40 protein-coding genes and 1 rRNA gene (1 of these 41 only partly in view) are annotated in these 49,099 nt (G+C 46.9%); 29 read left to right on the top strand and 12 right to left on the bottom strand.

Annotation, left to right across the window (positions count from 1 at the left end; translation table 11 throughout):
- Positions 1 to 189 (bottom strand): 16S ribosomal RNA (locus B5D42_RS05710); the annotation flags it as partial.
- A gap of 489 nt (positions 190 to 678) precedes the next feature.
- On the opposite strand from B5D42_RS05710, the gene xerD reads away from it, so the two are divergent.
- On the top strand, positions 679 to 1,584 hold the full coding sequence (gene xerD / locus B5D42_RS05705) for a site-specific tyrosine recombinase XerD (protein WP_078830470.1): 906 nt from the start codon (positions 679 to 681) through the stop codon (positions 1,582 to 1,584).
- Position 1,585: 1 nt separating this feature from the next.
- Here the strand turns inward: xerD and B5D42_RS05700 are convergent, their stop codons facing one another.
- Positions 1,586 to 3,529 (bottom strand): YfbK domain-containing protein, encoded by a 1,944-nt coding sequence (locus B5D42_RS05700; protein ID WP_078830469.1) that lies wholly within the window; start codon positions 3,527 to 3,529, stop codon positions 1,586 to 1,588.
- A 75-nt stretch (positions 3,530 to 3,604) separates the two neighbouring features.
- On the opposite strand from B5D42_RS05700, the gene B5D42_RS05695 reads away from it, so the two are divergent.
- The 11 genes from B5D42_RS05695 (at position 3,605) to bglX (ending at position 19,125) form a co-directional block, all read left to right on the top strand.
- Positions 3,605 to 4,171 (top strand): RNA polymerase sigma factor, encoded by a 567-nt coding sequence (locus B5D42_RS05695; RefSeq protein ID WP_078830468.1) that lies wholly within the window; start codon positions 3,605 to 3,607, stop codon positions 4,169 to 4,171.
- Positions 4,171 to 5,529 (top strand): carboxypeptidase-like regulatory domain-containing protein, encoded by a 1,359-nt coding sequence (locus tag B5D42_RS05690; RefSeq protein ID WP_176112915.1) that lies wholly within the window; start codon positions 4,171 to 4,173, stop codon positions 5,527 to 5,529. The genes B5D42_RS05695 and B5D42_RS05690 overlap by 1 nt, the downstream gene beginning before the upstream one ends.
- A 63-nt stretch (positions 5,530 to 5,592) precedes the next feature.
- Positions 5,593 to 6,435: a DUF2911 domain-containing protein gene (locus tag B5D42_RS05685; protein ID WP_176112914.1), complete on the top strand. Its 843-nt coding sequence runs from the start codon at positions 5,593 to 5,595 to the stop codon at positions 6,433 to 6,435.
- Positions 6,436 to 6,656: 221 nt separating this feature from the next.
- Positions 6,657 to 7,484, top strand: a complete 828-nt coding sequence (locus B5D42_RS05680) for a GLPGLI family protein (RefSeq protein WP_078830465.1) — start codon at positions 6,657 to 6,659, stop codon at positions 7,482 to 7,484.
- A gap of 128 nt (positions 7,485 to 7,612) precedes the next feature.
- The gene (locus B5D42_RS05675) at positions 7,613 to 8,206 is read left to right on the top strand and encodes an RNA polymerase sigma factor (RefSeq protein WP_078830464.1); all 594 of its coding nucleotides are present in this window, start codon (positions 7,613 to 7,615) and stop codon (positions 8,204 to 8,206) included.
- A gap of 86 nt (positions 8,207 to 8,292) precedes the next feature.
- Entirely contained in the window at positions 8,293 to 9,477 is a 1,185-nt protein-coding gene (locus tag B5D42_RS05670) for a FecR family protein (RefSeq protein ID WP_078830463.1), read from the top strand.
- Between the two features lie 123 nt (positions 9,478 to 9,600).
- Positions 9,601 to 12,954, top strand: a complete 3,354-nt coding sequence (locus B5D42_RS05665) for a TonB-dependent receptor (protein WP_217698786.1) — start codon at positions 9,601 to 9,603, stop codon at positions 12,952 to 12,954.
- Positions 12,955 to 12,977: 23 nt separating this feature from the next.
- Positions 12,978 to 14,501, top strand: a complete 1,524-nt coding sequence (locus tag B5D42_RS05660) for a RagB/SusD family nutrient uptake outer membrane protein (protein WP_078830462.1) — start codon at positions 12,978 to 12,980, stop codon at positions 14,499 to 14,501.
- A gap of 22 nt (positions 14,502 to 14,523) precedes the next feature.
- A complete protein-coding gene (locus B5D42_RS05655; protein WP_078830461.1) occupies positions 14,524 to 15,435 on the top strand; it encodes a LamG domain-containing protein in 912 nt (303 codons plus the stop codon).
- Positions 15,436 to 15,455: 20 nt separating this feature from the next.
- A complete protein-coding gene (locus B5D42_RS05650) occupies positions 15,456 to 16,805 on the top strand; it encodes a glucoamylase family protein (RefSeq protein ID WP_078830460.1) in 1,350 nt (449 codons plus the stop codon).
- A gap of 19 nt (positions 16,806 to 16,824) precedes the next feature.
- Positions 16,825 to 19,125 carry a beta-glucosidase BglX gene (gene bglX / locus B5D42_RS05645; protein WP_078830459.1) on the top strand — a complete coding sequence of 767 codons (2,301 nt, stop codon included), beginning with the start codon at positions 16,825 to 16,827 and terminating at the stop codon, positions 19,123 to 19,125.
- 32 nt (positions 19,126 to 19,157) lie between these two features.
- On the opposite strand, the gene B5D42_RS05640 is transcribed toward bglX, so the two are convergent.
- Entirely contained in the window at positions 19,158 to 20,738 is a 1,581-nt protein-coding gene (locus B5D42_RS05640) for a serine hydrolase (RefSeq protein ID WP_176112913.1), read from the bottom strand.
- A gap of 799 nt (positions 20,739 to 21,537) precedes the next feature.
- On the opposite strand from B5D42_RS05640, the gene B5D42_RS05635 reads away from it, so the two are divergent.
- Both B5D42_RS05635 and B5D42_RS05630 read left to right on the top strand, forming a co-directional pair.
- Positions 21,538 to 22,785, top strand: coding sequence for a DUF2130 domain-containing protein (locus B5D42_RS05635; protein WP_078830457.1), 1,248 nt, complete (start codon positions 21,538 to 21,540; stop codon positions 22,783 to 22,785).
- A complete protein-coding gene (locus B5D42_RS05630) occupies positions 22,778 to 23,875 on the top strand; it encodes a hypothetical protein (RefSeq protein WP_078830456.1) in 1,098 nt (365 codons plus the stop codon). Before B5D42_RS05635 ends, B5D42_RS05630 begins: the two co-directional genes overlap by 8 nt.
- A gap of 4 nt (positions 23,876 to 23,879) precedes the next feature.
- Here B5D42_RS05630 and B5D42_RS05625 read toward each other — a convergent pair whose 3' ends face one another.
- Positions 23,880 to 24,470: a 4'-phosphopantetheinyl transferase family protein gene (locus B5D42_RS05625; RefSeq protein ID WP_245825567.1), complete on the bottom strand. Its 591-nt coding sequence runs from the start codon at positions 24,468 to 24,470 to the stop codon at positions 23,880 to 23,882.
- A gap of 114 nt (positions 24,471 to 24,584) precedes the next feature.
- Between B5D42_RS05625 and dcd the strand changes: the two genes are divergently transcribed.
- On the top strand, positions 24,585 to 25,121 hold the full coding sequence (dcd, locus tag B5D42_RS05620) for a dCTP deaminase (RefSeq protein ID WP_078830454.1): 537 nt from the start codon (positions 24,585 to 24,587) through the stop codon (positions 25,119 to 25,121).
- A gap of 5 nt (positions 25,122 to 25,126) precedes the next feature.
- Here dcd and B5D42_RS05615 read toward each other — a convergent pair whose 3' ends face one another.
- Positions 25,127 to 25,597, bottom strand: a complete 471-nt coding sequence (locus B5D42_RS05615) for a TspO/MBR family protein (RefSeq protein ID WP_078830453.1) — start codon at positions 25,595 to 25,597, stop codon at positions 25,127 to 25,129.
- Positions 25,598 to 25,636: 39 nt separating this feature from the next.
- Positions 25,637 to 26,758, bottom strand: coding sequence for a DUF3810 domain-containing protein (locus B5D42_RS05610; protein WP_078830452.1), 1,122 nt, complete (start codon positions 26,756 to 26,758; stop codon positions 25,637 to 25,639).
- A gap of 124 nt (positions 26,759 to 26,882) precedes the next feature.
- Here B5D42_RS05610 and B5D42_RS05605 point away from each other — a divergent pair, with 124 nt between their 5' ends.
- The 12 genes from B5D42_RS05605 to smpB all read left to right on the top strand — a co-directional run bounded on the left by B5D42_RS05605 (position 26,883) and on the right by smpB (position 36,513).
- Complete coding sequence (locus tag B5D42_RS05605) at positions 26,883 to 27,428, top strand: YceD family protein (RefSeq protein WP_078830451.1); 546 nt, start codon at positions 26,883 to 26,885, stop codon at positions 27,426 to 27,428.
- A 28-nt stretch (positions 27,429 to 27,456) separates the two neighbouring features.
- Positions 27,457 to 27,651, top strand: coding sequence for a 50S ribosomal protein L32 (gene rpmF, locus B5D42_RS05600; protein WP_078830450.1), 195 nt, complete (start codon positions 27,457 to 27,459; stop codon positions 27,649 to 27,651).
- Between the two features lie 34 nt (positions 27,652 to 27,685).
- The gene (plsX, locus tag B5D42_RS05595; RefSeq protein WP_078830449.1) at positions 27,686 to 28,630 is read left to right on the top strand and encodes a phosphate acyltransferase PlsX; all 945 of its coding nucleotides are present in this window, start codon (positions 27,686 to 27,688) and stop codon (positions 28,628 to 28,630) included.
- Between the two features lie 334 nt (positions 28,631 to 28,964).
- Positions 28,965 to 29,144 carry a hypothetical protein gene (locus B5D42_RS05590; RefSeq protein ID WP_139366997.1) on the top strand — a complete coding sequence of 60 codons (180 nt, stop codon included), beginning with the start codon at positions 28,965 to 28,967 and terminating at the stop codon, positions 29,142 to 29,144.
- Between the two features lie 32 nt (positions 29,145 to 29,176).
- Complete coding sequence (locus B5D42_RS05585) at positions 29,177 to 30,532, top strand: pyridoxal-phosphate dependent enzyme (RefSeq protein ID WP_078830447.1); 1,356 nt, start codon at positions 29,177 to 29,179, stop codon at positions 30,530 to 30,532.
- Between the two features lie 99 nt (positions 30,533 to 30,631).
- Complete coding sequence (locus B5D42_RS05580; RefSeq protein ID WP_078830514.1) at positions 30,632 to 31,531, top strand: LysR substrate-binding domain-containing protein; 900 nt, start codon at positions 30,632 to 30,634, stop codon at positions 31,529 to 31,531.
- 72 nt (positions 31,532 to 31,603) lie between these two features.
- Positions 31,604 to 31,822, top strand: a complete 219-nt coding sequence (locus tag B5D42_RS05575; RefSeq protein WP_078830446.1) for a hypothetical protein — start codon at positions 31,604 to 31,606, stop codon at positions 31,820 to 31,822.
- A 32-nt stretch (positions 31,823 to 31,854) separates the two neighbouring features.
- Positions 31,855 to 32,652, top strand: a complete 798-nt coding sequence (locus B5D42_RS05570; RefSeq protein ID WP_078830445.1) for an ABC transporter substrate-binding protein — start codon at positions 31,855 to 31,857, stop codon at positions 32,650 to 32,652.
- A 100-nt stretch (positions 32,653 to 32,752) separates the two neighbouring features.
- A complete protein-coding gene (gene fbaA / locus B5D42_RS05565; protein ID WP_078830444.1) occupies positions 32,753 to 33,820 on the top strand; it encodes a class II fructose-bisphosphate aldolase in 1,068 nt (355 codons plus the stop codon).
- Between the two features lie 136 nt (positions 33,821 to 33,956).
- Complete coding sequence (locus B5D42_RS05560; protein ID WP_078830513.1) at positions 33,957 to 35,015, top strand: class I fructose-bisphosphate aldolase; 1,059 nt, start codon at positions 33,957 to 33,959, stop codon at positions 35,013 to 35,015.
- A gap of 106 nt (positions 35,016 to 35,121) precedes the next feature.
- The gene (accD, locus tag B5D42_RS05555; RefSeq protein ID WP_078830443.1) at positions 35,122 to 36,042 is read left to right on the top strand and encodes an acetyl-CoA carboxylase, carboxyltransferase subunit beta; all 921 of its coding nucleotides are present in this window, start codon (positions 35,122 to 35,124) and stop codon (positions 36,040 to 36,042) included.
- Between the two features lie 30 nt (positions 36,043 to 36,072).
- Entirely contained in the window at positions 36,073 to 36,513 is a 441-nt protein-coding gene (gene smpB, locus B5D42_RS05550; RefSeq protein WP_078830442.1) for an SsrA-binding protein, read from the top strand.
- A gap of 94 nt (positions 36,514 to 36,607) precedes the next feature.
- Here the strand turns inward: smpB and B5D42_RS05545 are convergent, their stop codons facing one another.
- The gene (locus B5D42_RS05545; protein ID WP_078830441.1) at positions 36,608 to 39,154 is read right to left on the bottom strand and encodes an ATP-dependent Clp protease ATP-binding subunit; all 2,547 of its coding nucleotides are present in this window, start codon (positions 39,152 to 39,154) and stop codon (positions 36,608 to 36,610) included.
- Between the two features lie 92 nt (positions 39,155 to 39,246).
- Between B5D42_RS05545 and B5D42_RS05540 the strand changes: the two genes are divergently transcribed.
- Together B5D42_RS05540 and B5D42_RS05535 are read left to right on the top strand one after the other, a co-directional pair.
- The gene (locus B5D42_RS05540; protein ID WP_078830440.1) at positions 39,247 to 39,645 is read left to right on the top strand and encodes an STAS domain-containing protein; all 399 of its coding nucleotides are present in this window, start codon (positions 39,247 to 39,249) and stop codon (positions 39,643 to 39,645) included.
- A 24-nt stretch (positions 39,646 to 39,669) separates the two neighbouring features.
- A complete protein-coding gene (locus B5D42_RS05535) occupies positions 39,670 to 40,299 on the top strand; it encodes a J domain-containing protein (protein ID WP_078830439.1) in 630 nt (209 codons plus the stop codon).
- A gap of 59 nt (positions 40,300 to 40,358) precedes the next feature.
- Here B5D42_RS05535 and B5D42_RS05530 read toward each other — a convergent pair whose 3' ends face one another.
- The 5 genes from B5D42_RS05530 to B5D42_RS05510 form a co-directional block, all read right to left on the bottom strand.
- On the bottom strand, positions 40,359 to 42,818 hold the full coding sequence (locus tag B5D42_RS05530) for an MG2 domain-containing protein (RefSeq protein WP_139366996.1): 2,460 nt from the start codon (positions 42,816 to 42,818) through the stop codon (positions 40,359 to 40,361).
- A 160-nt stretch (positions 42,819 to 42,978) separates the two neighbouring features.
- Positions 42,979 to 45,402 carry an MG2 domain-containing protein gene (locus B5D42_RS05525; protein WP_139366995.1) on the bottom strand — a complete coding sequence of 808 codons (2,424 nt, stop codon included), beginning with the start codon at positions 45,400 to 45,402 and terminating at the stop codon, positions 42,979 to 42,981.
- Between the two features lie 125 nt (positions 45,403 to 45,527).
- Entirely contained in the window at positions 45,528 to 46,304 is a 777-nt protein-coding gene (locus B5D42_RS05520; protein WP_078830436.1) for a DUF4397 domain-containing protein, read from the bottom strand.
- A 17-nt stretch (positions 46,305 to 46,321) separates the two neighbouring features.
- A complete protein-coding gene (locus tag B5D42_RS05515; protein WP_176112912.1) occupies positions 46,322 to 47,968 on the bottom strand; it encodes a SusD/RagB family nutrient-binding outer membrane lipoprotein in 1,647 nt (548 codons plus the stop codon).
- 21 nt (positions 47,969 to 47,989) lie between these two features.
- Positions 47,990 to 49,099: the 3' portion of a SusC/RagA family TonB-linked outer membrane protein gene (locus B5D42_RS05510; protein ID WP_078830434.1), read on the bottom strand. Its footprint extends 2,043 nt past the window's final position; the window shows 1,110 of its 3,153 coding nt (coding positions 2,044–3,153); its start codon lies beyond the right edge, outside the window — the gene reads right to left on this strand; the stop codon is at positions 47,990 to 47,992.

Raw genomic sequence — 49,099 nt, 5'->3', positions numbered from 1 at the left:
TCATAATATTACGGGGTATTAATCCAAATTTCTCTGGGCTATCCCCCACTTACAGGAAGGTTGTGTACGTGTTCCGCACCCGTTTGCCGGTCGCCACCCAAGTATTGCTACTCTGTGCTGCCCCTCGACTTGCATGTATTAAGCCTGCCGCTAGCGTTCATCCTGAGCCAGGATCAAACTCTCCATTGTAAATGTTGTTTGATCTGACTTAATCTCAAATTTTGAATCGAAATTAACGTCGGATTAATTGTTTTTGATTACTTATAACCTTACTTGTTTCTTATGTTTTCAAGTGCTGTTGTTTCCTAACTTTCAAAGATCTTCTGCGACCGCTTTTCTCAATCGCAACCCGTTTAATCGGGGTTGCAAAAGTAAAGCAACCTATGTTATCAGCCAAATATTTTTTCGCTTTTTTTACCAAGCTATCAGGCCTACAAACTTACTAAGAACTACCGCTTTTTTCAAACGGACGGCAAAGATAAGTGGTTAATTTTCAATACCAAATTTATTTTCAGTATTTATTTTTTATCCCTCTTTACCGTTTCAATGAGCTTCCGTTTTTGTTGAACGGGCGGCAAAGATAAGCGGGTTTTATTTTCCACCAAATATTTTTAGAATTTATTTCAAAATTCTTTCGGTTTCCCTGCTTTCATTTAGTTCTTATCTTCCCTCCCGATTATGTGGGATGCATATAAAAAAGGATTCAAAGGCTTTCTCAGGCTCGAACGCTCCCTGAGCGAAAACTCTGTGGAGGCCTACCTGCGCGATATCGATAAACTTACCCAGTTCCTGGCCGCTTCCGGCAAATCCGCTGCTCCCGGCGCTATCGAACTCGCCGATCTGCAACAGTTCGTGAAATGGATCGCCGAACTGGGCATGAGCGCCACTTCCCAGGCCAGGATCATTTCCGGCATCCGCAGCTTTTATAAATACTGCCTCATTGAGCAAATAACGTCTTCCGATCCATCCGTACTGCTCGACGCCCCTAAAACCAGGCGCCACCTGCCCGATGTGCTCAGTTTCAGCGAAATCGAAGCAGTCATCGGCCAAATTGATCAGTCTACACCCGACGGCGCCCGTAACAAAGCCATCCTGGAAACCATGTACAGCTGCGGACTGCGCGTGAGCGAGGTCATCAGCCTGAAAATCTCCTGCATCTATCTCGATGTTGGCTTTATCCGCGTTACCGGCAAAGGCGATAAAGAAAGACTGATCCCCATCGGCAGTGATGCCGCCAAATACATCAGGATCTATAAAGATCAGGTCCGGGTTCACCAGCCCATTCAATCCGGGGCTGAAGACATCCTTTTCCTGAACCGCCGCGGAAAAGGTCTGAGCAGGGTCATGATCTTCTATATTATTAAAGACCTGGCCCTGAAAGCCGGTATCTCCAAAACCATTTCCCCACATACTTTCCGGCATTCCTTTGCCACTCACCTGGTGGAAGGCGGGGCCGACCTTCGTGCCGTTCAGGAAATGCTGGGGCACGAAAGCATTACTACTACCGAGATCTATACCCACCTCGACCGCGATTATCTCCGTGACACCCTGCAGCAGTTTCACCCTGCTTTCCGGGCTCATTAACTTAATCTTTACCTGCCACCGGATCACGATCGGAAAGCAACGCCGCTTTATCTACCAGCTGAAGAAATTCTTTCCGGTAACCGTTTTCATCCCTGCCGGTTGCTTTCAGTGCCAGTTGCCTTACTGTTCCATAAGTAGCTCCGCCTTTGTATTTTGAATTGCGAAGCAACATCCCAAACGAGGCCACTGCTGCTGCAAAACGCAGGTTCTCAGATGCTGCGATGATCGCTGCTGGGTTGTCTGTTACGGGAACGGTGAGCAACCTGCTGGTTTCCCCGGCCGGTTCTTTATAACGCAGTTTGATGAATGCCAGTTCCGTTTCCTTTTCTCCCCCGCTGCTCTTTACCTTCCTGGTATTGGTATACCGCAGACTGTCCACCCCGTACATTAGCGGCACGCCCGGAGGCACCAGTTCATAAATGGCAGTTACGGTATGGCCGCTGCCCAACTCTCCCGCATCTTTTTTATCGTCATTGAAATCTTCTGCCGCCAGCATCCTGTTTTCGTAACCGATCAAACGGTACGCCTGCACTTTCGACGGATTAAACTCTACCTGCAGTTTTACATCTTTTGCAATGGTAAACAATGTACCACCGAATTCATGTACCAGCACTTTCCTGGCTTCGGAGATATCATCGATATAAGCATGGTTGCCGTTTCCTTTATCAGCGAGCTGTTGCATTTTTTCATCCTGGTAATTACCCGTTCCGTATCCGAGCACAGTAAGAAATATCCCGCTTTCCCTTTCTTTTTCTATCAGCTTCTCCAGTCCTTTGACCGACGAGACGCCTACATTGAAGTCTCCGTCCGTACAAAGTATCACTCGATTGTTGCCTCCTTCCGCAAATGATTTTCGGGTGATATTGTATGCCAGCTCTATACCTGCCCCGCCTGCTGTTGAACCTCCTGCCTCAAGCCTGTCGATAGCTGCTATGATTTTGTCTTTTTCTGATCCGCTGGTTGCCGGCAATACGAGGCCTGCATTACCCGCATACGCTACAAGTGATACCTGGTCCTGCTTACGTAATTTCTCTGCCAGCAGTTTCAGCGATGCTTTTACGAGGGGAAGCCTGTCTTCTGACATCATACTTCCGCTTACATCTACCAGGAAGGTAAGATTGGCTGGCGGGAGTTTGTCTGCCGCGATCTTTTTTCCCTGCAGTCCGATCATCAATAGCCGGTGCCGCGGGTTCCATGGACTTATCGCAGTTTCGGTATGCACTTTAAAGGGGTCATTACCTGCAGGCTGACTGTATTCATAACTGAAATAGTTTACCATTTCCTCTATGCGTACTTCTTCGGGCGATGGCAGTCTTCCATCTCTGAGCATCCTGCGGATATTGCTGTATGATGCGGCATCCACATCTATACCGAATGTAGATAATGGTTTGTCGGCGGTTTTATCAAATGCGTTTTCAAAAAATTCGTCTTTTGTTACAATGCCGCCTTTTTTCCTCCGTGTCGCCATATTTCCAGTTGTTGCAAGCCCGCGAATCCGGATATTGGCGCTACCAGCCTGCAGGCCTGCTACTTTTCCCTGCAATGCTGTGTTGTAATTATATGCGCGCACCGCAAGATCATTCAATTCCATTTCCTTTGCCGTCAATTTCATTGCGAGCGTATCTGCCTTGATCCGGACCGGATCTTTCTGCTGTACTATTTTGCGCAGCACGATCTCAAGTGTTGCCTGTGTTCCTGTTGTAACTTCCGTGGTTTCATAACCGCTGGCAGTAACTACTAGGATCATATCAGGTTCTGCCTGTATCGTGAACTGTCCGCCGGCGTTGGTAAACACCTGCTTTACAGTTCCTTTTAATGTTACCACTGCGTAAGCTACCGGCTTACCTGATTCATTTCTCACAGTGCCTGTTATTTTTGCGCCCGTTGTTCCGGCGATGGCTATCATGCATAGGAGCATTCCAGCCAATGAGACAAAATATTTCATATGCGTTGTTTTTAACAGGATGCTGTCTTCTGCGGAATTACACAGAACGCCGGAAAAAAATTACCTTCATCCCGGATGTTGCCGGTAAAACATATTGAAAAAGCGGCGCCGCTGAGCGATGAGCAGCTGCTGGCGCAGTACCAGTCTGGCGGCGATCAGCAGGTGCTGGCAACATTATACCTGCGCTATACCGATCTTGTGTATGGTACGGCCATGAAATACCTGAAAGAGCAGGAACTGGCTAAGGATGCGGTCATGAATATTTACCAGGAGCTCGTACGGAAATTGCAGCAACAGCAGGTAACGACTTTCAGAAGCTGGCTTTATGTAGTAACGAAGAATCATTGCCTGATGTTCATCAGGAAGCAGAAGAACAGTGTAGTTGTTGAATTTCAGCCAGACCTTATGCAATCCGAAGACTTTTCTCATCTTGATGAAGCGCTGGAGAAGGAAAAGGAATTACAAAAACTTGAAAGCTGTATTGAAAACCTTGCCGCCGAGCAGCAGCAGGCCATCAGGCTTTTTTATCTTGAAGGTAAATGTTATAATGAAATAGTGACAGCAACAGGCCAGGAATGGAACAAGATCAGGAGTCTTGTTCAGAATGGCAGGAGAAACCTGAAAAACTGTATGGAAAAATAATGGAACCGAAGGATCAATATCACCGTTATTCTCTCACAGATATCGAACGATACCTGCAGGGCCGGCTATCGCCTGCAGAGATGCACGCCATGGAAAAAGCGGCGCTGCAGGATCCTTTTCTTGCCGATGCACTCGAAGGGTTTTCCGAGGCGGATATGATCACAGCAAAAAAAGACCTTGATCATATCCGCAAAAAACTCACAACAGAAGAAGAACACCGCATAGTTCCGTTTATTATACGGAAAACTTACACCTGGCGCATAGCAGCGGCAGTTATTTTTATAGTGGCAGGCGTTGGCAGCTGGGTGCTGTTCTTTAACAACAGGCAGTCAACGCAGTCACTGGCTTTAAACAACGATTCCGTTGTTGTGCAAAAAGACAGCATAAAGCCGGCTATGGCCGCTATTGCCAAACCTGATTCGGCAGGCATTGCGGCAGCAAATACACACGCAGAAATACAAAGCAAAAAAGCAGTCTCTGCGTTGCATGAACAGGAAAGAGCGGAAGACCTGCGGAACAAGGAAGCCGCACTTGCCCTGCGCGAACAGTCATCAAAACAAAACGCCCGCGACATCCCTGTAAAACTCTCTGCCCGATCACGCTATCCGGCAGGCACAACGTTTTTCGAGATTACAGGAAGAGTTACGGATAGCCTGCACCAGCCGGTAGCCGCTGCTATTGTAGAGAACCTCGACATGAAAATGCGGATGACCACAGATCAGAACGGAGAATTCAAAATGTATGGCGTTGACAGCAGTGTGAACAGGATCCGTATTAGCGCAATCGGTTATAATCATGTTGACACCATATCGGCTTACAATAATAAAGATCTCGCTATACTTATGAAACCTCTGACTTCTGAGCTGAACGAAGTAGTGGCGGTTCAGGGTTTCGGAAAAAAATCGCTGCCGGGAAACGCTCCGCCGGAAAAGCTCAGCAATCTTAAAAAAGATACGCTTACTTATGCGCTCAGCGGGAAAGTGGCAGGAGTTGCCGTTCAGCCACGTAAAGATGCCACCATAAGGATCAGGGGCGCCAGTACCTTTAACACTAAAGATGCAGCTGACAGGGATAGCATAACCGGCCTTTCCGCAGAGCCTGCCGGCGGCTGGGATTCGCTCAAACAAAATATCCGCAGCATCGCAAAACGGGGAAAACTGGAATTACCTGCCAATTTCGTAAAAGTAACAGCCGGCCTCACACTGAACCGAAGAGGAAGCGCAAGGAAAGTTGACATACTGTATCTTTCTATCGAATCACTGAAGCCTGCGATCGTGGAAGCACTCAAAGCAGTACCCTCCTGGTATCTCAATGGTAAAAAACAGACAGGCCCTGTTGTTATAAACTTTCAATTTTAATGTTGCCGTAAATAAACCGTTGCAAAAGTTCATTAGCTTGCGTGCCTAAAACCATTCATGAATATGAAAAGAACATTGTTACTGGCTGCCTTATGCTGCAGCATTGGCGCTTTTTCCCAGATCCGCATGCCGGCACCGAGTCCTACGCAGAAAATAACACAGGATTTCGGCATGGGCGGTATTGAGCTGATCTATTCACGCCCTAATATAAAAGGCAGAACGCTGATGAAAGAGAACAGCGACCTGGCACCACTGGATAAACTCTGGCGTACCGGAGCCAATGCCGCTACCAGGCTGAAATTCACAGACAATGTGACCATCGGCGGTAAACTGCTCGACACAGGAAGTTATGTACTGTACACCGTTCCTTCCAAGGATTACTGGGAAGTTGTGCTGAACAAAGGCCTTGGTAACTGGGGTACCGATGGCTATAAGGAAGCTGAAGATGTGGTACGTTTTAAAGTAAAAGCAGATAAACTCCCTGTACCCGTAGAAACTTTTACCATGCAGTTTGCCAATATACAGGCTGAAAGCTGTGAGCTGCACATTATCTGGGGTAATGCACTGGTGCGCATTCCTATCAGCACCAATATTAAAGACCGTTTACGTGCGCAGGTAGAAAAATCCATGAGCGCTGATCCGGTTAACCCGGCTGCTTACCAGCCTGCAGCTACATTCTATTATGAGTGGGAAAAGAACCTGCCTAAAGCACTGAACGCGATCAACAAAGCAACTCAGGCTAACCCTCAGGGTTTCTGGCTCTTTTTGCTGAAAGCCAGAATAGAAAAAGACATGGGTGATAAAGTTGCTGCCAAAGCAAGCGCCCAGAAATGTATCGAACTGGCTACTACCGCGAAAAATGACGAGTATGTGAAACTGGCAACAGCACTGATCAAATCATTGTAAGCCGCATATTTTTAAAAAAAGCCGCACCATCAGTGCGGCTTTTTTATTGTGCCTGCACATAGCAAAAACAAAACCGTTTACCGTTCATCCGCCTGAATCGCAACTCGCCATTCATTAACCCAAATTAACTTCTTCAGAACGCCCGTTAACTTGTTCCGGATATAAACGCATGTATCTTTCTCCCCGATCAATTTATTCTTCCTTTTCTGAAAATCACACGCATGCGAACATCACTTCCCTACCTGGTTATCCATCTGGTTGTCATACTGCTATCTTCACCGCTATACAGTTCAAGCCAGGCAACCGACAGTTCAGTTGCTGTAGTAAGGTATTCGCTCCGTCATATAACAGACAGCACAGCGCCGGGAGATCCGAGAACGGATGAAATGGTGCTGTTTCTTGGTAAAAAATCCAGCTTCTTTACCTTGAATGCCAATATTCAGCGCGAGATCGCTATGAAAGAACTGGTTAAAAAGAATCCGGGTATGATGAATGGCTTTGCACTCACATTAAATTATGGTGTCCCTTTCGCTTTTTACAAAGACGTAGAAAAAGGGAAAATTGTCAATATTGCCATGTTCAACGGTCAGTATTATATGTATCAGGAAGAAGTGTTCGTTCCGGACTGGAAGACCGACACTGCCACCAGGATCATTAATGGTTATAAATGCCAGCGTGCAACAGCACCTGTTCGCGGCCGTCAATACGAAGCATGGTTCTGCAGCGATCTGCCCTTCAGTTTTGGCCCGTGGAAGCTCGGCGGCCTTCCGGGACTGATCCTTGAAGCGTCTGATACTAAAAAAGAAGTTGTATTCAGTTTCATTTCTTTTACAAGCGAATCGACTGATACGTTCGGGTTACCTCTTACTGCCATCCAAACCTCCCGTACTGAACTACAGAAAGCTGCAAACGCGGCATTGTTGAATGCTGCCGGCAAAATCAGTCTGAACAACAATTCCGACCTGAAGATCAAAGCCGTTTCTGAAGACGGGAAGCCATTCCAGGCAATAAGGATGTTTAATAATCCTATTGAGAAAACGATATTGTAATATTATTAAGAGCCTCTTCCGGCATACATCGGCGATGACGATACACGGGATATTTACGTGCGTCTCAGGGTGATCAGCTGAGAATCTATTTGAGAACCTGTTACTTACGTTATATTTGTATATAACTAATGATACCCGGAGCTCCATATGATGAGGTCGCCCTTTTACGTCTGATCAGCGAGGGCGATGCAATCGCATTCAGGCAATTATTCGAGCGGCATAAGGGCAAGGTATATTATATAGCCCGTGAAATGCTCCACTCGGACGAAGCTGCCCAGGATGCCGTTCAGGAGATCTTCCTGAAGATCTGGCTGCACAATCAACGCCTTGCAGGGATCAATAATTTTACAGCTTATCTCAATACCGTTACCCGTAACCATATTTATAATGTACTGCGGAAGGAAGCCGGGCAGGAGAAACTGCTGCGCCATCTCTTACAGCAGGAAGTCATTACCGGTGAAGGGGAAGCTCTCAATACCCTGGCCCTTCATGAAATGCAGCGTATCCTGCACGATGCTGTCAGTATCCTGTCGCCCCAGCAGCGTAAGGTTTTCGAAATGAGCCGGCTCGAAGGACTTAAACAGGATGAGATCGCAGCTTCCCTGGGCCTGTCGAAAGAAACCGTGAAAAAATACCTGGCAGACGCGCTTCGTAAACTTAAAAGTCAGCTTGGCGCTCACGGCCAATCGCTGATCCTGATCTTATTGTTACAGCTTCGTTAAAAAAATTTCATCCCTTCTACCCCCCTTTTTTCATTTCGCGTGTCTGATTAGAAGATAGCCATATCTGAACAGTTAAACCGCTTGCCATGCACGTTGATGAGAAAAGACTGCCCCTGCTTTTCCGTGAATACCTTTCCCAGAATCTCAGCGAAGAGAACCGCCGCACATTTCTGCACCTGGCTGCATTACCACAACACGAACAGGCGCTGAAAGACCTGATCGATGAAGAAATCGCCCGGCTGGAGCTGGATGCATCTTTTCCCGGCCGTTCGCTTACCGCGGAAGAAGCCGACCTCATTTTTGAGCGGATCATATCACATCATCATCCTGCACCGGTTGCAGAACTAAGACAAAAGCGCAGGTGGTTTGTATGGGCAGCTGCCGCTGCGGTCATTCTTGTGGTTTCAGGACTTGGTTATTTCAGGCAAACACCAGTGATTCCTGCCAGCAGACCCATTGTTATAACGGATGTGGCACCTGCTGTTCCCGGTGCCGTGCTTACGCTTGGCGACGGCTCCCGTGTGCTGCTGGACAGCCAGCATAACGGTAATATCCTTACACAGGGTAATGCGAACATCATTAAAGAGAATGGTCGTGTGATCTATTCTGCCGGCAGCAATTCTGCAGCAGCAGTTGTATACAACACACTAACCACCCCACGCGGCTTCCAGTACAACCTCACGCTTCCTGACGGAACAAAAGTATGGCTGAATGCAGCCTCATCCATTACGTACCCGACTTCCTTTACAGGTTCAAAACGCATTGTATCCGTAACAGGCGAGCCCTATTTTGAAGTAATGCCCGATCACAGCCATCCCTTCATTGTGCAGTATGGCAGCAAATCGGTTGAAGTTACCGGTACTCATTTCAACGTAAATGCTTACGATGAAGAAGAAGACAGCAGGGTTACCCTGCTCGAGGGGAGCGTTAAAGTATATAACGGTACTACCGGCCATGTTCTTACACCGGGGCAACAGGCTGTGCTCTCCAAAACAGGAAACGGGGTCCGTGTTTTATCCGATGTGGATACCGCACAGGTTATGGCCTGGAAAAACGGGCATTTCGATTTCAGGGAAGCAGATCTAAAAACTATTATGCGGCAGCTGATGCGCTGGTATGATGTGGAAGTGGTTTACCAGGGACAGATCCCGGCAAGGTATTTCACCGCAGATATTTCAAGGAACAAGAACCTGTCGGGCGTACTGCAGGTACTTGCTTTGAATAAAATTCATTTCAGGATTGAAAACAAACAAATCATTGTAACACCTTAAAATAATTGCGATGGTACCGGAAAGAACCGGAAGTGCGCCAACACCTCCGGCCTGAATGCCGGGTATCGAAGCAGTAAAACCAACTACGATCATACGAATCTTCAAACCCAACAAAACAAAACTATGGAATTGACCATTCCCCGCAAAGCCGGACCATTACCGGCTTTCACTAAACCGAAAAAAATGCTCATGATGAGAATGATCATTGTAATGCTGAGCGTATGCCTGCAGGTAAGCGCAGGCAGTTTCTCCCAGTCTGTTACGCTATCTGTCAAAAACGCTTCCCTGGAAAGTGTACTGAGAAAAGTAAAAAAGCAGACTGGCTATGATTTCTTTTTTGAGACCAGACTGATCAGGCAGGCCGGTAATGTGAGCCTGGCCGTAAAAAATCAGCCTTTAACAAATGTACTCGATGCCTGTTTCAGCGGACAACCGGTCGCCTATAAGATCGCAGACAAAACGATCATTGTAACGGAAAGGGAAAGTAGTCCTGCACCGTCAGCACCGATACCGCCTCCGCTTCCGCCGTTAACGGTAAAAGGCAAGGTGACGGATGAAAAAGGAAATCCGGTTGAAGGTGCCGGTGTGCTGGTAAAGGGTTCTAACAATGGTACCACCACCAATGCTTCCGGTGAATGGGAACTCAGAAATGTTCCGGACAATGCCACACTGATATTTTCTTATGTTGGTTATAATACGCTTGAGCTTCCGGTAAACGGCAAAACCAGTATCAATGCCTCGCTTACTGCTGTGAACGCGCCGCTCGAGCAGATCGTGGTGATCGGTTATGGTGCACAACGCAAGCGTGACCTTACGGGTTCCATCACTACTGTAAAAGGCGACGATCTTGCCCGTATGCCTGCCACCAATCCTGTTGCCTCATTACAGGGTAAGGTAGCAGGGCTTACCGTTATCAACAGCGGACGTGCCGGTTCTTCACCAACTGTACGGATCCGCGGGGTAAACAGCACCAACAACTCCGATCCTTTATTTGTAGTTGACGGAATTTTCCAGACCAATATCGATTATCTCAACCCTGCCGATATTGAAAGCATGGAAGTGCTGCGCGATCCGTCATCTATTGCTATTTTCGGTTTGCTTGGCGGTAACGGTGTGATCATCGTAACCACCAAAAGGGCTGCAAAAGGTAAAACACGTGTTTCATTGCAAAGTTCGGTTGGCATACAGCATGTAACCAATAAGATCGATGTGACAGATGCGGCCGGTTTCAAAAAATTATACAATGCACAGCTCGCCAATCTGAATGCACAGCCTTTCGATTATACCAACTACACAGCAAACACAGACTGGCAGAGCCTTATACTTCGCGATGCGGTATTGACCAGTCACAGCCTGAACATCTCCAACAGCAGCGATAAAAGTACTACCCTGCTGAACATCGGCTACAATAACCAGGACGGTGTACTGAAATACGACAATTACCAGAAATATATTGTGCGCCTGAATGAAGAGATCAGACTCAATAAAAATATCCGCGTAGGTGGCGATCTTACCGGCTTTCACTGGATACAGCAGGCACCCGGAGCTGATCTCAATAATGCGCTATGGGCAGCGCCGATCGTTCCCATACAAATTGATGCAAAAACCTATTACAGTATGCCATCCTTTCAGCGTGCGCAGGTTGGCAATCCTGTGGCAGCGTTGAACAGGAACAATAAAACTTCCATCAACAAAGGTTACCGCATTGTGGGCAGCCTTTTTGCAGAAGTGAAATTCCTGAGCAATTTCACTTTTAAATCTTCCGTTTATACAGACCTCGGGTTCAACAACTCGAGAAGCTATACGCCGCTGCCGTTCAGTTTCGTAAACCTGGGCGAAGGAACGATCCCTACCAATACAACTTACGATCAGGCGGCCAGAACCAGCGTAACGCAAACACAGGCTGAGTTCCGTAAATACCAGCAGGATCACACACTGACTTTTGACAAAACCATCAGCAATGATCACAGGCTCACATTACTGGCAGGTTTTACCACTTTATACAGCGCAAGCACCAATATAACCGGTAACCGCCGCGACACTTTGCTGAACATTCCCAACGATCCTGCATTCTGGTACCTGGGTATTGCCAATGCATCCAATCCCGGCACTTTCGGTGGCGGTGGCGGAGAAGATTCGTATATGTCTTTCCTGGGCCGCGCCAGTTATGCTTTCAAAAACAAATACCTGCTCAATCTGACTTTCCGTAGAGACGGCACTTCCAAATTTGCACCGGACAAACGCTGGGGTAATTTCAGCAGCGTTGGCGCTGGCTGGGTAGTAACGGAAGAGACTTTTGCAAAGAATATTAAACTTTTCGACTTCTTCAAGATCCGTGCAGCCTGGGGCCAGGTAGGTAACGCCATGGGTACCGGCAGCAGTCTTTATCTGCCCGTACTGAATACGTCCAGCATCGGTGTATTCGGCAATAATGTATACTCATCCGTTACACCTGCTTATGTACCTGATCCGAACCTGCACTGGGAAGTGGTGAACGGTACAGATATCGGACTCGAGTTCCGCATGCTGAACAACAGGCTGAATGCAGATATCAACTATTATAACAGAACCACAAAAGACATCCTTACATTCATCACGCTTCCCGGATCTGCGGGTAGTTACAGCTACTACACCAACCTTGGCAATATCAGCAACAAAGGTCTTGAAGTAAGCCTGGGCTGGCGCGACAAGATCGGCAAGGACCTCAATTATAATATCACCGCCAACTTCAGCTATAACAAGAATAATGTTGAATCGATCGGCAACAACATCACATTCCAGCTGATCGGAAATAATGGCGCCAATAAAACAGAAACAGGTCAGTCGATCGGATATTTCTATGGTTACAGACAGGTCGGTGTTTATCAGTCAACTGCCGACCTCGACAAAGTACCGCATATGGCCAACTCTCTGCCCGGAGATATTGCCTATGCAGATGTGGATGGCGACGGAGCCATTACACCTGCCGACAGGACCTACCTCGGAACGCCTTTCCCTAAATTCAATTTCGGCGTCAACATCGGGCTTTCCTACAAACAGTTTGATGCTTCACTGGAAGGCCAGGGTGTTGCGGGCAACAAAGTTTATACACAGAGACGCACTGCCACTTTCGCAACACTGAACTATGAGACCAACAGGCTCAATGCATGGACAGGTCCGGGCACATCCAATGTAGAACCGATCCTGGACAATACACGCGCCAACAATTTCCTGTTCAGCAATTATTATCTCGAACCGGGTGATTATTTCAGGATCCGTACGGTGCAGCTCGGTTATACATTCGGTGCCAAAGCGCTTTCAAATATCGGTGTACAGCAACTGAGGCTTTACCTGAGTGCGCAGAACCTGCATACATTCAGCAGAACTACGGGCTATACGCCGGAAGCAGGACTGGGCAGTCCTATAGCTAGTGGTGCAGACAACGGCACTTACCCGATACCGGCTATTTATTCCTTTGGTCTTAACCTGACATTTTAACCACACTCATTAAATGACACGATATGAAATCAGTTAATAACATCCGCACCAGGTTTGTGATCTTCATCGCAATGCTGGCAGCTTTTGGTCTGACCGGATGTAAAAAGAATTTTCTCGACAGTGAACCACAGGGCAGATATACAACAGATAATTATCCCTTCCCGGGCGGGTCGGGACCTTATGACCAGTACCTGTTTGCAGCCTATGCCAGCCTGCGGGATTATAATGTTCATGTAACGCCTTTTGTAGCCGTAACAAGCATCCGCAGCGATGATGCCGATAAAGGAAGTACACCTTCAGACGGCGGGGCAGATGCACAGGGCATGGACAATTTCCCTGTAACACCAAGCAATGGTCTTGCGAATGCGTTGTGGACAGGTTATTACAATCTCATCAGCAAATGCAATATTGCGCTGGACCAGATCGCAAACAACAGCGCTATTGATGCAACACCGGCCATCAAGGCGCAGTCGGAAGCGGAAGCGCGCTTTATCAGGGGTTATGCTTATTTTATGCTGGTGCGGTCATTCGGAAGGGTACCGCTTGTAGATAAAATATATGCGGATGCCGTAGCCCAAAGCAATATCCCTCAAAGCAGCGCGGCAGTGATTTACGATTTTATAGAGAAAGATCTCCAGTTTGCAGCCGCAAATCTGCCTCCGGCCTGGGATCCGAAATTTGTAGGACGCATAACAAGCGGCGCGGCGAACGGAATGCTTGCCAAAGTATACCTGACCCAGCAGAAATGGGCAGCAGCCATGACAACAGCCAACCTCGTGATCACTTCCGGCCAGTATGATCTGTCAACACCGTACACAAAGATCTTTGGCGAAGACGGAGAGAACAGCAGGGAATCGGTTTTTGAAGTGCAGGGAACTGCCGATGCCACTTTCCCTACAGCCTACGGCATCCAGTATGCCAGTATCCAGGGTGTACGGGGAACAGGGGTATGGGATCTCGGCTGGGGCTGGAATGATCCGTCTACTTACCTCGAAGCAGCATATGAAACAGGCGATCCGCGTAAAGACAGAACAATCCTTTATTCAGGCGGTACCACTGTTTATGGTGAAGCTGTACCAAGTGGTCTGCCTAACCCACGTTATAACCATAAAGTATACAGCAGTCTGGCCATACGGAATTCGGTAGGCAGCCGTTACAGTTACTGGATGAACATACGCATTTTGCGCTATGCAGATGTGGTACTGATGTATGCTGAAGCAGCCAATGAATCCGGCAATACACAGGCGGCGATTGACAAACTGGAACTGGTAAGAGCGAGGGCAAGAGGCACTAATAATACCATATTGCCAAAGGTGACCACTACCGATCCGAACCTGCTCCGGGATGCGATCAGGAAAGAAAGAAGGATAGAACTGGCCATGGAACACGATCGCTTCTTCGACCTCGTACGCTGGGGCATTGCGGCCGCCACTTTACAGGCAGCAGGTAAAACCAATTTCAACAATGGCCGGGATAACCTTTTACCCATCCCCCAAACGCAGATCGACCTCAGCAAAGGCGTGCTTACGCAAAATCCAGGTTATTAACTGACGACATAAACCCAAAAAAATGAAAATCATATCAACTCATACGTCATTGAACATCTGCGGCATGGCAATTATTGCTGCGTGCATGTTCACCTCCTGTAAAAAAGATGGCAACCCGAACAATCTTCCTTCGGTATCCGCCGGAGATTATGCGGGCAAGATCGATGGTTATAACAGTTCGGAAGAGATCTATCCGAAAAACCTGGTGGCCTACTGGAGCTTCGATGGCAATAAAACGGAAAAATTCAGTAACACCGCTCCCACTGCTTCTGCCAATGACGCCATTGTGGATGGCGGTGTACGTGGCCAGGCTCTGAGCCTGAACGCAGGTTATGTGTATTATTCCACACAGTTCCAGAAATTCAAAACCGACAGCCTCAAAAGCTTCACGGTGAGCAGCTGGGTGCAGATCCTTAACAACGGTTCTAAAAAGACGATGGTATTTCAGCTGGCAAGGCCGGGTGTTTTCAATGGCAATATCAATTTTGTGCTGGAGACCAATACCAAACCGGCAACGGATCTGAATAACCTTACCATTCATCCCACGTTTACCGCAGCCAATGGCGGTACACAGGATAACCTGAATACAGCTACCAGCAGCGACACGTATAAATCTCCGAAGATCGGGCTCGACAAATGGACGCATCTCGTGATCACCTACGACGGCGTTGCAAATAATCTGCAGATCTGGGCCGATGGTGTTAAGGTAGGCACAACTGCTTACCAGAATCGCGGCAGCAATTTCTTTAAGTCGTTCGAGCCGAGTGAAGTGATCATCGGTTCCAATTACAACGGTATTCCCGGCAAGGAAGTAAGTACCGATGTAAGCTTTGCTCCCATGACCGGCAGGATCGATGAGATCCGGGTATACAATATCTGTTTGCCCGACGCGCATATCAAAGCATTATACAATCTCGGTGTTGCTAAAAAATAAAACGTCCATATCATCATCATATGAGTAAAAAAACGTTCTTTCTTGCCGGCTTGCTGTTGTTGTTCGCATGTAACCGTTACCCGCATTCCAGCAGCAATGCAACATACGGAGCTGTTACAGACGATAGCATCTACACAGCTGTACAGCGCACTACTTTCAATTACTTCTGGGAGGGTGCCGAACCCAACAGCGGGCTGGCAAGAGAGCGTTTTCATGTGGATGGTGTTTACCCGCAGCAGGATAAACATATTGTAACAACCGGTGGCGGCGGATTTGGCATCATGGCCATTCTTGCGGGTGTTGAAAGAAATTTTATTACCCGATCGCAGGCGTTCGAACGGATGCAGCGTATTGTCGCTTTTCTGAAACGCGCAGATCGTTTTCACGGCGCATGGCCCCACTGGCTCGATGGCGAAACAGGCAAAGTGAAACCATTCAGCAAAAAAGACAACGGCGGCGATCTCGTTGAGAGCTCTTTCCTGCTGGAAGGCCTGCTTTGCGCACGTCAGTATTTCAAAAACGGCAATGCCGCCGAGAAGCAACTTGCTGCAAGCATCGATACACTCTGGCGTGAAGTGGACTTCAACTGGTACCGGAATGGCAAGAACGTGCTGTACTGGCACTGGAGTCCGGAATACCAGTGGGAAATGAACTTTCCGGTAACAGGTTATAACGAATGCCTCATCATGTACATCCTTGCTGCAGCATCCCCCACATACGATGTTCCTGCGGCTGTTTATCATGAAGGCTGGGCCAGGAACGGAAAGATTAAAGACACCACTACCAAATACGGCCATACGCTTACACTCTCGCATAACGGCGCGAAAGAATACGGAGGGCCATTGTTCTGGTCGCATTATTCTTATCTTGGCCTTGATCCGCACGGACTGAAAGATCAATATGCTGATTACTGGGAGAATGCGAAAAACCATACGCTGATCAACCACGACTGGTGTGTGGAAAACCCTAAAAAATATAAAGGCTACGGTGCCGACAGCTGGGGCCTGACAGCCAGTTATTCCGTGAAAGGTTATTCCGGTCATGCACCGGGCATGCAGCACGATCTTGGCGTCATCTCTCCTACTGCTGCGCTATCGTCCATGCCTTATACGGCCACGTACAGCATGCAGGCCATGAAACACTGGTATACGACCATGAAAGATAAAATATATGGTCCGTATGGCTTTTACGATGCGTTCAGCGAGACAGACAACTGGTATCCGCGCAGGTATCTTGCCATCGACCAAGGGCCGGCCGTAGTAATGATGGAAAATTACCGCAGTGGTCTTTTATGGAAACTATTCATGAGCTGCGATGAAATACAACAAGGATTAAAAAAACTCGGATTTCAAAGTCCTTACCTGAAATAACCCATAACCTTATACGACCATGATCAGCAATTCAAAATTTGCCGTACTGTTTCTTTTACTTGTAACAACAGTTTCTTACAGCGATGCGCAGAAGAACAAAACCGTGCAGGGAGGAATGACCGCCTATATCAATAACCTGATGGCAAAAATGACGCTTGAAGAAAAGATCGGGCAACTGAACCTGTTAACACCGGGCGGAGGTGTTGCCACGGGAGCAGTGGTAAGTAAAGATGTGGAAGCCAAGATCAGGGCAGGCAGTGTAGGCGGGCTTTTTGGTGTAACAGGTGTTGAAAAGATCCGGCAGGCGCAACAGCTGGCCGTTACCGGCAGCAGGCTGAAGATCCCTTTACTGTTCGGCTCGGATGTGATCCATGGTTACAAGACCACATTCCCGATCCCGCTTGGTCTTTCCTGCAGCTGGGACACATTGCTGATTGAAGAATCGGCCCGGATCGCGGCAGCGGAAGCAACAGCAGATGGACTTAACTGGGCATTCTCACCCATGGTTGATATAGCGCGCGATCCGCGCTGGGGACGTGTTGCCGAAGGCTCGGGCGAAGATCCTTATCTCGGATCAAGAATTGCTGCGTCAATGGTGCGTGGCTACCAGGGTAATTTTTCTTCATCCAACCTTATGGCCTGCGTAAAACATTTTGCACTTTATGGCGCAGCAGAAGGCGGTCGCGATTATAACACCACGGATATGAGCCGCGTTAAAATGTATGAATATTACCTGCCACCTTATAAAGCTGCCGTTGATGCAGGCGTGGGCAGCGTGATGACCTCATTCAATGAGATAGACGGCATTCCCGCATCAGGAAATCCCTGGCTGCTGACCGACCTGCTTCGTAAACAATGGGGTTTTAAAGGATTCGTGGTAACTGATTACACATCCATTAATGAAATGACAGACCATGGCAGCGGCGATCTGCAAACCGTTTCGGCCATGGCACTCAGAGCCGGTGTTGACATGGATATGGTTGGCGAAGGTTTCCTGACTACACTGAAGCAATCACTGAAAGCCGGGCTGGTAACACAACAACAGATCGACAATGCATGCCGCCGCGTACTCGAAGCCAAATACAAACTGGGATTATTTGACGATCCTTTCCGTTTCTGTAATGCTGAAAGAGCTGCTGCTGAAGTGTTAAGTGCAGAAAAAAAAGTAGCCGCCAGGAATTACGGCGTTCGTTCTGCTGTGCTGCTGAAGAATGCCAACCAGGTATTGCCGTTGAAAAAATCCGGCACCATTGCGCTGATCGGCCCACTGGCCAATAACCAGTCGAACATGCCCGGCACCTGGTCTGTGAGCGGTGATGCAAAACTGGCCATCCCTGTCTTACAGGGTATGAAAGAAATAGCAGGCAACAATGTAAATATCATTTATTCCAAAGGAGCTAATATTACAGACGACAGCCTGCTGGCGCGGAAAGCAAATGTGTTCGGCGAAAAAGTGGATCGTGATCCGTTATCTCCCGACCAACTGATCGCGCAGGCCGTAGCAACAGCGAACAAGGCCGACGTAATAGTGGCGGTACTTGGCGAAGCTTCTGAAATGAGCGGCGAATCTGCAAGCCGTTCCGATATCAGCCTGCCAGCCAGTCAGCAGAAACTGCTCACTGCGCTTTCAGCAACGGGAAAACCATTGGTACTGGTACTGATGAGTGGCAGGCCGCTTACCATTGAAAAGGAAAACAGGCTTACAGATGCTTTACTGCATGTATGGTTCCAGGGACAGGAGGCGGGCCACTCCATTGCAGATCTGCTCTTCGGCAATTACAATCCATCGGGAAAGTTAACGATGAGTTTCCCGCGTAATGTGGGCCAGATACCTGTTTATTATAATTACAAGAACACAGGCCGCCCTCAGCAGGATCTGAATGCTGAAGCACAAAAATTCAGATCCAATTACCTGGATGTATCAAATGAACCGTTATTCCCGTTCGGTTATGGATTAAGCTATACGAATTTTAATTATAGCGAGATCAGTCTTGATAAAACTTCCATGAAACCGGCCGAATCGATCAAGGCAAGTGTCAGTGTAAGCAACACAGGTAAGTACGACGGCGAAGAAGTGGTGCAGTTATATATCAGGGATGTGTATGCATCTGTAACGCAGCCCGTAAAAAAACTGAAAGCATTCCGGAAAGTTACGCTGAAAGCAGGCGAAACAAAAACCGTTACATTTGATATCAGTATTAACGATCTTAAATTTACCGGAAGCGACCTGAGACAGATTTATGAGCCGGGCGCTTTCAGGGTATTTATCGGAGGCAATTCAAAGGATGTGAAAGAAGCCGGGTTTATATTGACGAAATGATATCGGTTGTATCAGTTAAAGAATAACGGGCATTAATTTTTCTCTACAATTTTAAAAGATACTTTATCTGGATCTGTCAGATCAAGTGTGATACTGTATGTTCCGGCAGTTACCGGTATATCATTCGCGCCTTTTTTCAGCATACCGCTCTGATCCAATCCGTAATTAAGTACCCAGTCATTGTTGTAACGGAATTTAATAACACCATCTTTAAGAGTGACTGATGAAATGGTCCACCGGTTTCCGTCGGCCATCATCGCCACATCTTTACCTTCCCAGCCATTGGGGGTAGCTGTGCCGGTAATTCCCCAGCCAGCATGCAAACGCGGCGCAGATACCGTTTGCCCTTTCTGGGAGAAAACAAGTGTATCATAACTGCCATTTGCCGGCGCCGTAAACAGGAGACCTATATCTTTCGATTCAATGCGGAAAGAATTTTTCGCCGCCGGCAACATGACCGAAGCTCCCTGCCTGCTTGGTGTTGCCATTAATTGCCCTTTGTCCTTATGTATATATAAGGTCATGGAAGGCGTGAGCTGGTAAGCGCCTTCGTAAGCAGACAGTTGTGATGGGGATAATGATATAACAGCCGGCAGATGATAAGATTGCCCGTTAAGTTCACTCAGCAACAGGTTCTTTATAGTCACTATATCGGAGGTTTCTGCATTGCAGAGTAAAATGATGCTCCGGTTGGCAGTACTATCCCATATAAGGTAACTGCGGAACCCGGTAGCGCCGCCGCTATGACTGATGATCAGATGTCCGGCGACCGAATCAACAAACCAACCATATCCGTAATTTTTTTTATGGGCCGTGTATGCCTGTCGGAGTAAAGCTTCGGGCAGCAATTTGCTTTGGCGCATTGCCTGGTGAAAAAGGAGGAGATCCCTGTTTGTAGCATACATCCCCCCTGCTGCATAGAGTTCCCTGTAATCCCATACAGGAGCTACTTCACCTTTTAGTCCGCTGATATACGTATATCCTTTTGCCTTTTCATTCTGTTCTGCCGAACGCAGGTCGAAATTGCTGTGATCCATTTTAAGTGGTGTCAGCACACGTGCCCTGACTGCATCTTCATAGGAGACACCTGTTACTTTCCCGATGATATACCCCAGTAAGAAATAGCCGGTATTATTGTATTGAAAACTGCTTCCGGGACGAAAAGCCAACGGTTGTTTTATAAGCCAGTCAATCATAGCCGCTTCATCGGTAACCGGCATATTAAAATCATTATTGTAGGCGTAAAGTCCGGAGGAATGTGTGAGTAGCTGCTCAATGGTGATACTGTCCGCATCAGGCAACGCCGGGAAAAAACGCGAGATCGGCTCATCCAGCCGAAGCTTGTTTTCTGCAACAAGCTGCAGAATTACACTTGCCGTTACGGGCTTGGTAATTGAATAAATATTAAACCTGGTACCAGGAACATTTTTCCGTTGTGCTGCCAGATCTGCATACCCGTATGATTTTTCGAAAATGATCTTATTTTTTTCAGCGATAAGAACATTCCCGTTGAAGAGGCCGAGTTGATGATAGGTATCGATAATTGTATTAAGACGCTGAGACTGGTCCTGGTTTTGTGCGTACAGATGAATATTCCATAACAATGACATCATGAAAAAAGAAGCTGTGCAATATTGAAATACCCGTAACCGCATAAAAAACAGATGAGTATAATGAAGCAAATATAACAGTGGCAAGCATTCACCGGATCGTTTGTCAGTCGTGCCTGAGTCATTGGAGGAGATCATTTAGCCATTAACATAACATATTGTTCAGACTGCGGGAAAAGAATGCGATTATCGTGAGAATAATTGTCTTTAATGACGGGTTTCTACATTTAAATTTCACACCAAAAAAACTCATTTCTAGTTCCTCTGCTTCCATGTTATTATTTTTAAAAAGCTTTAATATTCATTTGATCTGTTATGCTTTAATTGTTATTATATACCGATAAATATCCCCGGATCGACCACAAGCCGCCTTCAAGACCATTTTTTCGAAAAAATCTGATCTTTATAACTCATCATATCATAAATCTTTTTCCAAGACGCATAATAGTTTGCATCCTTCTGGCAGTGTCAACGAACTTGCAACACTCCTGAATCCTACAGGAGTAAATTCACACTTACCTGCACATCGAATCGGATCGCATATGAAGCTTATATACCTATAGTACGGCAAGAGGGACTGTTTGTCTCACCTACATAGCCTGACGATTCCTACATTCTACACCCTCAACAAACGTACTCCGACAGGTTCATCCAAATACCAGGGACATAATAAAGCGCCCTGCTGACACAAACTCGGTCAAACCAGGGTCATTTACCCTTCAACAGCCACTCATAAGACACAATTACGCAAAACCATAAGATCATTTATCTTACATATGTTTACTTTGTAAAAAAGAGCGTCATGACCGGATTTATCATAACATGCCCCAACTGCAGCCACCAGTTTGAACCGGGCGATTCCATCAGGGATGAAGTGGAGAAAGAACTGCGCGGCAAAATGCTGGAATGGCAGAAGAAGAAGGACGAAGAATTCAAACAGAAGGAAACCCTTTTCCAGCAACAGCTGAAACTGAAAGAAACCGAAGCTGCCCGCCTGCTCGAAGATGAAAAAAGAAAATTACAGGCCGAATTACAGGAGCAGCTTCGCAAAACAATTGCCGCCGATTATGAGAACCAGCTGAAATTATTACAGCAATCGGCAGCCGACAATGAAGAAAAACTGAAAGAAGCCAGACGCAAAGAACTCGAATTCCTGCAGAAAGAACAATCCCTCAAAACAAAGGAAAACGAGCTGGAACTGCAGCTGCAACGCCAGTTGCTGGAAGAACGTGAAAAGATGAAGGAACAGCTGGTAAAAGAAGAACAGGAACGCGTCAGTCTCAAGGAACAGGAATACCTGCTTCAGGTAAAAGAACTGGAAAAAAAGCTCGAAGACCAGAAAAAACTGGCCGACGAAATGCGCCGCAAATCAGAACAGGGCAGCATGCAGCTCCAGGGCGAAGTGCAGGAACTGATGCTCGAAGAACTGCTGCAGGCTACATTCCCGTTCGATGCAGTTACTGAAGTTGGCAAAGGCGTACGCGGGGCCGACTGCATACAGGTAGTCCGCAACCAGTTCGGCAACGAAATGGGCAAGATCATTTACGAAAGCAAACGCACCAAAGACTTCGCACGCGACTGGATCGAAAAGATCAAAACAGATATGCGCAACCTGGGTACGGATGTTGCCGTGATCGTTACACAGGCATTACCGAAAGACATGGATCGTTTCGGTGAGAAAGACGGCGTATACATCTGTACGTTCGCAGAAGTCAGAAGTGTTGCCCTCCTGCTCCGCAACGCGATCCTGAAAATAGCCGAAGCAAGAAAAAGCCAGGAAAACAAGGGCGACAAAATGGTGATGCTGTACGATTACCTCACAGGCGGCGAATTCGGTGAGAACTGGAAAGCCATCCGCGAAGGCTTCATGAGCATGAAACTAAGCATACAGCGCGAACGCGATGCCATGGAAAAACTGTGGAAAGCACGCGAAAAGCAACTGGAGAAAGTATTGCTCAATGCCGCGCATATCAAAGGCTCTGTAGAAGGCATCGCCGGATCGGATGTGAATCTCAATTTACTGGAAGACAACGACCTGCTGCTTGACTGATCAGCATCCATATCACAGCGGTCCGTCTAACCGGCCTTCCAAAAGAAAGCTGATATACCCGGTCAACGGAGACCTGCGGCAGTACCTGCTGCAATATGGCCGGGAAGTGCCGTTACCAGTGAGTTACAGCGATCTTCAGCGGTATACTTACACAGTGCCGCTGAAAGATAAAAATGGCAGGGAAACCGCATGGGAAAAGGTTTCCTATGATATGCACGAATGGGAATTTTTGCGTCAGAACCTGGTACGCATTTACGCGATCCTGAAAACGGAAGGCGATATGCGCTTCATCAACCACCTCGATGTGGCGAGGATCGATTTCTGTTATTTCGGCAACAGCCAGCCTTTCCGGATCCGCATCGTTAACAAGTTCAACGACAATTACGATCACTATTATATCAAACAGGCAGATGCAAGCCGCATTTATGGCCTGGAACTGGAGCATCTCTTATCACCCAACCGTATTACCTATCTCACACATAATAAAACGCTGATCGAAGAACATATCCCCGGCATACCCGGCGATGTCTTTATCAATGAACACCTCAGCGATCCGGATACCAACCAGATCCGGCTGGCGAAAGAATTCGTAAAATTCAACGAACGGTGTTTTGTACAGTTACTCGGCGATATGCGCTCTTATAACTTCGTGGTGAATATTACGCCTGATATAGAAGACGTTCAATACCGCATCCGCGCCATCGATTTTGATCAGCAGTCTTACGAAGGCCGGCGCAATCTTTACCTCCCGCAGTTCTTCAAAGACAATAAACCCTTTGTAGACCTTGTGCTGAAACACCTGGACCAGTCGTCCATTGCTCAGTACCAGGCCGAAGAAAGAACAATGATGACCTTCAGGCTGGCATCAGCGCGTTACCGTATAAAAGAACTGCTTGATATCATGAGCCTCGACAATATCTCACAACCTGAAAAACTGCAGCAGTTGAAAGAAGAGTTATATGCAGGTTCAGGACAGGCTTCATTCCTGAAAGCAAAGACCATGGGCCAGGTCGTTAAAAGACAACTTAAGCAAACCCTGCAGAAAAACCTGATGCTGATCCCGAAGACCAAACGACGTTTCGACGACTGATGGATCAGGGCGCAGTATGCAGCCAGACAAGACTCAGTGAATTCGTCAGCCGGTAATCGAGCGTCATATGTGCATCCACGATACCGGGCTTGGTAAAGCGGCCGCTGATCAGTCCGGCTTCGTTCATATGAAACGGTTGTAAACGCATTACTTCCCTGAAATCAACTTCACCCCTGCCCCACCATTTGAACAAAGATTCTTTAGCACTCCAGAGCAGGGTAAGCAAAGGCAGCCGGTCGCCCGCCTGTTTTTCCACGAAAGCCAGTTCATCAGCATGAAGGAACTTGTACATCACTTTCTCGATTTTAGGCGTCAGCAATTCCACATCGATGCCCACACGCCGTGTAGTGCTCACGATCGCCGCAGCATAATCGCCGCAATGGGAAATAGAAAAATGGTAGGTTTCGTCTGGCAGAAAAGGTTTGCGGGTGTCTGCGATCTCGATCTGTTCATGCGGGAAACCCGGAAACAGGTAAACCAGCAGGTAACGGCCCGCAAGGTGCTGTAAACGCTTATGCGGATGTGTGATATTACGCTGCAGCGGCACATGGGCAAGAAAGAAATCTTCCGGCTCTTCGATCTTCCAGACCGCCATTTTAGTGGTATCGTTAATATTTTGTTGGTAAAACAGCGGCACTTGAAAGTATATTGGCTTTAGTTTGCAGATTTAAGATTTATTTGCATTTCAACCATAAAAATTCACCCGGAAATGATACTTACGGATAAACGCATACTGGAAGAGATTGAAAAAGGAACGATAAAAATTGTGCCGTACGACCGGAAAGACCTGGGTAGTAATAGTTATGATGTGCACCTCGGCAAAACACTGGCGCGTTATAAAGATGCGGTACTGGACGCTAAAAAGCACAATGAGATTGAATATTTTGATATACCTGAAGAAGGTTTTGTACTTCAGCCGCACGAATTCTACCTCGGTGTAACCCTTGAATACACAGAAACGCACGCACATGTTCCGTTCCTGGAAGGAAAATCATCTACAGGAAGACTGGGTATCGACATTCATGCCACAGCCGGCAAGGGAGATGTGGGTTTCTGCGGTAACTGGACACTGGAGATCTCCTGCAAACAACCTGTACGTGTTTACGAGGGCATGCCCATCGGCCAGCTGATCTATTTTCCTGTGGAAGGCGAGATCGAGGTAAAATACAACCAGAAATCAAACGCCAAATACAGCGGCCAGCCCAATAAGCCCGTGGAAAGCATGATGTGGAAGAATAAATTCTAACCGTTTCACGTGTTCAATTTGTAAATGGCAGCCGTAAGAACGGTAGCAAAGCTCACCCATGCAAGATACGGAACGAGCAGCCATGCCGCTGTACGCGAAAGTCTTGCAAACAGAACAATGGTAATCAGAATCAATACCCACATCACAATGATCTCTGCAAGTGCCCACCCGATCAGGTGCAGTTTGAAAAAAATAAAGGACCAGAGAAAGTTAAACACGAACTGCACGATAAAAACACCGGTTGCCATCCTGCGGGCGGGCGAAGGCGGTTGCTTCCATACCAGGTAAACACTGATACCCATTAACAGGTATAGCAAAGTCCAGACAGGGGCAAATAACCATGATGGCGGGTTGAAAGAAGGCTTCTGTAAGCCAGCGTACCAGGTACCCACTTCGGTTGCGGTAAATATCCCGCCCAGGGATCCGATCCCCACAGTCAGGATCACTGCAACGATCAGTTTCATAAAAGAAGGCATATACAGGGTTTTATATTGTATTGAAAAAGCTGTTCCACCCTATAAGCGTCCGTATTTCCGGTTATAGGCGATCAACCAGCCAACTACTTCATTATAACTGTCGACACCGGAAGATTGTTTATTCATTTTCAGATATTGGTCGTACAGGCTCGAAAAAGCGGGCACACTTTTCTTTCTGCGGCGGTTGAAGAAATCGCGGATCATGCGGCGGTCTTTTTTAACCAGTGTATCGAGCCGGTTGCGGTTATTTGCCAACACCTGCTCAAACTGTTTGAAATCATTTCCCTGGCTGTATAATGCAAGTTGTTCTCCCTGCGCATAGGAAAACAGGTCCAGGTAAGCAGAATAACGGAAATAAGCATCCTTCGAAGACACGGCTGCCAGGTAACCTACAAAATTCGCTTCGCTTTCACTGGCATAACCCAGTTGGTGTGCCATTTCATGACAGGCAATATAAGGTATCAGTATCCGCGGCAAATCTGTTCTTAACTGGGCTTCACCGGAAAACGGGTTATAATAGCCGGTGATGCCGGCATAATCGGTCAGCGGGGTAAAAAGACTTGCTTTTACGGAGCGGTTAGTATAGGTAAGAAACGGGTACCGCACGGAGACTGTTTCATAGGAGCGGTAAGCTTCGCGGTAAAGACTGTCGAGCGGCCGTGATTGCAGGGCGCTGTCGCCGATCTCGCGGCGGCATTCATTGAGTTTATCGATCAGCAGATCCGTGAGTACGGTTACTTCTTCTTTTGTATATGCATGATCGGTCAGGTTCAGCTGGTAAGCGATACCGAGCCGGTCGTAGTTGAGCCCCCAGGTCAGCTTGAACACAATATAGATCCCGGCCAGACCGCTCAGCAATCGTAAGCCCAGGTAAAGCAGGTCGGCCTTAATGAACTTACGTTTTACGATCCGCCTGATCAGTTTAAACAAGCCATAGAGCAGCCATATAATAAAAAGAACATATAAGCAATCCCCGACACTGAAAGGGAACCAGCGGGTAATGAGCCGGAGTGTGTTGGAAATACCTGGATAGATACCGGAACTGTACCATTCTTCCACCCTGCGGGGAAAAAACGAAAAAAGAAAGATGCAGAAAGCAATGATTAACCTGAAAGCAGGTTTTACAAAAACAAATGCAGTTAACTTTGCAGGGGTTTTCATGGTTGCAAATATGGCATTTTATGCAAATGAAGGTGTTAAATGCAGGAATAAGAGATCAAATGGCAATTTTCCTTTGGTGTTTCGGTCAATTAGCGCTACCTTTGCAAGCCCTTAAAAAAAGGTTATGAGTCATCGGCGGGAATTTGAGATAGCATTTGTGGGTTTGAAGCCGGGACTGCATGTATACGAATACAGGGTGGATGATAAGTTCTTTCAGGCATACGGCGAGCAGGACTTTAGTAATTGTGACGCTACCATCAAACTGACACTGGAAAAAAATACCGGTTTCATGCAATTGAAATTTGATGTGGGCGGAACAGTGGAAAGCAATTGCGACCGTTGCGGCAATCCATTGACACTGCAGCTTTGGGACGAGTTCAAAGTGATCGTGAAAATGGTGGATGAACCTGAGAAGATGAATGAGCAGGAAGAAGATCCGGATGTATATTATATCAGCCGGGGCGAAAGCCATCTTCACCTGTCTGACTGGATCTATGAATTTGTAACGCTGAGCGTGCCATTGCAGAAAATGTGCGGGGAAGACGAAAAGGGAAACAGCAAATGCAACCCTGAAGTACTGGAAAAGCTGAAACGCATGGAAAACGATGCAGCAAAAGATACGACCAATACCTTGTGGAAAGGTCTTGATCAGTTTAAAAACCTGGATTAACTTTTTTTGATATCATAAATTTCGAGATATGCCGAATCCTAAACGCAGACATTCACAGCAACGCAGTGCAAAGAGAAGAACACACTATGTGGCTCAGGAAGTAACATTAAGCAAAGACAGCACTACAGGCGAAACGCATGTGCGTCACCGTGCGCATGTAAGCGAAGGTAAATTGTTCTACAAAGGAAAACTGGTAGCTGAAAAAGCACCACTGAAAGCGTAACCTTTTTAGTTCAACTTACGAGTAGCTTAGCGGCATGAATATAGGCTTAGACATGATGGGTGGAGATTTTGCACCGCTTGAGGCGGTGAAAGGCTTACAGCTGTACCTGTCGGGCAATGCCGCTGGTGTGAACATATATGCAATAGGCGATGAAGCGCTTGTGAAGCCTCTCCTGGAGGAACACAAGGTTACATCGCCTTCTGTGCATGTAATACATGCTCCCGAAGTGATCGGTTACCACGAGCATCCTACCAAGGCGCTCAAGGAAAAGCAGCGTTCTTCTATCGCTATCGGTTTTCACCTGCTTGCAACCGGCAAGATCGACGCTTTTATCAGCGCCGGCAACACCGGAGCCATGCTGGTGGGTGCCATGTACAGCATCAAACCGATAGAAGGCGTTATGCGTCCGACCATTTCTACCGTTGTTCCCAAACTGAACGGAACCACAGGTCTCCTGCTCGACGTAGGTCTCAATGCAGACTGCAAACCCGAACAACTGAACCAGTTTGCCCTGCTGGGGAGCCTCTACGCGCAACATATTCTCCGGATTGCGAATCCGAAAGTCGGCCTGATGAACGTAGGTGAGGAAGAAGGCAAAGGCAACCTGCTTGCCCAGGCCACTTATCCCCTGCTGAAAGAGAACAGCCAGCTCAATTTCATCGGTAACATCGAAGGTCGGGATATTTTCTTCGACAAAGCAGATGTAATGGTCTGCGATGGCTTTACCGGGAACATCATTCTCAAGCTCTCCGAATCCATCTACGATCTCGCCAATGCCCGCGAACTCGGTAACGATGCTTATTTCAACCGCTTTCATTACGAAAACTACGGCGGCACCCCCGTTCTCGGCGTAGCCAAACCCGTAGTGATCGGTCATGGCATCAGCAACGCCAAAGCGTTCGGCAACATGATCAGCCTCGCCGCCCAAATGATCGAAAGCGACCTCTGCGGCAAAATGGCCGAACAATTCAGCAACTAAATCATAGTAGCCCCCTCACTCCGCAGCCCCAGCTGCCCCCTCACCCAACCTCACAATACACCACACCACCTTATTATCCCAACTACCTTACCACCTCACTTCGCCCTCACCCCCCTCACCCAACAAACCTCATTCATCCCTCCCCCACAACCGCTCATCCAAAACCTGATCATCCCCAAAAACATCTCTTCTCGCCTAAAATATTGAATTTCATCACTTCCAAGCTATGTCCATTATTTTGCCTGTTATATTACCAATCTAAATACGGTACTTTATATTGCATAGTACTAATATTTATCTTATCTTTGTTCTGTCAAACAATAAAACCAGTGTTATGAAAAAGCTTTTTTCCACCGCCAGAATAGCAATGATCGCTTTATTGCCCGTTATTGCAGTAGCTTGTCTGCAGCCGCGGACCGGTATAAAAAAGGAGACTGCCGAAACCATCAAAGTAAAAGATGTATGGCAGGTGGAAGAAGCCGCGAGTATTTTGCTGCTCGTAAAAAGTTTTTAAGCCTACCTTTGCCACCAAACAACTGTTAGTTTATGTGGCTGAATAATATCCTCGAAACGATAGGCAATACTCCCCTGATCAGGCTGAACAAGATAACCAAAGACATTCCGGCCACCGTACTGGCCAAAGTAGATTATTTCAATCCCGGTAATTCCATCAAAGACCGGATGGCTCTTAAAATGGTAGAAGTTGCTGAACAACAGGGTAAACTTAAACCCGGCGGCACCATCATTGAAGGTACCAGTGGCAATACCGGTATGGGCCTCGCGCTCGCGGCCTGTGTTAAAGGGTATAAATGCATTTTCGTTACCACCGACAAACAATCTAAAGAAAAAGCTGATATACTGAAAGCGGTAGGCGCAGAAGTGATCGTATGTCCTACAAACGTACTCCCGGAAGACCCGCGCAGTTATTATAGTGTGGCAAAACGCCTCGGTCAGGAGATCCCCAACTCCATGTACATGAACCAGTACGACAACCTTGCCAACCGCCAGGCACATTACGAAAGTACCGGTCCGGAAATATGGGAACAGACTGAAGGCAGGATCACACACCTCGTATCTACTGCAGGAACCGGCGGTACCATTACCGGAACCGCAATGTACCTGAAGGAAAAGAATCCGAACATCAAAGTCTGGGCTATCGACGTGTATGGCTCCCTGCTTACCAAATATTACAATACCGGTGAGATCGATATGAATGAAGTGCACCCTTATATCTCAGAAGGATTCGGTGAAGATTTTGTTCCCGAGAACTATGATATGAGCGTGATCGATCATTTTGAACAGGTAACCGATAAAGACGGCGCCGTAATGGCCCGGCGCATCGCGAAAGAAGAAGGCATGTTCTGCGGTTACAGCGCGGGCAGCTGCCTGCAGGGACTGATGCAGCTGAAAAACACACTTACCGCAGACGACGTGGTTGTATGTATTTTCCACGACCACGGCAGCCGTTATGTAGGTAAGATCTATAACGACCAGTGGATGATGGAACGCGGCTTCCTCGATGTAAAAACATTCAGGGATATCGTGAACGGACGTGCAGGTAAAAAACTGGTAACCATAACACCGGATCATACCGTTGCGGAAGCAGTAGAACTGATGAAGCAATACGACATTGAACAGATCCCCGTTATGAAAGAAAACGAACTCGTTGGCTCAGTGAGCGAAGGCGGTCTATTCCAGAAAATATTCAGCAATCCTGAGATCAAGAACAGCACTGTTGCCAGCGTGATCGAACATCCCTACCCTGTTGTGGATTTCATGACTAAAGTTGAGAAACTCGGCAACCTCATCAACAAAGAAAACGGTGCAGTGCTTGCCAAGGATGAAAAAGGTGACTATCACATTGTGACCAAATACGATGTGATACAAAGTCTTGCCAAATAACAGCGCGTTTTTTATCTTCATATAAGAATGGAACGCCGGCTGCAAATATATGGAGCCGGCGTTTTCAGTTCATTCCGCACATCCGATAAACGCTCCCGCATGATCTCTGTACGCCATGAAGTATTTATTGAAGTAGCACAACAGAAAAGCTTTTCAAAAGCAAGCCAGTCGCTCTACATCTCACAGCCCGCAGTGAGCAGGCATATCAAGGCGCTGGAAGCGGAATACGGCATTCAGTTATTCGAGCGAAAAGGCGTTCATGTTGAACTCACGGCTGCAGGCAGACTACTGCACAGCAGGCTGGCTGATGTAAAACGCATCCAGGAAGAAACGGCATTCGAACTTTCCTCCATGAAAGATGTGATGCAGGCCAAAGGGATACTGAAACTCGGTGGCAGCACTACGGTTGCGCTGTATATTCTACCGCGCGTATTATCTGTTTTCAACCAGGTTTATCCGCAGATCAATATCAGTCTGCTGAACAGGAATACCGAGATCGTAGTGGATGCACTGCTCAACGAAGAAATCAACCTGGGCATTACGGAAGGACGTACCAAGCTCAGTAACATACAATACCAGCCTTTTGTAAGCGACCGCGTTGTAGCCGTTTGCAGCCGCAAGAGCCCTTTTGCCCGTAAAAAGAATTACGCTGTTCAGGATATCACCGGAATGCCTGTTGCATTAAGGGAAAGAGGAAGCGGAACCTTGGCCGCACTCAGGCATGGACTGGAAAAAAACGGTATCCGCATCAGCGATCTGAATGTGAAAGTCCGCCTCGGCGGAACAGAAGCGCTGAAGAATTTCCTGGTAGAATCGGAATCGGTAGGATTTCTGCCGCAGAAATCCGTGATGCGTGAACTGGAACAGGGTGATCTGGCAGAGCTCAGCTTCGAAGGACTTCATATTCAACGTAATTTTTACTTTATCCAGCGCAAGGGCGAAAACAGCGAACTCAATAATATTTTCATCAAACTGGCCAAGCAAACCTATAACCTGTAGTTATAGATCATAACAATATTATCGCAATAAAGTTATAACGGAGTATTACTTTTATACCTCAAACGAACGTATATGCTCCAGGACGAAAACAAGCCACAACTATCTTCTTCAGGATCACCTTACCTGAAAGCGGCAGAAGAAAAATACCATACGCTGGCCAACGCCATAGGTAATTTGTTATCGCCGCAGTACGATGCACTGTTCAGCGGTTTCAAAAAACTGGTTGAGAAAGATTATGCGGCCACCAATGATGCCTGGCTGATGCTTTCTTCGAACGTGCGTGTATCTTAAAGCGATTTAAAAAAGTCTGGTTATTTTAGCGCATGCCTGAAATCACAGACCAGACAGGCCGGCTGATCAAGCTGCCGGAACTTCCCCGCAGGATTGTATCGCTGGTGCCATCCCAGACTGAGTTATTATATGCATTGGGATTGGATGAAGAAGTAAAGGGCATCACCAGATTCTGCGTTCACCCCGAGAAATGGTTCCGCACAAAGAAACGCATAGGCGGAACAAAAAACGTTCATATCAGCGAAGTGGCGGCTTTACAGCCCGATCTGATTATTGCCAATAAGGAAGAGAATATCCGCGAACAGGTAGAAGCCCTGCAGGAACTGGCACCTGTGATGGTAACGGATGTGAATGATCTTACAACCGCAACTGAAATGATCATACAGGTTGGCCGGATCACCGGCAGGGAAGATAAAGCCCTTGCACTGGCAACAGAGATCCGCCGGCAATTTGAGCAGCTGACACCGGTACAACCTGCCATCAGAACAGCTTACCTCATCTGGCGTAATCCTTATATGACCGTGGGTGCAGATACCTTTATCAACGACATACTTTCCCGCGCCGGCTTCATCAATGTATTTGCAGATAAAACAAGATATCCTGCTGTAACCATCGAAGAAATGAAAACAGCAGATCCCGAACTGATCTTATTATCGAGCGAGCCGTATCCTTTCCGCGACAAACATATTGCAGAATTGCAGCAGGATTTACCCCACACCCATATCCTGCTGGCAGATGGTGAAATGTTCAGCTGGTACGGAAGCAGAATATCGCAGTTCCCTGCCTATTTCTGCCGGTTATCGGCTGGTTTAAATGCGTTAAAAAGCTGAGTCTGTTTGCCTTATCTGGCGTATCTTGCCGCTGGTTTCAACTGGTCTTCGGACCATGCCTATATTGACAAATCACTAACCTTTAAACCTATTCCATTCCATGAAAAAGTACAGGGCCGGCGTTTTATTCGGAGAAGAGCTGGAAGCGCTTTATAATGATGCCAAGAATAACCAGTTTGCGTTGCCGGCAGTTAACACCATCGGAACCAATACCATCAATGCCACACTGGAAACAGCGGCTAAAATGAATTCACCGGTGATCATACAGTTCTCAAACGGTGGTGCCCAGTTCATTGCCGGTAAGGGAATGCCGAACGATAACCTGCAGGGCAATATTGCCGGCGGTATCTCCGGTGCACTGCATATTCACAACGTAGCTAAATATTATGGCGTACCCGTTGTATTGCATACAGACCATGCGGCTAAAAAATGGCTGCCATGGGTAAGCGGACTGATCGATGCCGGTGAGCAATTCTTCAAGGAGAAAAAACAACCGCTTTTCAGTTCACATATGCTGGATCTTTCCGAAGAACCGCTGGAAGAGAATATCGCTACTTCCGTAGCTTTTTATAAAAGGATGGCACCACTCGGCATGAGTATCGAGATCGAACTCGGTGTTACGGGCGGCGAAGAAGATGGCGTTGACAATAGCGGCATCGAGAACGACAAGCTGTATACTCAACCGCAGCATGTTGCTTATTCCTATACCGAACTGAGTAAGGTTGGCAAACTGTTTACAGTGGCCGCTGCTTTCGGGAACGTTCACGGTGTTTATAGTCCGGGTAATGTGGAATTACGTCCCGAGATCCTTAAGAACAGCCAGGTGTACATCGAGCAGGAACTGAAAACCGGTCCGAAACCTGTTTACTTCGTCTTCCACGGCGGTAGTGGTTCTCCACAACACCAGATCCGCGAAGCGATCAGCTACGGTGCCATCAAAATGAATATCGATACCGATCTCCAATGGGCTTTCTGGGAGGGTATCCGCGACTTCTACAATAAAAACGAAGGTTACCTGCAGGGCCAGCTCGGCAACCCGGAAGGTGCAGACAAACCCAACAAGAAATATTACGATCCGCGTGTATGGCTGCGAAAGGCGGAGGAGAATTTCTCCAAACGTCTCGAAGTAGCTTTCGAAGATCTGAACTGCGTGAACAGGAACGCATAATCATACCAGGAGCAGCCGTCACCAATGCGGCTGCTCTTTTTTTTGTCTATACCGGCCACGTACGCCCGCATACCATTTGCAGATAATCGGTAACTTTAAGTACGATACGATTGCTTACCATAAACACAAACTACCCATGGCACAACAAAAATTAACGGAGCTGCTTGGCGATAAAGCCGAATACCTGCTCAACCATACCTGCAATACGGTTGACAAATCTTCCATCCACCTGCCTTCACCGGACCATGTAGATAAGATCTGGATCAACAGCAACCGTAATAACCAGACCCTGCGCAGTATGCAGACCCTGTTAAACCATGGCAGGCTCGCCGGCACGGGCTATTGCAGTATTTTTCCCGTAGACCAGGGCATTGAACATAGCGCCGGTTCTGCATTCGCCCCGAATCCTATTTATTTCGACCCTGAAAATATCATTAAACTGGCTATCGAAGGCGGCTGTAATGCAGTAGCTTCCACGTATGGCGTACTTGGCCTGATGAGCCGGAAATATGCACATAAGATCCCTTTTGTGGTAAAGATCAATCACAATGAATTCCTGAGCCTGCCCAACCGCTACGACCAGACCATGTTCGGTACCATCAAAAGTGCCTGGAACATGGGGGCAGCAGCAGTAGGAGCTACAATCTACTGGGGAAGTGCGGAAAGCGCCCGCCAGCTGAAAGAAGTGGCCGAAGCGTTTGAACTGGCCCACGAACTGGGAATGGCCACCATTCTCTGGTGCTATACCCGTAATAATGGTTTTAAAGTAGACGGGGTTGACTATCATACAGCTGCAGACCTGACCGGCCAGGCCAATCACCTGGGCGTAACCCTGCAGGCCGATATCATCAAACAGAAGCTGCCAACCAATAATGGCGGCTACCTGGCTACCAAACACGGCAAAACAAGTCCGCTGGTATACGAAAAACTGACCACCGACCATCCGATCGACCTCTGCCGCTACCAGGTGCTGAACTGCTATAACGGCCGGATCGGCATGATCAACTCCGGCGGGGAAAGCAAGGGGGCCAGCGATATGGCAGAAGCAGTACAAACTGCCGTTATCAACAAAAGAGCAGGCGGCATGGGACTGATCCTTGGCCGTAAAGCCTTCCAGCGCCCGATGAAAGACGGCATTGAAATGCTGAACATCATACAGGATGTTTACCTGGACAACAGTATTACCATCGCTTAAACGCATGGTCATTTAATCATTACCGGGGCGACAGGACTTTCCATGCGCGCTCCGGTGAGTTAATAATTATCATTATCTTCGACGCCCCAAATTGAATCAGACCTATATGAAAAAAGAGCGAGAAGAAGATCTGGAAGCAAACCTGACCGGTGAGGACGTAGCGGGAGAAGAGACGAGCAAGCCGCGCTGGTTCAGACGTATGCGCAAAGGCATCCTTACATCTACCGCCGACAAAAAAGAAACACCTGAAGGACTCTGGAGCAAATGTCCTGAATGCAGTTATATCTGTACCACAACCGAACTGAAAGAGGCATTATATGTTTGCCCCAAGTGTAATTATCATCACAGGATCGGAAGTGAAGAATATTTTGATATCATCTTCGACGACAAGAATTATACGGAGCTGTTCGATAATATCCGCAGCAAAGATTTCCTGGGTTTTACCGATCTGAAACCTTACCAGAAAAGACTGGACGAGATCCACGCCAAAACCGACCTGAAAGACTCAATGCGGGTTGCAACGGGCAATGCAGACGGACAGGGACTGGTAGTTGCCTGTATGGATTTTGAATTCATCGGCGGTTCACTGGGAAGTGTAATGGGTGAGAAATTCAGCCGAGCCGTGGATTATTGTATCGAACATAAACTCCCCTACCTCGTGATCAGCAAAAGCGGCGGGGCCAGGATGATGGAAAGTGCATTCAGCCTGATGCAACTTGCCAAAACAAGTGGCAAGCTTTCACAACTGGCAGATGCCGGCCTTCCTTATATCTCCATGCTTACCGACCCTACATTCGGAGGTATTTCGGCAAGCTTTGGTATGCTGGGCGATCTGAATATTGCAGAACCTGGCGCACTGATCGGTTTTGCCGGCCCCCGTGTAATCAAAGAAACCATCAAAAGAGATCTGCCGGAAGGATTCCAGCGCAGCGAATTCCTGCTGGAGCATGGCTTCCTCGACTTTATCGTAGACCGCAAGCAGCTCAAGCAAAAGCTTGCACAGGTGATCAGCCTGTTCCGTAAATAAGCTGTCCGGCAAAGTGTGTAATTGTGTGTTATGGCAAAGGAAATGAACAACAGGCAGGCTTATTTCAACTACTACATAGAAGATAAATATGTAGCGGGCATTGTTCTGCTCGGCACGGAAGTAAAATCGATCCGGGACGGCAAAGTAAGTTTTGTGGATTCTTTCTGTCTTTTTGATGATGGTGAATTATGGGTGCGCGGCCTCTTCATTGCGTCCTATTCGCACGGCAGTGCCAACAACCATATTGAGGTGCACGACCGCAAACTTCTCCTTACCAAAAGAGAACTGGGCAGGCTTGAAGCCAAACTGAAAGACAAAGGTTATACCATTGTACCGCTAAGGGTTTTCTTTACAGATAAGAACCTCGTGAAAGTTGAGATCGGCCTTGGCAGAGGTAAAAAGCTGCACGACAAACGCGAGACTATTAAAAACCGCGATGTGGAGAAAGAGATCAAACGTTATCTCAAATAGCACCCTTTATTGTATTTATCCTGACATTACGATCTGTTTATAAAAAAAGCCGCTTCAGTATACTGAAACGGCTTTTATATAAATGGTACCTACTTTAAACTTTAGCGTCCTCTTCCACACCTTTGCGGATATCGAACTTTAATATGCCAGCCTCTTTATCGAGGTCTGCAATCAGCACATCGCCCTGCTTGATCGTCATGTTCAGTATCTCTTCCGCTAAAGGATCTTCCAGGTATTTCTGGATGGCCCTGTGCAGCGGACGCGCACCGAACTGCGAATCGTAGCCTTTATCAGAGATGAATTCTTTTGCTGCTTCCGTCAGTTCGAGAGAGAAACCAAGCGCCTGTAAACGTTTGGACACTCCTTTCATGAGGATATCGATGATATTGAAGATGTTTTCCTTGCTCAGTGAATTGAACACGATCACATCGTCGATACGGTTCAGGAATTCAGGGGAAAAAGTACGCTTCAGTGCTTTTTCGATCACTGCCTTATTGTTCTCTTCTGCATTCTGGATCCTTGTTGCTGTTGCAAAACCTACACCATCACCGAACTCTTTCAACTGGCGTACACCAATATTGGAAGTCATGATGATCATGGTATTCTTGAAATCCACTTTGCGTCCGAGGCCATCGGTCAGCTGTCCGTCGTCGAGCACCTGGAGCAGGATATTGTAGATATCCGGGTGTGCTTTTTCGATCTCATCCAGCAGGATCACGGAATAAGGTTTACGGCGTACTTTTTCAGTCAGCTGTCCGCCTTCTTCATAACCCACATAACCCGGAGGCGCACCGATCAGTCTGCTCACAGTGAATTTTTCCATGTATTCACTCATATCGATACGGATCAATGCATCTTCCGAATCGAACATATACCTTGCCAGGGCTCTTGCAAGCTCCGTTTTACCTACACCTGTAGGTCCAAGGAAGATGAATGTCCCGATCGGTTTTTTAGGATCTTTCAATCCTACGCGGTTCCGCTGGATGGCTTTCACCACTTTCTGGATCGCATCATCCTGTCCTACTACCATTCCCTTCATATCCTCGCTCATACGGCGCAACTTGTCTGTTTCGGCCTGTACCATGCGTTTAACAGGTATGCCGGTCATCATGCTGATCACTTCCGCAATATGTTCTTCAGTGATCGGATAACGCCTGTGCTTGCTCTCTTCTTCCCAGTGTGCTTTTGCTTTTTCCAGTTCTTCACCGAGCTTTTTCTCTGTATCGCGGAGAGAAGCAGCTTCTTCAAAACGCTGGCTCTTCACCACTTTATTCTTTTCATTCTTGATATCCTCGATCTTCTTTTCAAGCTCTACGATATCAGACGGAACGTTGATGTTCTTCAGGTGTACACGTGCGCCCACTTCATCCAGTACGTCGATGGCTTTATCAGGCAGTAAGCGGTCTGTCATGTAGCGGTCACTCAGCTTCACGCAGGCTTCAATCGCTTCTGCATCATAGATCACATTGTGGAAGTCTTCGTATTTGGATTTAATGTTATTGAGGATGGTAATGGTATCTTCCACACTTGGCGGTTCCACCAGTACTTTCTGGAACCTTCTGTCGAGGGCGCCGTCTTTTTCAATATACATGCGGTATTCATCCAGTGTGGATGCACCGATGCACTGCAGTTCACCTCTTGCGAGGGCTGGTTTGAAAATATTGGAAGCATCGAGCGAACCGCTGGCACCACCGGCACCAACAATGGTATGGATCTCATCGATAAAGAGAATCACATCCCGGTTCTTTTCGAGTTCGGTCATGATCGCTTTCATTCTTTCCTCGAACTGGCCACGGTATTTGGTACCTGCAACCAGTGCCGCCAGATCGAGCGAGATCACGCGTTTATCGAACAATACCCTGCTTACTTTACGTTGTACAATACGCAGTGCCAGGCCTTCCACGATAGCGGTCTTACCCACACCCGGTTCGCCGATGAGGATCGGGTTATTCTTTTTACGACGGCTGAGGATCTGGCTTACCCTTTCAATTTCGGCTTCACGGCCTACGATCGGATCCAGTGAACCTGCTTCGGCCAGCTTGGTAATATCGCGCCCGAAATTGTCGAGCACGGGCGTTTTACTCTTGGCTGCGCCGCCGGTCTTGCCGCCTGCTTTCTGCTGCTGGTAGCCGGAACCGCGTTTCTCATCATCGAATTCATCGTCATTCTCATCAGAGAATTCACTGCGGGGTGGTGGATTGGTGGTACCAACCATACCGAGTTCGTTGCGGAAAAGGTCGTAATCCACTTCAAACTGGTTCAGGATCTGGGTAGCGATATTTTCCTTGTTCTTGAGGATACTGAGCATAAGGTGCTCGGTCTCCACCAGCGGGCTTTTGAGGGCCTTGGCTTCAAGTACAGTAACCCGTATCACTTTTTCTGCCTGTTTTGTCAGGGGAAGACTGTTGATATTGGCAATATTTTTCCCTGTTTTGTCTTTCACCGCCAGTTCTACCTCTTTACGTAATTCATACAAGTCTATATTCAGTTGTTTTAACACTTTTATAGCTGTATTGTCTCCGTCGCGGATCAAACCCAACAATAGATGTTCCGTGCCGATGAAATCATTTCCGAGCCTCAAAGCCTCTTCCCTGCTGAAGGAAATGATTTCCTTTACCTGTGCTGAAAAATTATTATCCATAATCTAAATTGGATTTATACAATTATAACGAATATTTTTGAGCGAAGTTGCCATGCACTTATGCACATGGTGTTAATGTAAAAATCTATAAGATGGAAGTCAAAATTGATACCAAGGAGAAATTTACCGTTGTAACGCCGATGGGCTCCCCGATAACTGACAATATAGCAGCAACAATCGCCAATAATTGTAAAAGTTACCTGCAAAACGACGTAAAGAATGTAATTCTGAATCTGTCCAATGTGACTTCCTTAGAAGAGAAGGCAGCAGAAACCCTCGCTTCGCTGCAACAGGATTTTTATGAGCAGAGTGTTTCTTTTGTGATCTGCTGTCTGCAGCCCGAAGCGGAAGATGTTTTTGAGAAGGCCGGGGTGCTGGATATGCTTAACGTAACCCCTACCGAAAGCGAAGCCTGGGATATTGTACAAATGGAGGAAATTGAACGTGAACTGCTTGATGGTGACGATATTACATTTGAACAGAATGATTAATCTGAATACCTTGCCCGGTTGCGGATGCAGAAAAACTATTACCAGATATTAGCCATATCCCCCGATGCTACTGCTGCTGAGATCAAAAAGGCATTCCGCCTGCTGGCACAGCGTTATCACCCGGATAAAAATGCCGGCCAGGCATTTACCAACGATCATTATTCGGCTATCCGTGAAGCATATGAAGTACTGAGTGATCCGGTTAAAAGAAGGGATTATCATTCCGTTTATTTTAAGGAAGGCAGCCGGCTGAAACTGCACACCTCACCCGATGATATCCTTATTTCCGCACGAAAACTGGCTTCCCGTATAAAAGCCGCAGATCCGGCGCGTATCGACCGGGATGCACTGGCTTTTTCGCTCCATCAATTGCTGTCCGGCTATCATATCAACCTGCTCCGGCAAAACGCGGAGGCGGTGCTGATACGTGCTGTGATCGGTCAGATCATGATTTGCCTTGCTCCTGTACCTTTTCGGGACATGCAGGCTTTCCTTCAGCCTTTAACTGCGCTTGCCGGCGATGATGCCGTTGCGCTGGCAACGATTACCAGCCATTTCCGCAACGCGAAACTCCTGCACTACTGGAACAGGTATAAAATACTGGCAGTGCTGCTTATTACCATATTATTATCGCTCGCGATCTATTATTTATAACTGTAAGTGCCCTGAGAACAGATTGATCCCAGGGCACATCACAGAATTATGTTGTACAATTAACGGATGATCTGTTCTGAATAGATCAGGTTACCCTGTTTATCGAGCCCCTGTATCACCAGCCTGAATTTGTCGCCGAGATCGTTGTTGGAAAAACGGAAACGGTACTTCCCGTCTTTTGCCGGCGCAATATGCCCGTTCCAGTATAAAGTAGTGCGCCTGTCTTTTTCGGTCAGCACTTCTTCATTTTTGGAATAATCAGGTGCATAAAATTCTCTTGCTACAGAATAGCCGGCTTTCTTTTCAATGGTATAGCTTTTTTCATACGGAGCTGATTTCGGGGTATAGCCTTTCTTGGTGTAGATGGCAATGGCACCCTGACTTGCTCCTAATGCAGCGCCTTCATTTTTCAGTACTTTGATCAACGCAACATCTTCCGGCAGGATCGTGTTCACCACATCTTTTGTTACGTTCACTTCATTCAGGAAGAATGCAATGCCATTTGTCTGCATCACACCCATTGAAGAGAGTTCATCATCCACAGTAGCATCGCCGCCACCGAGTCCTGCAAACCTGCTGAAGCTTACATCCGGATCAAACGGGTTACCTTCAACCGTTACGCCTGGTACTGCCTGCTGTATGATGGACCAGATATTTCTTGCAAATTTATAGTCGGCAGGATCGATCCCCCGGCCCATCAGGAAAGGCCCGCCCGCATATTCCCTGTTCAGTGAATCTTCCTTTGAAACACGTTTGGATTTTACCGTTACATTACCCAGGTAATTGAATTCTTTACTGAGCGTATCGATGGCATGGATCTGACCGTACAGATATTGTGCCAGAAGGCTTTTACGGTTGTTCACATCGGTTGTATCAAGATTAAGAAACGGAATGCCTGCAGACTTTGTAAGAGAGTCTATATAATTAGGACGTATTTTCACGTCTACGATAAAACCCTGTTGTTTGCTGTTGGTTCCCATATAAGCCACTTTCGCTTCACGCATGTAGTTTATATCCTTCAGCAGGAATTCGCCTTTATCGGTAATAGAAGCTTCTGCCAGCATGGAAGTGGAATCGGCACCTTTGATGATAAAGGATACTTTTCCTTCTTTCACCACTTCTTTGCGGTCACTCTTGGTTACAATACCCCCGAAAGAGATCGCAGATTCTACCAGGTAATCCAGTTTTGCAAACTCGTTATGCAATATCTTTTTCCACTCGAATCTTCTCCAGCCCTGCGTCATCATCAGCAGATCGAGATCGTGCAGTGTTGCAGGCTGCTTGTCTTTGAAATAGTAACCGGGATTATGTACATACCCCTGCAGGTCTGAAGTAACAAGCAGCGATGAAGCAATATTCTCGGCGATGCCGGTGATCGTATCTGTATAAGCGCTTGTAACAAGACAGGACAATGCTGCCGGTTTCGCGTCTACAGAAAAGCTGATCTGGCTATTGGCACGCGCGGTCTTGTTGAGGGTTTCTATTTTTACATCAGGGCGCTGCAGCTGGTAATTCTCAATGAATGCAAGCCTTTCTGCAAGCGGTTCATATTGTTCATTGAATACGGTTACCTGCATGATACCTGCAGGCAGTCCTTTTTTGGCAATGGGCAACGCGAGTTGTCCTTCATCAAGATTCAGTGCAGCCCTTACAACCAGCTGATGGTTCATCTGGGCCACCACGATCAGTTTTCCGTATTTCGCCTTATTCTTTTCGGCACGGTTCAGTAATACCACCAACCTGTTGGCATTGCCATTCTCTACACGAACGGTAATTCCGTCTTCCTGGGGCGCAGGCAATTTAAACTGCAGTGTATTGCCCCCTGCAACCGGCATGGTTGCGGTGTAGGTTTTACCGGCTTCCACTTCCAGCTCAAGACTTCCCATACCATCGTGACCGGTTGCGAAAGCCATTATTTTTTTACCGGTATTGTCAACGATATCACCTTTTACGTCTACCGGGAAACCATTTTCATCCAGGGCTTTGAATGCGATACGGTTGGTGAGGCCTGCAACCAGGTTGCCACCTTCAGGAAGGAACTGTACTTTTACGGAAGGAGCTTTATACACCCGTGGCTTTGTACCGTAATCGGAGTTATAGATATAGATATCTTTTTTGAAAAGATACTGCGGGAAGTTCCGCATCCAAAGGGTGTATGCATTTACGCTGTAGTTTCCGGTACCGGCTTCTTTGGGGATATCGATCTCTGCGGGAGTAGAGCTTAGGCTGTCCAGTTTGTACATCTTCTTCTGTATCACTTTCCCGTTACTGTTTACAAGATCAACGTAGAGGATCCTGCTTAAAAAGGAAGGCTGTCCTTCCAGCGTGCACCAGGCTTTCATCCAGATGGTCTCTCCTGCTACATATTGAGCTTTATCTGTCTGCAGAAAGACTTTCTCCTGCGGATAGTTGCTGTTCAGCAGAGACAGCGCAGAATCGGGTGAAATGGTAGTGTTCGCCTGTGAAAAAGACACCTGGCAGAACATACACAGCAAAATAGCCGGAAGTAATGATCTCATAAAGGTTGTTTGATTAAAAATAAGGGAGGCACTGCATACTTTCTGCAAGCCGAACCTTATTTATTGTTAATGCTTTGTATTTATGTGTTAAACGGAACAGCAGGCTTTTAAACACCTTTTTAACAGCAGAAATAGTGCCATATTTATCCTCTATCTCATTTTATTGGATGATCTGTTCTGTATAAATGAGGTTACCGTTTTTACCGAGCCCCTGGATCACCAGCCTGAACTTATCCCCGATATCATTGTTTGAAAAGCGGAAGCGGTATTTACCATCTTTCGCCGGTATGATCCGGCCATTCCAGTACAACGTATTGCGAATGTCTTTGCTAAGCGGCGCTTGTTCATTTTTGGAATAATCCGGCACATAGAATGCTCTTGTTATAGCATACCCGGCTTTATTCTCGATGGTATAATTTTTCTCAATTGAAGGATCATTTACAACGCCGCCTTTTTTTGTATAGAAAGCTATGGCGCCCACTTTTGCTCCTAAAACAGCGCCATCGCCTTTAAATACTTTTATGAAAGCCACATCATCCGGTAATAATGCATTGATCACACTTTTACCAACCGGCACTTCATTTAAATAATAAGAAATACCGGCTATCTGCAGTACACTCAGCGCATCTTCATCCATACCAGGTGGTGGCGTCCCTGCGGTACCGCCAAGTCCGCTGAACGAACTGAACGTTATTGTAGGATCATTTGGATTGCCTTCCACATTTATACCGGGAAAAGCCTGCTGCAGTATTGTCCACACATTTCTCTGAAATTTATAATCCGCCGGATCAATACCTTTACCCAACTGGAATGGGCCGCCTGCATATTCTTTGTTCAGCGAGTCCATTTTAGAGACACGCTTTGCCGATACCGTTACATTACCCAGGTAATTGATTGCTTTATCGCCGGTAGTGTCTACCGCATGTATTCCGCTATAGAGATATTGCGCCAGCAGGCTTTTCCGGTTGTTTACATCTGTAGTATCAAGGTTTACCACGGGTTTGTCTGCCGACCGGGAAAGTGAATCGATATAGTTGGGGCGCATTTTTACATCCACAATATAATTCTGCTGTTTATTATCCGTACCCATATAAGCTACCCTTGCTTCTTTACTGTAGTTAATATCTTTCAGCAAAAACTCTCCTTTGTCTGTAATGGAAGCTTCGGCCAGTATGGACGTAGAATCAACGCCTTTGATGATAAAGGATACCGTTCCGCTTTTCACCACTTCTTTACGGTCGCTTTTGGTTACGATACCGCCAAAACTGATCGCCGACTCTACCGGATAAACCAGTTTTGCAAAATCGTTATGCAATACTTTTTTCCATTCGAATCTTCGCCAACCCTGTGTCATCATCAGCAGATCGAGGTTCTGTAATGTTGCCGGTTGTTTGTCTTTGAAATAGTAACCGGGGTTATTGATATGTCCCTGGAGATCTGAGGTAAGTAACAGCGAGGAAGCAATATTCTCTGCAATACCTGTGACCGTATCTGCATAAGCACTCGTAACAAGGCAGGATAACGCTGCCAGTTGCGCATTTACTGAAAAGCTGATCTGGTTGTTGGCACGCGCGGTCTTATTGAGGGTTTCTATTTTTATGTGAGGTTGCTCTATTTCATAATTTTCAATAAACGCAAGTCTTTCTGCAAGCGGTTCATATTGTTCGTTAAATATGGTAACCTGCATAACACCGGCAGGAAGCCCTTTTTTAGCGATGGGCAATGCGAGCTGGCCTTCATCCAGATTCAGAACAGCCTTCGCAACCAGCTGATGATTCATCTGTGCTACAACAAGCAGTTTGCCATATTTCTCTTTCTTTTTTTCTGCACGGTTCACAAGTACTGCCAGTCTGTTGGCGTTATTGTTTTCAATACGCATAGTAATGCCTTCCTCCTGCGGCACAGGCAACCTGAACTGCAGTGTATTCCCCCCTGCTACCGGCATGGTTGCGGTATAAGTTTTACCGGCTTCTACTTCCAGTTCCAGGCTTCCCATTCCATCATAGGCTGTTACAAAGGCGGCTGCGATTTTCCCTGTATTATCAACGATATCTCCTTTAGCATTTACGGGGAATCCATTTTCATCCAGCGCTTTGAATGCAATACGGTTGGTCAGTCCTGCAATAAGGTTTCCTCCTTCAGGAAGGAATTGGATTTTCACAACCGGAACACTATTTTTTCCTGGTTTGGGGTTATAATCCTTATTATAGATATAAATGCTTTTTTTGAAAAGGTATTGCGGGAAGTTTCGCATCCACAAAGTATATGCGTTGATACAATAGTTTCCTGTAACGGATTCCTTGGGAATGTCAATATCTGCGGCCGCGGAACCCAGACTATCCAGCTTGTACATTTTCTTCTGTATTACTTTACCCTCGCTGCTCACCAGGTCTATATACAGTATCCGGCTTAAGAAAGAAGGTTGCCCTTCGAGCGCACACCAGGCTTTCATCCAGATAGTCTCCCCTGCCACGTATTGCGTCTTATCTGCCTGCAGATAAACTTTCTCCTGCGGATAATTACTGTTCAATACAAACAATGCAGAATCCGGGGAAATAAGCGTATTCGTCTGTGAAAAAGACAAATCACAGCATATAAAGAACAGAAGAATCAGAAGGATTTTACGCATAATAATTCCTGAAACAAAAAAAGGGTAGCGCCTGCATAAAATCTGCAAACACTACCCTCTTTATTGTTATTGCATGCTGTTTATTTATTGAACAGGAAAGACACCATCGGACGCCTGATATCCGTTGAGGTAATGGCGTAGCCAAGATAACCTCTCGCATAAACGGTGAACACACGCTGGTTAGGGATTACGTATGTTGTTGCGTTTGTGGTTGGATATTGTGCCAGGTTGGTTGAAGAACCTGTCTGCCTGATGAACCACTGTAAAGTGGTACCTGCAGCGATGCTGAATGTATCGGTTTTAGCCAGGTAATTTACACCTGATGCCACTTTAACGGTTCCGAAATACAGGTCGATCTGCGAGCCTGGGATCAGGTTAACAAAAGTGTATTTTGTAAATCCAGAATCGGGCTTTTTAGATTCGTCCGTTACAAGCAGGCTTTTTGTATTTGCAGCCGTATCGGTCATGTGAAGCGTCTGGTATTTGTTCGCTTCCAGGTTTACGGTTGTTTTGTACAGTTCAACTGAATCAACATTGGTTCCTACTTTAGGGATAGCCATGGTTACAGTGTGCTCACCCGGCGTAAGGCTCAGGTAATCTGCAAAGTTGCTACCGCCTGTGTTCAGGCCACCACCTGGGAATGGTGTTGAATAAGTAAGGTTATTACTTACCCTTTTCCCATCGATGCTCAGCTGTACAGCAGGGTTCTTGGCGTAAGGGAGTGAATAGTTGATCTTGAACAGCGATGTTCCATCCACATATTCAAACGGAGCCATCCTTAATGTATTCTTTTTACAAGCGCTCAGCATTACTACAAGCGACAGCGCTGAAAGTATATAAAAACTATATTTTTTCATTGTCGTGGTGTTTTATATTAAGGCTGACTGAACCAGCATTCAATGGTATGATAATCTTGTGCCAGAACGCCCAGACGAACCAGTTCTGCCAGGTTGTAAGTGTACTCAGAAGTGTAGTGAGGTCTTACCCTGTAAACAGGTTTCAGGTTGTTGGTAGACGCGAATGAAGTTGGGAAGTTGAAAGTCTTATACACCCTCTGACCTGTTGCCGGATCATTGTCGATGTAGTGGAACCTTCTCAGGTCAACCCATGTTTCGAAGAAGCCCCAGCCCCATAACGCGATGTATTTCTGCATCATAATGTCCGACATGGTCAGAACATTAAAATTCTGCGCAACGTTCGCACTTGCAAGGTATTTGTCTCTTGTTGTGGTAGGGATCGGGTTCTTGTTATAGATTGGCAATGCACCACGGATGCTTGAATAGTCCCTGTTGATGAAATCAAAATGGGCTTTGATACCGGTAATATAAGCATCATATGCTTTTGGTTTTTCGCCTTTGCGCATATGAGCTTCTGCCTTGATGAACTGCATCTCTGCATAGGTCATCACAGGCATCGGTGCCTTGTTCTTGAACAGGTATTTACCATTCTCGATAAATACGCCGGGGTTAGGGCTTGCATACATGCTGTCGCCGTAAGCGATCGCTACTTTTTTAGGGAAGTTTACACCTGAAGTAACAGCGCTGTAAGGATCACCTACACCCGGATCCACGCCACGGTAACCACCGTTACCGTTTGTGGTATCGCCTGATGCTGAAAGCATGTGCGAGATACGCGGATCCCTGTTATTGAACGACTGAACGCCGGTAAATGCAGAACCATCGAGCAGGCGAACGATGAAGTTGCTCTGCCTTACAGTACCCATGTTATCGCGGAACGTACCCCAATAGTTAGAGTTATCGTTATTGGTTGCATCGAATGGAATACAGAAGTCATCCGCAACTGAATTCATCGCTTTCTCGCAATAAGAGATCACAGAATCCGCATTGTAGGTGCTTTTGTTAGATACGTGATGCCAGTTGCGGGCCAGTACGCCATATACGAACTTTCTCCATTTGGACAGGTTACCGTTATAGGAAAAATCACCTTTCGCCAGTTTGCTTCCGGTCATTGCATCAGCTTTGTCCAGGTAAGTCAGCGCCCTGCGGCACATAGAATCTACAGCTTTGTAGATGGTCTCCTGTGTGTCATAACGGAAAGTCAGCTGACCGTCCTTAAACGCATCGTAGAAAGGAATATCCGTGTTGTAATCTGTAGTGTGCTGGAATACCCATGCTTTCAGTGCAAGACCTACTGCAGTGTAATCAGGCTCATTTGTTTTTTCAGATTTCGCGATCAGGTAGTTCAGGTTATTACCGAACATCTGGTAGGTCATCTGCCAGGTATAAGCCTGCGTACCACCGGAGAAAGAATATCCGTGTCTGTCGTACGTATCAGCGTTACCGTTAGCATAAGTGTTCCAGTTCTGAACGTATTTGGCAGTGTATACACCATCACGCTGGATACCGTAAGGGATCGATGAAAGGATCGGCGGCAGCACAGAGCTTACCGAAGGTTCCTGCGTGGTATCAGGGTCTGTATTGATATCGAGGTATTTCTTACAGCTGGTCATCGAGAGCAAACCTGCTGACAACAATACCGCTGCTGTTAATTTGTTTCTCATTTTCTTTTTCATTTTTAATGATTAGAAACTCAGTTTTAATCCGAAGTTGAAAGTACGCGGGCTAGGAATTGCACCCCAGTCGATACCGGCACCACCATAACCTCTGGCGTTAGATGAGTTCAAAGCATTTACGTTCGGATCCATACCACTGTAGTTAGTGATCATGAACACATCTGTAACTGTAACGTAGATAGATGCAGATTTAACAACTTTCTGGCGTTTCAGCAGTTTCTGAGACAGCTCATATCCAACAGTCATATCCCTCATACGCAGCCAGTTTACTTTCTCAATGTAGTCTGACTCTGCAAACACACCATTGTAGTAGTTGCTGCGGAAGTATGGAGTAATAGCGATGTTGTTCGGTGTAGGATTATCAGTGTTCTCAAGACCATCCTGCAGTACACCGGTGATCACCCTTGGCTGTTCCCTGTCCATTGTCCTTGCACTTACACCATTGATGGTCATCATCATCTGCATAGCGTTGAATACATCTCCGCCTTTACGCAGATCCAGGTTAAAGTTCAGGAACCAGTTCTTGTAAGAGAATGAGTTGATGAAACCGATTTTGAAATCAGGTGCCCTGTCTCCGATCACGTCGAAAGAAGAGATCTGCTGGATCGGCAGACCAGTGGTTGGAGAGATCAGCAGCTGACCGTTTTTGTTCTTCTGGAAAGAATATCCGGATAAGGTTGCCAGTGACTGGCCTGGTCCCACCTGAGACCTTGCGTTACCGAATACCCATGTATCAGAGTCATAATAGAAAGGAACATCACCAGGCAGGGTTTCTACGATTGTTCTTGCCCTGTCGAAGTTGATCGTGGTATTCCAGCTGAAGTTTTTGGTTTCAATTGGTTTACCTGTGATCTGGATTTCCCAGCCTCTTGCAGACAGAGAACCACCGTTCAGGTATTTCAGGATCGCACCTGTTGCATAGCTGATACGCTGTGCATAGATGTTATCTTTTACCCTGTTGTTGAAGTAAGCGATATCCAGACCCAGCCTGTTCTTGAAGAATTTGAATTCACCACCGATCTCAAGGTTTTTGGAGAACTCAGGTTTCAGGTTGAAGTTGTTACCTGTAACACCCAGCTGGAATCCACCACCTGTAGAGGTTACGCTGTTGAACGGATA

Source organism: Sediminibacterium ginsengisoli (assembly GCF_900167075.1).
In the GTDB taxonomy this organism is placed as follows: Bacteria; Bacteroidota; Bacteroidia; order Chitinophagales; family Chitinophagaceae; genus Sediminibacterium; species Sediminibacterium ginsengisoli.
Note: the sequence above shows the minus strand (reverse complement) of the source record. Positions and strands in the feature narration are given on the sequence as shown.

What these genes read in the sequence shown, in the direction of transcription:
- xerD (WP_078830470.1), top strand. Translation starts at nt 679, where the DNA reads ATGTGGGATGCATATAAAAAAGGATTCAAAGGCTTTCTCAGGCTCGAA.
- B5D42_RS05700 (WP_078830469.1), bottom strand. Translation starts at nt 3,529, where the DNA reads ATGAAATATTTTGTCTCATTGGCTGGAATGCTCCTATGCATGATAGCC.
- B5D42_RS05695 (WP_078830468.1), top strand. Translation starts at nt 3,605, where the DNA reads ATGTTGCCGGTAAAACATATTGAAAAAGCGGCGCCGCTGAGCGATGAG.
- B5D42_RS05690 (WP_176112915.1), top strand. Translation starts at nt 4,171, where the DNA reads ATGGAACCGAAGGATCAATATCACCGTTATTCTCTCACAGATATCGAA.
- B5D42_RS05685 (WP_176112914.1), top strand. Translation starts at nt 5,593, where the DNA reads ATGAAAAGAACATTGTTACTGGCTGCCTTATGCTGCAGCATTGGCGCT.
- B5D42_RS05680 (WP_078830465.1), top strand. Translation starts at nt 6,657, where the DNA reads ATGCGAACATCACTTCCCTACCTGGTTATCCATCTGGTTGTCATACTG.
- B5D42_RS05675 (WP_078830464.1), top strand. Translation starts at nt 7,613, where the DNA reads ATGATACCCGGAGCTCCATATGATGAGGTCGCCCTTTTACGTCTGATC.
- B5D42_RS05670 (WP_078830463.1), top strand. Translation starts at nt 8,293, where the DNA reads ATGCACGTTGATGAGAAAAGACTGCCCCTGCTTTTCCGTGAATACCTT.
- B5D42_RS05665 (WP_217698786.1), top strand. Translation starts at nt 9,601, where the DNA reads ATGGAATTGACCATTCCCCGCAAAGCCGGACCATTACCGGCTTTCACT.
- B5D42_RS05660 (WP_078830462.1), top strand. Translation starts at nt 12,978, where the DNA reads ATGAAATCAGTTAATAACATCCGCACCAGGTTTGTGATCTTCATCGCA.
- B5D42_RS05655 (WP_078830461.1), top strand. Translation starts at nt 14,524, where the DNA reads ATGAAAATCATATCAACTCATACGTCATTGAACATCTGCGGCATGGCA.
- B5D42_RS05650 (WP_078830460.1), top strand. Translation starts at nt 15,456, where the DNA reads ATGAGTAAAAAAACGTTCTTTCTTGCCGGCTTGCTGTTGTTGTTCGCA.
- bglX (WP_078830459.1), top strand. Translation starts at nt 16,825, where the DNA reads ATGATCAGCAATTCAAAATTTGCCGTACTGTTTCTTTTACTTGTAACA.
- B5D42_RS05640 (WP_176112913.1), bottom strand. Translation starts at nt 20,738, where the DNA reads ATGATGTCATTGTTATGGAATATTCATCTGTACGCACAAAACCAGGAC.
- B5D42_RS05635 (WP_078830457.1), top strand. Translation starts at nt 21,538, where the DNA reads ATGACCGGATTTATCATAACATGCCCCAACTGCAGCCACCAGTTTGAA.
- B5D42_RS05625 (WP_245825567.1), bottom strand. Translation starts at nt 24,470, where the DNA reads ATGGCGGTCTGGAAGATCGAAGAGCCGGAAGATTTCTTTCTTGCCCAT.
- dcd (WP_078830454.1), top strand. Translation starts at nt 24,585, where the DNA reads ATGATACTTACGGATAAACGCATACTGGAAGAGATTGAAAAAGGAACG.
- B5D42_RS05615 (WP_078830453.1), bottom strand. Translation starts at nt 25,597, where the DNA reads ATGCCTTCTTTTATGAAACTGATCGTTGCAGTGATCCTGACTGTGGGG.
- B5D42_RS05610 (WP_078830452.1), bottom strand. Translation starts at nt 26,758, where the DNA reads ATGAAAACCCCTGCAAAGTTAACTGCATTTGTTTTTGTAAAACCTGCT.
- B5D42_RS05605 (WP_078830451.1), top strand. Translation starts at nt 26,883, where the DNA reads ATGAGTCATCGGCGGGAATTTGAGATAGCATTTGTGGGTTTGAAGCCG.
- rpmF (WP_078830450.1), top strand. Translation starts at nt 27,457, where the DNA reads ATGCCGAATCCTAAACGCAGACATTCACAGCAACGCAGTGCAAAGAGA.
- plsX (WP_078830449.1), top strand. Translation starts at nt 27,686, where the DNA reads ATGAATATAGGCTTAGACATGATGGGTGGAGATTTTGCACCGCTTGAG.
- B5D42_RS05590 (WP_139366997.1), top strand. Translation starts at nt 28,965, where the DNA reads ATGAAAAAGCTTTTTTCCACCGCCAGAATAGCAATGATCGCTTTATTG.
- B5D42_RS05585 (WP_078830447.1), top strand. Translation starts at nt 29,177, where the DNA reads ATGTGGCTGAATAATATCCTCGAAACGATAGGCAATACTCCCCTGATC.
- B5D42_RS05580 (WP_078830514.1), top strand. Translation starts at nt 30,632, where the DNA reads ATGATCTCTGTACGCCATGAAGTATTTATTGAAGTAGCACAACAGAAA.
- B5D42_RS05575 (WP_078830446.1), top strand. Translation starts at nt 31,604, where the DNA reads ATGCTCCAGGACGAAAACAAGCCACAACTATCTTCTTCAGGATCACCT.
- B5D42_RS05570 (WP_078830445.1), top strand. Translation starts at nt 31,855, where the DNA reads ATGCCTGAAATCACAGACCAGACAGGCCGGCTGATCAAGCTGCCGGAA.
- fbaA (WP_078830444.1), top strand. Translation starts at nt 32,753, where the DNA reads ATGAAAAAGTACAGGGCCGGCGTTTTATTCGGAGAAGAGCTGGAAGCG.
- B5D42_RS05560 (WP_078830513.1), top strand. Translation starts at nt 33,957, where the DNA reads ATGGCACAACAAAAATTAACGGAGCTGCTTGGCGATAAAGCCGAATAC.
- accD (WP_078830443.1), top strand. Translation starts at nt 35,122, where the DNA reads ATGAAAAAAGAGCGAGAAGAAGATCTGGAAGCAAACCTGACCGGTGAG.
- smpB (WP_078830442.1), top strand. Translation starts at nt 36,073, where the DNA reads ATGGCAAAGGAAATGAACAACAGGCAGGCTTATTTCAACTACTACATA.
- B5D42_RS05545 (WP_078830441.1), bottom strand. Translation starts at nt 39,154, where the DNA reads ATGGATAATAATTTTTCAGCACAGGTAAAGGAAATCATTTCCTTCAGC.
- B5D42_RS05540 (WP_078830440.1), top strand. Translation starts at nt 39,247, where the DNA reads ATGGAAGTCAAAATTGATACCAAGGAGAAATTTACCGTTGTAACGCCG.
- B5D42_RS05535 (WP_078830439.1), top strand. Translation starts at nt 39,670, where the DNA reads ATGCAGAAAAACTATTACCAGATATTAGCCATATCCCCCGATGCTACT.
- B5D42_RS05530 (WP_139366996.1), bottom strand. Translation starts at nt 42,818, where the DNA reads ATGAGATCATTACTTCCGGCTATTTTGCTGTGTATGTTCTGCCAGGTG.
- B5D42_RS05520 (WP_078830436.1), bottom strand. Translation starts at nt 46,304, where the DNA reads ATGAAAAAATATAGTTTTTATATACTTTCAGCGCTGTCGCTTGTAGTA.
- B5D42_RS05515 (WP_176112912.1), bottom strand. Translation starts at nt 47,968, where the DNA reads ATGAGAAACAAATTAACAGCAGCGGTATTGTTGTCAGCAGGTTTGCTC.